This window comes from Mycetohabitans endofungorum, assembly GCF_002927045.1.
Taxonomy (GTDB): Bacteria; Pseudomonadota; Gammaproteobacteria; order Burkholderiales; family Burkholderiaceae; genus Mycetohabitans; species Mycetohabitans endofungorum.
Map to the genome: position 1 here is coordinate 1 of NZ_PRDW01000004.1, position 57,671 is coordinate 57,671.

Sequence of the window (57,671 nt, forward strand, 5' to 3'; positions counted from 1 at the left end):
ATCCGTTAGATACGCTGTGGGGCGGGGTTAAAGGCGCGTATGGGCTCATCACGGATCCTCAGGGCACTGCGCAGCAGATGCAGGAGGCGACGCGTAATGTAATTATTCAGGCGGGTGGAGGAAATTATGCCCCGGCGGGGCAACAGGTGGGGCAGCAGCTTGGAAGCACAGTAGTTGGTACAACGACGGGGGTTACTTTTAATTTCGCTGTCTCAAAGGCGGCGGGGGCAATAAACAATATCCGTAGTGCGAACGCAGTGGCAGCAGAGACTAAAAAATTTACTGATGCCGCACGGGCAGAAGGAAATTTCTACCGAGACGGCAGCATCGTAGATATTGGGGAGCACTTTGGACGCTTTGCAGATGGAGCATCTTTACTGACACCAGTAGAGAGCTTTGGGAAATATTCAATGATGGGTCGTCCAGATGGCTGGTTTGTATCGACGCCAAACTACATAGCGTCATTGCTCAGGAAAACAGGAGGAGATAACGCACTTATCAAACAACGATTGGGAATTGAGCCCGAGTATTGGAATGGTCCCTTGTTCAGAGTTGATATTCCGAACCCTCTTGAAAACAATCCAAGGTTGCCTACAGGGCTCGAGGCAGGTGCAAATAGTCATTTTACACGTGGTGGCTATACCGCTGGTGGTGCGCCAGAAATCACCATTGATCCAATTCCGATTAAACAAGTTAAGCCAATGCCTGTCGTACGGCCGCCGCAATGAAAATTATTTCTCAAGTAAACTGGGCTTACACGCTCTTCGAAGATGAGGATGGTTCCTATGTGCTGAGCATTGTTGTCCCAGCAAGGGATGCTGCTTGGGCCGTTTATGAAAAGGAGATTCGTTTATCTAGCTACGAAAAATATCTACTGAAACTCTTTCCACAGAGAGTTTCGAGACTTGTTGAGCGCTTTATGCAAGAAAAGAAGCGAATACAATCTGCCAAATCTGAATTATAACGAGTGTTCTTCACCGCTTCAGTTGGCAGTTGCATCCGCAGAAAAAGACCTTAGCCCAACAGCTTGCGGAAAAGAGTGGTGGCAAATACACCCAGCAGCAGATCGAAGACCAGATGCGGCAGATATCGATGACAGAGGGCGGCCAAACATATGCCGGGAGTCCCGACATCTTGATAGGTGATCAGCGTCCGACGGATGCAGAGGTCAATTGGGTCTATGCGGGTGAGACCGCGGACGGTAATCCAATCCTGGCGCAGGCGATGGTAGCGAATGATACTGAACTGCAGCGGTATATCGTGGATACGGTGAGGAACAGCGATGTGCGGAACACGATCAGCTACACGGCGGCGCCCATGCAACCAGAGCTAGGACCGCGAAGATACGCTCAAGCCTGCGGCGAAGCCCTGTGTGACGGCCGAGTGTGCAGCGGGACTGGCGCCAGCGAGGATGCTTTATTATCCGCCGGATTTGCCAAAGGAGCAGATTGCGGATACTGCTGCCGCTTTATCGACGGCAGCTGGCCGGTTTAGTGCGATAACGGGTGCGATTGCGGCCGTACCGTCGCCGTATGCTCCTGCTACTACGACACTTACACTCAGTGCGGCAATGGTTGGTTTGGGAGCTAGTGCCGTGGAGCAAATGTTCAGGCCGAATCCGGTTGCGTTTGCCGTAAATAGCGCTGTTGATCTATTACTGTTCCTATCCGCGGATAAGTACCCTCTTTGCGAGGCCGTCATAAACGAAGTTGGGAATTTTGTTAAATAATCAGATTGGTTGGAAAGGGAAAGATATCCCGATAATTGGAAACGGAAAATATAAAATTTATTCAAGATGAGAATTTGATTGGATGGCTTCGTACAGTATTGTGCCTGATCGGGGCGGTTGTCGTATATATAAGTGCCTGTTGTGTTCATTCAATGCTGTTATTATGGGGCGGTTTATTTTTAGCTGCTGTGGGGGCTATTCAAGTCGAGCGCATATGCTAAGAATCAAACCGTTTGAAAATTCATTTAAAAATACAAGGGAAAGTTATAAAAAGGTGATGCGGAAAAGGGAGGGGGGATAATTAAAAATCCTAAAGCGTGTTAGGCAATTTTCATAATAGGTACAGCATGAACGAGCATGAGCATAGTGAAGACGACGAAATGCAGGCCGGCCAAGGTTTCGGACAGGCGCTCGTTGTCGCGTGTCAGTCGCCTGAACCGGTTAAGCCAGGCGAAACTGCGCTCGACCACCCAGCGGCGGGGCAGCAGCACGAAGCCCTTCTTTGCCTCAGGCAGCTTGATGACCTGCAGCTCCATGCCTTCATCGCGAGCGGCCTGCGCAGGCGTGCCGCCCGTATAGCCCTGGTCAGCCAATGCAAGTTTCACCGTCTAAGCGGTGACATGCTGAACCTGACGCGCAAGCTCGGCCACCTGTGCGCGCTCCTGCGCGTTGGTCGGCGTAATGTGCACCGCCAGCAGCAGGCCCAGCGTGTCCACAGCCATATATCTTGCTGCTTCGCTTGAGCCCGGCTGGCTGCCACAAATGCAGCTGACCTTACCCCGTCGAGCGCACCATCCGTAGGTTAGCGGTCTCGCCGGTTTCCGGTTGATGCGGTGGCCAGAGCGGGTCCGGCGCCAGTTGACCCAAGGCACTATGCGGACGTACCGAGTGGCCGTCGGCGCGCCACGCTTCGATTCGTTTAGCGTGCATCGTCGAGGCTGACGAACGCATCAAGACGGGCAGATGGAGCGAGCCAAACCGTGGCCGCTCTCGGCCAGTTCGTGCAGCTGTTGCCGAACTTCATGGTCGGCATCAGGTGGCGCTGGCCGCCAGTACGTTCAGCGATTTAGGCCAATAAGCTTACACGCGCGGCGCGCCGAAGCAATGCAGAAATCGCTCTTTGCCGCCGCGGCTGGGCGTGGCGCCGCTGCGGCGCTGACCATGCGCCTCGTGGGCCCCGGCGATGAGCGGGCCGCCCGCCTTGACTGCATAGCCGCCTACGCTCAGGGCGGCTACTTTAACGTGGGCGTATACGATCGAGACATTTCGTTGCCTTGGCTAAATGCCATCGGACCGACGGAGCGCGGCGCAATAGGATGGATGGCGACGCCACTCCCGGCCACGAGCTTGTGGCGCGATGCGCAGTGCAGTGGACTGACTGGGCAGCCGGCAGTTGTCGGCGTGCTGCGACGCAGGAGTGACCATATCGCATTCGCTGACAAAAACAGAAAAAGTGCTTGCTGACCCCGGACCAGTCTGCGTATAATCTCGGTCTCTGCTGATGGCGAAAGCAGCGTTGTTCCGAGACGGACACGTTGTGAAGTTTTGGCAGAAATGAGTGAAGTCTTCGTTGAAACGAAAAAAACGGATCAAAAAAGACTTCACAAACGGAAAAAACGTCGTTATAATGTCGTTCTTTCTGAGCTGTTAAACAAAGCAGCGAGACAGAATCTGAAAAGATTATGTCCCCTTCGTCTAGAGGCCTAGGACATCACCCTTTCACGGTGAGTACAGGGGTTCGAATCCCCTAGGGGACGCCAGATATAAAGCGCACGAAAAAGTGCGCGCAGTATGTAAGCGTAGCCAACGCTTGCACGCTAAGATGTCGAATTGGAGTGGTAGTTCAGTTGGTTAGAATACCGGCCTGTCACGCCGGGGGTCGCGGGTTCGAGTCCCGTCCACTCCGCCAACGTTAAAAAAGCCCGCTTATGCGGGCTTTTTTATTTCCTATTGCCAGGCGTCGCTGGCATGATGCGGCGAATTATGCGCATTCGTGCTTACCGCATTCAGCGGTGGCCCGCGTCTGGATCGAGCGACGCCTATGCGTGTGTCCTTTTGCTGACGCTTGACCAATAGACCAGCAGTCCAACCGCCGCTAGCGCGAGGCTCAGCGTATTGGCGTACCAGAAGCCGCGCGCGCCAGTCAGTGCCGCGGGCATCCAATGTAGTGGGTCGAAGCCGGCGAGATATCCGCCGCCCAGGCCGACGCCCCATAGCGCGGTGGCGTAGATTATCGTCGGGACCACGGCGACCCGGTACGCCCGCAGCGCGAACGCAGTGGTGATCTGCAGCGCGTCGCACAGGTGGTAGCCAGCGACGATCGTCAACAGCGGCATGGCGGCAGCGACTACGTTCGGGTCGGGCGTATAGGCGGCGATCAGCCACGGTCTCATCGCGATGATGACTGTGGCGTACAGTAGCGCGATGCCTGCGGCCAACCCGATCCCATGCGCGGATAGGGTGCGTGCAGCGGTGAATTCGCGTGCACCGAGCCGTTGTGCGACCAGCGTGGACGTCGCGATGCCGATCGACAACGGTGTCATGTACAGCACTGCGCTGACATTGCCGGTGATCTGGTGCCCGGCAAGCGCCGTGGTGCCGAAACGCGCGATGAACAGCGCCATGAATGTGTAGGACGTGACTTCAATCAGGTAGGACAGGCCCAGTGGGATGCCAAGCTTGAGCAACGCCAGCTGTTGCCGCCAGTGAGGCCACGAGCATTGCGCGAACACTGCAAACTGGCGATAGAAATCGACGCGCAGCAGTAGCACGATGCCGGCGAGGGCCGATAGCCAATTGATGATCGAGCTGGCGAGGGCGGCGCCTGGACCACCCAGCGCCGGCAGGCCGAACGCGCCGTGGATCAGCAGCGCATTGAGCGGTACCTTCAATATTAGTCCGCCAAGCTGGATCAGCATGACCGGCCGCGGCTTCGCGACTGCATTCGATAGCGAGCTAAAGAGACGAAATAGCAGGCTGGCCGGCAGCCCGAGCGACAGGATGCGCAGGTAGGCGAGGGCGCGCTCATTGAGTTCCGGCGGCGCGTCGGCGATGCGCAGCAACGGTGTCGGGAAGTACAACAGCAGACAGCCGGGCAGCGCCAGTATGATAGCGAGCCAGGCCGATTGCCGCACTTCTTCGCCGATTTGCGCGTGGCGGTGCGCGCCGAATAATTGTGCCGCGATGGGCTGCAGCGCGACCAGGATGCCAGTCAGACCGATATAGACCGAGATGTAGATCGACGAGCCGAGTCCGAGCGCGGCCAGGTCCGTGGCGCAATATCGTCCGACCATTGCAGTATCGATGACGCCGAACGCGATGATCGCCAACTGGCCGACCAGCACGGGCCAGGCGAGGGAGATAATTTGGCGGGCGTCGGTCAGCATGTCGGGCGTTGGGTTGGGCGGTGGGTTGAGCGGACAGCGCGGCTATCGGCCGGCGGCGCCCGGCAGCCCATGGTCTTGAGGACTGGCTATTGGACCGTGCGATGCCTCATACCGCGCCGCGGTGGCGCCTTCGGTTGCTCAACCCTGACGTACAACCGGAACAACTCGTCGCGATCCGCGGCACGGCGTCCTTCCCACGCGAGGTGCCATGCATATGGCGGCAGGGTGCCCGGCGCGCTGAAATCGTGCATGTCCTGTCGCAGCAGTACGTCGCAATCCTCATCGCCAAATGCAAAGCGCATATTGCCGAAGTACGCGAAGGTCGCCAATTGGGCATTGCCGAGACGCACCGGCCGGATACACGCATAGTCAGGCGGCAAATGCGTGGCGATTTGTGTGGCGACGTCGCGGTAGGTTCGGCTGTAGTTCACCACGGGCAACCATAGCGTCATCAGTAGCACCCACATTAGTGTCGTGCCGCCGCTGGTCAGCACGACGCTGCGCCAGATCACCTTCGGTTGCCGCGAGATACGCCAGCGTACCAATGCGATCCAGCCGAGCGTGACGACAAGCGCGCACAGGAACGACAGTGGTGCAAATTCGGGCTGGAATCCGGGCACCAGTCGTGCGAGGTTGCGGGCCAGCGGATGCGGGAAGCCGGTCAAGCTCGCGAGCCAGACCAGCCAGACGAACGAGCCGAGGATCGTGAAGCTGAGCACCGCGAACCAGTCGATCGCGTTGATTGCGCCGCGCTTTAGAGTGGGCAGGCCGAATGCGGCGAGCATCGCGAGCGGCGGGATCAGCAGCATGAAAAACCGGTTGGTTTGATGGCTCTGCAGCACGACCAGCACCAGCAGTGGCCAGAACACGGACATCGGAATCGCCACATGCGGTGCGCGGCGCAGTCCGCCCCAACTGTACCAGGACCAGATCGCAAGTGGCCATGCGGGCCATGTGAACAATGGCAAGTTCTTGATTGCGTAGAACAGTACTTTGGACGGCGGCCCGGAATACTCATCGAAGTTGCCGTGGAACCACGCGCGTAAAAAATCCGGTGCATGCGCTGGGAACGCCCATAGCGCGGCCAGCGGCCATACCAGCCCCAGCGCGAGGGCCAACGGCATCGCGATCACGGCAAACGGTTTGGCCTGGACGCCGTGGACCAGCCCGACCGTTGCAACGACCGACACGAGCAGTGCGGTTGCCAACACTGGATTGCCCACGAATGCGATGCTACCCAGCGCAACGCCGGTCCATGCCGCGCCTTGCAAGGGCTTGTCCAGGCTGCGGACCAGCCCGTACAGCAGCAAGGCGACCGCGGTCATTTCAGCGATTTGCGGCGTCGTCTCGTGACCGCGTTCGGCCAGTCCGAAGCAACCCAGCACGATCAGCAGCGCGCCATCGGCCAACGTGCGCCCGTAGTCCCGCGGCAACGGTTCGCCGCCAAACGCATATTTGAACGGCTGCACTTCTGGGCGCCGGCCAAGCAGGTACGCACCATACCAGACGAACGCGCAAGTCATGCAGAAAAACACACCGGTGTAGAGACGCGATGCGTTGCTCGGATCGACCAGCGGATCCAGCCATCGGATGAAGGAGGCACCGACCCAATAGGCAAGCGGTCCATCCGTCGTCACGGGCTTGCCGACCAGGTTCGGCAGCAGCCAATCGCGCCAGGTGCCGCTTGCCATCGTCCACATGACGCCGAAGCTGGCGGCATCCTCGTTCTTCCAAGGATCACGGCCAAACAGGCCGAATGCTGCATAGACGACGCAAATCGTCAGCAAGGCCCAGCGCGGCAGTGCGCTGGTGGCCGAGGCCGTGAGTCGGACAACGGGTCTCATGCGTGGCGATTGGACCTATTTTTGTGATCGGCGATCCAGCATTGTAGTCGCGTCGCGCGGCGCCGTCAGACAGAAAAGGGCAGCCTTGGCTGCCCCTAATGGAAACTGTCCCGGCCTGCGCGGCGCGCCGCAAGCGGCGTTACCAGGTACCGGGGTGGCCGCCCGCGGGGGCGGCCGCTCCGCGGCCGTGCTTACTTCGCGACCTTCGCGCCGGCACGGTTGCCAAACTTTTGGCGGAACTTCTCGACGCGGCCGGTCGTATCCATGAACTTGTTCTGCTCGCCCGTGTAGAAAGGGTGCGATTCGGAAGACACTTCAACCTTAGCGAGCGGATAGGTCTTGCCGTCAAGCTCGATCGTCTCACGCGTCTGGATCGTTGAGCTGATGATGAACGTCTTGCCGCTGGACATGTCCTGGAACACGACCTCGCGGATATCGGGGTGAATGCCTTTCTTCATGATACGTTCCTTGGTTTCAAGCGGTAGCCAGCCCGCCGCGTCACCCTGTCGACAGTCCGCTGCCGGTGCGCGAGCCACTTTCCGAAGGTGGAAAAGGCAGAATTATGCCCGAAAATCAGTCGGTTGGCGAATTTTTCAGGATCTCGATGCCGGCCGGGTCCTGTCGATAATAGCGCGCGAGCAGCCGGTACAGCTGCGGATACTGCTCAGCGAAGGCGTGTGGCCGTACGAACAGCGCCTCGCTGCAGACCGCGAAGAATTCCGACGGGTGTTCGGCTGCATACGGGTCGATCAGCGAATCGCGCTCCAGGCGTGCCCAGAGGTGCGGTGGAACCGCGTCCACGCGCGCGCAGAACTGATCGTACGCGTTGTCGAAGATGTCGCCCCATTCAGTGCAGTCCAGCGCCGCATGCCAGCGGCGAATCAGCGGCGGATGGCCGTCGGCATCGCCGTCCAGCATGTCGATCTTGTGCGCGAACTCGTGGATCACGACGTTGTACGCATCGCTACCGTCGGTCATCTGCACGTCTTCCCAAGACAGGATCACCGGGCCGCCTTCCCACGCTTCGCCGCTGGCATCCTGCGTAATCTCATGGACCACGCCGGCTTCGTCCTCGACGGTTTTGCGGATCACAAACTCGCCTGGGTAGACGATGATGCCGACCCATCCGCGATACAGCTCCAAGCCCAGATTCAGCACCGGCAGGCAGGCCTGCGTGGCAATGTTCACGCAGATCTCGTCGGTCAACTCGAGCGCGTGTGTGGTTGTGAACGTCTTTTGTGCCAGGAACAGGCTGACCAGCTCGCGCAGCCGCGCCTGATCGCCGTCGGTCAAGTAGCATAGGAATGGCAGCCGTGCGCAAGTGTGTGCCCATAGCGAGTCAGAAATCGCGAACTCGCGCAGCGCGCGCTCGCGGCGCCGTCGCTCGAGCCAGTCGGAGACTTTGCTGAACATCGGGTCCTGTCCGCGATTCAGTCCAATGCACGCTGCCATGCAGCGAACAACCCGCCGACGAGCGCTATCGCGGCAAGAAAGTAAAAGCCATCCAGCGAAGCGAGGAAATTCGCCTGCTGCGCGACACTGCGGGCGAGCAGCGCGATGGCGACGCCGTGCGAATCACCGGACGGATTGCCGGTAGCCAGCACGCCGCGGCTTAGCGTGTCCAGTGCCGCGGAAAAAATCGGATTGTACGGGTTGGCGGCTTCGACGAGGCGGGTTTCGTGCAACGCGAGCCGATGCTGCTCGAGCATGATGATCGACGCGGTGGCGAACGAGATGGCCAGTTGCCGCACCAGGTTCTTCAACCGGTAGCCGTGGGTGAACTCCTCGATCTCGAAGACGCGGAAGGTCAGGTTCGCGACCGGCAGTACGATGAACAACAGCAACAGGCCGCGCAGCAGCAGCGGAGCGGCGAGTGCGTCGTGGCCGACCTGTGGCGACATCTGCGCCGTCCACAGCGCGGCCAGTGCCGCGAGCGCGAATCCGGGCACGATGATCCATTTTTTGCGCGGCACGTGCTTCGAATAATGCAGGTAGACGAAGAGCAGCATGCCGGATAGCAACGATGTGATGCCGTTAAAATATCCCGTGCTCTCGATCGTAAAACCCAGTCCGCGCTCCATCAGCCGGGGCAGCAGGTAGCTGAACCCTGTCGATAGGTAATAGTAGAACACATAGAGCACCAGCCCGACCTGAAACGTAGGCTCGCGCAGCGCGTGCATGCGTACCAGCGGCGCCGGGTGATGCCATTGGTGGTGGACAAACCAGGCGAGTCCGGCAATGCCGCATACGGTCAATACGATCAAGCCAGGCGAGCCGGTGAACAGCTGGAAGCGCAGCTGCGTCATGACAATCTGCAACGCGGCCTGCGCGAATGCGAACACCAGATAGGCCCAGTAGTGCGGCTCGGTGCGGTGCGCCGGATCGACGTCCCCGGTATTGGGCAGCGACAACAGCGCGAACACGCCGAGCACGAAGCCCGCGGGCGCAGTGCAGGCGAACAGTGCCCGCCAGTCGAAATGTGACACCAGCCATGCGCCGGCGATCGGGGCGAGCGCACTGCCCAAGACGATCAGCGTAAGAAACACCCGCAGCGCGTCGGCTCGGCGCTGCGCGGTGAAGCTGATCTGGATCAGGATCCGGCATGCGCCGAGCATCGGACCCACGAAGTAGCCCTGTACGCCTCGCGCGAACAGCAGTTCTGCGGAGCTGTCGCAGAACGCCGCCAGCAGCGCGCCGGCACTGTAGAAGCTCATGCATCCGGCGATGTAGCGGCGATAGCCGATTCGCTCGACCCACCAATGCTGTTGCAGGATGCCCAGCACAGCGCCCAGCGCATAGGCGCTCGAGACCCACACCAGTTCGTCGGGGGATGCGTTGATGCCGCCGGCGATGTAGGTAGCGAAGAACGAGAAAATGGCATTGTCGAAATAGTCTAGCCCGATGACCGCCGCGAGCACCCATGACATCACCGCGTTGCCGCGGTGGGATGCGTGTGCGGTTGCGGCGCTGGATGCCGGAGCGGCGTTCATCGGTTGCCGCCGTGGCCCGGCCCGCGCGGCGCGGGATGGGGTACTGGACGCTGACGGGCCAGCGCCGCGTCGGCATCGCGGATGGCTCGGCTCTCGTGGCCAGTGTTGACCGGGCTGGCGTTTGCGCTTGCCGGTACCGTCTTCGTGCCGTCCCGCCCACGGGCGCCGCCACGCGTCTTGCGCCGCTGTAGCGCAACGTCCACTGGGGCGCTAGCAAGTCGCTGGTCAACATAGTCCAGGTCGTGCTGTAACTGCATCCGTAGCGCTTGTGCGGCTTTCAGTTCGTTGCCCATCTGGGCGACACGTTGATCCAGGATGTCCAACTGTGTGGTCAGTGAGGCGCGCCATGCGGCGAGCGCGGCAGGCGAGAGACGCGGGTGGTTCTCGCCTGCCGGCGCCTCGAACGGCTGCTTCAGCAGCGCAGTGATCGCCGTGAGTGAAAAACCCAATGAGCGCATCCGCAAAATGCGTGCGAAGCGATCGAGATCGGTTTGCTCGTACAGCCGGTAACGTCCCTTGCTGCGGGTGGGCGTTGCCAGTCCCAGTTCCTCATAGTACTTCAGCGTGCGCGGTGTCACGCCGAGCCGGGTGGCGGCTTCGCTGACGGTCACCAGTGCGTAAGGGGGATCGGCAGGGCGCATCGCGCGGTTCGGTTCGACGAGGGGGGAAACCGATTATACATAAACCTGTACGTTCACGTTCAGGTTGGTCGAGGCTGGCCTGCCTGCGGGCGCTTTTACGTAGCTTCTGGCGCTCACACGCATCGTTGCAGCGGCTCATTGCCGATTTCGTGGGCTTGCTCCACTAGATCGCGCCATACCGTGCCAACAGCGCAGCCGCATGAAAAAACAAACCCCATGTTCCGAAAAACATGGGGTTCGTCAGCAGCCTGAGCGTCGGCAACGCCGACGGTTTGGCGGATCGACGACGCGCGTGCTGCGCTTAACCGCCGCGGCGCATCATGTCGAAAAACTCCGAATTGCTCTTGGTCTGCTTCAGCTTGTCGAGCAGGAATTCCATGGCTTCGATTTCATCCATGTCATGGATGAACTTACGCAGCACCCAGATCTTTTGCAGGATTTCTGGCTTGATCAGCAATTCCTCGCGACGGGTGCCCGATTTGTTCAGGTTGATCGACGGATAGACCCGCTTTTCCGCGAGGCGCCGTTCCAGATGCACCTCCATGTTGCCGGTGCCCTTAAACTCCTCATAGATCACGTCGTCCATGCGGCTGCCGGTTTCGATCAGCGCAGTGCCGATGATCGTCAGCGAACCGCCTTCCTCCACGTTGCGTGCCGCACCGAAGAAGCGCTTCGGGCGTTGCAGCGCATTGGCGTCGACGCCCCCGGTCAAGACCTTGCCCGATGCCGGCACGACGGTGTTGTAGGCGCGTGCGAGCCGCGTGATCGAGTCCAGCAGGATCACCACGTCGTGCTTCATCTCGACCAGCCGCTTGGCCTTCTCGATCACCATTTCGGCGACCTGCACGTGACGCGATGCGGGTTCGTCAAACGTGGACGCAATCACCTCGCCGGCCACCGAGCGCTGCATTTCAGTGACTTCTTCCGGGCGCTCGTCGATCAGCAGCACGAACAATGTGACATCCGGATGGTTTGACTTGATCGCATGCGCGATGTGCTGCAGCATCACGGTCTTGCCCGACTTCGGCGACGCGACCAGCAGTCCGCGCTGGCCTTTGCCGATCGGTGCAATCATGTCGATGATGCGGCCGGTGATGTTTTCCTCGCCGCGCATGTCGCGCTCGAGCGACAGCGGCTTGTTTGGATGCAGCGGCGTGAGGTTCTCGAACATGATCTTGTGTTTCGAGGCCTCGGGCGGCTGTCCGTTGACTTTATCGACCTTGACCAGCGCGAAATACCGCTCGCCGTCTTTTGGCGTACGTACCTCGCCTTCGATCGTGTCGCCGGTGTGCAGGTTGAAACGGCGGATTTGCGACGGACTGATGTAGATGTCGTCGGTGCTCGCCAGATACGATGTCTCGGGCGAGCGTAAAAAGCCAAAACCATCCGGCAGCACTTCGAGGGTGCCGTCGCCGAAGATGGTTTCACCCGTCTTGGCGCGCTTTTTCAGAATTGCGAACATCAACTCCTGTTTGCGCAGGCGGTTCGCGTTTTCGATCTCCAGGCCATTGGCCATTTCGATCAAAGCGGATACGTGTTGCGACTTGAGCTCGGATAAATGCATACAGGAATCCCGCCAGGGAAAGAGGAGAAGCGACAGAAAGGGGAGGGGAGTCGTCGGGCGACGGGCCCGGTTAGGATGTTATACGATTTGAAACGTATTCAACTTTTCTGATCTTAGCATAGCATAGCGATGCTAATTCGAGCATGGTCGCGATGCGGCGCCCGTTGCATCCTCGCAACAAGCGCCGTCCCGATGCGGGCGCCGCCGAGGGCTCAGATATGGCTGTCGATCAGCGCCGTGATTTGGGCCTTCGACAATGCGCCGACCTTCGTCTGGGCCGCTACGCCGTTCTTGAATAGGATCAACGTCGGAATGCCCCGCACGCTAAACTTGGCCGGCGTCGACGGATTCTGATCGACATTGATCTTGGCGACCTGCAGGCGGTCGCCGTAGTCGCGTGCTACTTCGTCCAGTAGCGGCGCGATCATCTTGCACGGGCCGCACCATTCCGCCCAGAAGTCGAGAAGGACGGGCTTGTCCGCCTTGAGGACGTCCTGCTCGAAAGAAGCATCGGTGATGTGCTTGATTTGTTCGCTCATTATCGCGTTACCTCTAAAGGCCCCGGGGGCGGTCTCATGATGGCCCCCCGTGTGCCCGATCTCCAAAAACCCGTCCGGCGGCATGCTGCTGCCGCGCGGCGGCCCTCGCGAAGCGCAACGGCGGGACTACCCCGCCCGTTCGCAGGTCATTCAGCCGTCATCTTAACGTAATTCGTTCTCCGTCGTGCGCGGTGGCGTCGCGACGCAATCCAGTGCTAGAATACGCCGTGACGGGCCTCCTCGCATGGTGGCGCGGTCAACCTGGTCAGGTCGGGAACGAAGCAGCCACAGCCGTTTTCCGCCAGTGCCGAGGGTTGGGCTCGTCACCTTCCTCTTTCCGATCGCCCGATCGGGCTGTTCCGCTCCCATCGTTCCCGGTGTCAACGTAATGTTCATCCGCGGCGTGCGACCGACTTCGCGCGTGGTGCGCGTGAGCGTTGCTGATACAATTTCACGATGACCTATCAAGTTCTCGCACGCAAGTGGCGGCCCAAGGATTTCGCGTCGCTCGTCGGCCAGGAGCACGTGGTGCGCGCGCTCACCCATGCGCTGCAAGCGCAGCGGCTGCATCACGCTTATTTGTTCACCGGCACGCGCGGCGTCGGCAAGACTACGCTATCGCGGATCTTGGCCAAGGCGCTCAATTGCGAGACCGGCATTACCGCCACGCCGTGCGGTGTATGCAAGGCGTGTCGCGAAATCGACGAAGGGCGCTTCGTCGACTACGTTGAAATGGACGCAGCCAGCAACCGAGGCGTTGACGAGATGGCGGCGCTGCTCGAGCGCGCCGTCTACGCGCCGGTCGATGCGCGCTTCAAGGTTTACATGATCGACGAAGTACACATGCTGACCCATCACGCGTTCAACTCGATGCTTAAGACGCTCGAGGAGCCGCCGGCGCATGTGAAGTTCATTCTCGCGACGACGGATCCGCAGAAGATTCCCGTCACTGTGTTATCGCGCTGTTTGCAGTTCAATCTCAAACAGATGCCCGCAGGCCATATCGTGTCGCACTTGGAACGTATCCTGGCCGACGAAGGTATCGGTTTCGAGACGCAGGCGTTGCGCCTGTTGTCGCGCGCCGCGGATGGCAGCATGCGCGATGCGCTGTCGTTGACCGATCAGGCGATCGCGTACGCGGCAGGCGTGGTGACCGAGCAGGCCGTACGGGGCATGCTCGGCGCACTAGACCAAAGCTACCTGGTGCGCTTGCTGGATGCGGTCGCTGTGCGCGACGGCGCCGCGGTACGCTCGGTGGCTGACGAGATGGCCGCGCGCAGCTTGTCGTTCTCGACTGCGCTGCAGGATTTGTCCAGCCTGCTGCATCGGATTGCGTGGGCGCAGGTGGTGCCCGACTCGGTGCTGGACGAATGGCCGGAAGCAGCGGACGTCCGGCGTTTTGCGCAGCAGTTGACGCCCGAAGCTGTGCAGCTCTATTACCAGATCGCGACGATTGGTCGCGCTGAACTGGGGCTGGCCCCGGACGAGTATGCTGGTTTCACGATGGCGTTGTTGCGCATGCTTGCGTTCGGTACTGTCGATGCAATGCGTGGGTCTGCGCCGGCGGATATGCCGCCGGCAGCCGGCATGCCGGAGGTAGGCGCACCGGGCACCGGCGGCGGCCCGACAGCCGGTGACGCGCGCGCCGTCGGCGCCACGCCACGCGAACCTGCACAGCGCTTGCACGCCCGTGCAGCGACGCAGGCTCTCGCCATGTCCACCCATGCCGCCGGGGCGGTGCAGACGGCTGCACGTTCGCCTGGCGTACCTGCGGCTGCGCGCGGTGGGGCTGACGCGGATGAGGCAATGCAGGAGCAAGGGGCCCGCACGGAGGTGGCGTGCACGAACGCGACGCAGACGAGCACCGCCAGCACTGATGCGACCGGCATGGGCGCGACCCAGACGCAGCTGGACGGGACCAGCGTGCCCCACACGGATGATGGTCTGACGGACGCGGTCGAGGCCGGTCCGAGCCAACCCCCATTGAAGGAGGACGTTGCCGCTCCATCGTCGCCACAACCGGTTTCCTCGCCCCCGGACCCATCGCGCGCTGGCAGTCCGGCCAGCGCGGCGCTTGGCATGCTGCGGGGTAAGGGAATCCGCGTTTCAAGCGAGCGCGGTCGTGCGCCGGCGGCTGCGTCGGGCGCCATCCGATCTGAGGCGACGACGGCGCCGGGTGTGGACGGCGACGGCGCCGCCGCGCCGCTTCGCGCGAAAGCGGCGTCCGCGGCAGCACAGCTCGCCGAACGGCTGGCGGCCAGCGCTGCCGCTGGCGCCCGGCGCCCGGGGCCGCGCAGCAATGGCCAGCAGCGGGTCGCTGTCGCGTCAGGTGGCGCGACGCGCGCGTCTGGCGCGGCCCCCGGCGCGGGCGACGCACAGGGCGCTGCTCGCGCATCGGCGCCGGCGGTGGCGCCCTGGGATGACGCGCCGCCCGACGACGAGTTCGTGCCGCTGTCTGCGTATGACGGCGCCTTCGATGTCGGCGAGCCCAATTTCGCCGCGCTGGCGGATGACTCGGCGCCCGACGTGCCGGCTGCTGTGCAGCCGCCGGCACCAGTCGATGACACGCCGTTGCCGCCGGCTGTGTCTCTTGCGCCGCTCGGCTACGACGGCGACTGGCCGACATTGGCCGCCTCGCTGTCGCTCCGCGGCATTGCGTACCAGCTTGCGTTTCACAGTGAGCTTATGGCGTGTGACGGTGACGAGCTGACATTGTGCGTGCCGGTGCCGCAATATGCGGACGCGGCACACGCCGGCAAGCTGAAGGCCGCGCTTGAAGCGGCCCTAGGTAGGCCGGTTCGCGTGACCGTATCGGTTGGCCCTGCACGCCGCACGGCCGCGGCCGTGGAGGCCGCGCGGCGCGCGCAGCAACAGCAGCAAGCCGAGCGCGAGATCAACGTGGACCCGTTCGTACAGACGCTGATCCGCGAGTTCGGCGCGACGATCGTGCCGGGTTCAATTCGCCCGCTTGGCGCCGACCACCGCGTATCTAGCGCATGACCGGCCAACGCAGCATTCCCCCGCTATTCGAAGGAGTTCCATGATGATGAAGGGCCAACTCGCCGGCTTGATGAAGCAGGCGCAGCAAATGCAGGAAAACATGAAGCAGATGCAGGAGCAGCTCGCGCAGATCGAGATCGAGGGCCAGTCCGGCGCCGGTCTCGTGAAGGTGACGATGACCTGCAAAAACGAAGTGCGTCGCGTCACGATCGATCCGAGCCTGTTGGCCGATGACAAGGACATGCTCGAGGACCTGGTCGCCGCCGCGTTCAATGATGCGGTGCGCAAGGCGGAGGCGACGGCGCAGGAGAAAATGTCCGGTATGACCGCGGGGCTGCCGCTGCCACCAGGTTTCAAGCTGCCATTCTGATTTTGCGTGGGCCGTTGATGAAGGAACGTGTCGTGTTTCGACTCCCGGCGTGTGTTGGCGCGCGACGCCTATGAACGTGAAGCCGCCGTCCGCGCTGGCCGCGCTGATCGAAGCGCTGCGCATGTTGCCCGGTGTCGGACCGAAGTCCGCGCAGCGTATCGCTTATCACCTGATGCAGCATGACCGAGACGGGGCGCAGCGGCTCGGGCGGTCGCTGCTGCACGCGACGCAGGTGCTCAAGCATTGCGAGCGGTGTAACACGTTCACCGAGCGCGACGTATGCGAGCTGTGTAGCGACGAGCAGCGCGATCCGACGCTGCTATGCGTGGTCGAGACACCCGCCGACCAAATCATGCTCGAGCAGACGCTCGCTTATTGCGGGCTGTATTTTGTGCTAATGGGACGCTTGAGCCCGCTTGACGGCATTGGGCCGCGCGAGATCCATTTCGACCGGCTGATGCGCCGGGCGACCGACGGCGTGGTCAGTGAGGTCGTGTTGGCTACCAACTTCACGAATGAAGGCGAGGCGACTGCCCATTACCTGGGCCAGATGCTCAAGGCGCGCGGCCTGACGGTCACGCGGTTGGCCCGCGGCGTGCCCGTCGGCGGTGAACTCGAATATGTCGACGCCGGCACGATCGCCCGCGCGGTACTGGACCGGCGCTCGGTCTGAACGCGTGCCGTCGATCAAGTCGAACGAGTTGCAGGAGACACAATGGCCGCGATGCCGGCGGCGCTCAGCACCGGCATCGTTTCGCCCGGCTGAAGCACGGCGCGGTTCGCCAGCGCATGGTGCGATGTGCCGTAGGTCAGCGTGAATGCAGCGGCGACGCCGAAGTCGATTTTCGGTGGCAGCGGCAGGCACGCGGCCGCGAGCGCGGCCCCCTATTCGGCGAAGACGCCTATGCCGATGTATGCGACGACGCGATCCCCGGGCTTGAAGCGCGTCCAGTGTAGACTATTGCGAACGCTCGTGCCTTTTATTCGGTACGGCTCGGCGGCCGGGATGACTGCTGCTGTACGTCGCATGATCGGGTGGTGCGCCCGATTGCTATCCGTTGGCAAAACATCCTCGGTTACAATCGCCTGATGAAGATCCTGCTCAGCAACGACGACGGTTATCTGGCGCCCGGGCTCGCGGCGCTCCACCACGCACTTGCGCCATTGGGCGAGGTGGTCGTGGTCGCGCCGGAGCACAACCGCAGTGGCGCATCAAACTCGCTGACGCTGTGGCGGCCACTGTCCGTCTTCACCGCCGCAAACGGCTTTCGCTACGTGAATGGCACACCGACTGATTGCGTGCACGTGGCGTTGACTGGGCTGCTCGACGGCAAGCCAGACCTGGTGGTGTCCGGGATCAACAATGGGCAGAACATGGGCGAGGACACGCTCTATTCGGGTACCGTCGCGGCAGCTACCGAGGGGTTCCTGTTCGGCGTGCCGTCGATCGCGTTCTCGCTGGTCGATAAGGATTGGGCGCACCTGGATGCGGCCGCGCGCGTGGCCGCGGATATCGTGCAGCATTGGTTACGCGTGCCATTGCCTGCGCATACGCTGCTGAATGTGAATATCCCGAACCGGCCGTATGCCGAAATGGGAACCTGGCGCGTCACGCGGCTCGGTAAGCGGCATCCATCGCAGCCGGTGATTCGCGCGAGCAATCCGCACGGTGAGCCGGTCTACTGGATCGGGGCGGCCGGGGCCGCGCTCGATGCAAGCGAAGGCACGGACTTTCACGCGGTGGCGGCCGGCGATGTCTCGCTTACGCCGCTGCAACTGGATCTGACCGATACGCGATTGCTTCCGGCGCTATGCGAATGGACGCGCGGTTGGCGGCGGCCGGAGCAGCCTGCATGAGCGCCGGGCGCGCCAAGCGGTTTCCGCTCGGGCTGTCCGACGTGATGCGCGAGCCGCGCGGTGCGCCAGCCCGACCTGGCGTGGCCGGATCGGGGCCCACCAGCGCCGCGGCCAAGCCCGTGCCGGGCGGCGCGCGCCCGCGCGAAGGCCTCGAGCGGATGCGGCCGTTTTCCGACAGGGTGGCGCCGGCCGCGCCCGCGCACGAGTCCTTGTCGACACAATTGGCGCTGACCTCGGAACGTGTTCGGCAACGGATGGTCGAACGCGTGCGCGCGAGCGGCGTCGCTGACGCACGCGTGCTTGCCGCGCTCGCGGCGATACCCCGTCACCAGTTCGTCGATCCCGGGCTTGCCGCGCAGGCTTATGAGGATGCCGCACTGCCCATCGGGCACCAGCAAACGATTTCCAAGCCGTCGGTAGTCGCGCGCATGCTGGAGTTGGCGACAGCCGGGCGTGCGCTGGAGAAAGTGTTGGAGATCGGCACAGGCTGCGGATATCAGGCGGCCGTGCTGAGCCACCTTGCGCGCGACGTGTATTCGATCGAACGGGTAAAGCCATTGTACGAGCGGGCGAAAACGAACCTGCGTCCGTTGCGCGTGCCGAACATCCGGCTGCATTACGGTGATGGGCGGCTCGGCTTGCCAAGCGCCGCGCCGTTCGACGCCATCGTGATCGCCGCTGCGGGCCTCGATGTGCCGGCTGCGCTACTCGAGCAATTGGCCATCGGCGGCCGCCTGGTGGCGCCGGTGGGCTCACGCAGCGGCAACGAACAGGTGCTCACGCTGGTCGAGCGCGTGTCCAGCGCGCAGTGGCGTGAGTCACAGCTTGATCGTGTTTTCTTTGTCCCCTTAAAATCGGGAGTGATTTGACGTTGAACAGCATGTTGCGGAGTGAGAGCGTGAGTGCGAGTCTGGTGACGATCCAGCGAACGGTTTGTGTGGCTGCCGCGCTAGCAATGCTGACGGCGTGTTCGACCCGGCTGGAGCCCGCTCCCGTCATCGACCGCAGCGGCACGCCGCTTTCTACCACCGGTGTGGGATCGGCGCAGGCCGTGCCATTGGGCCCACCGCCGCCCGGATACTACCGTGTGAAGCCAGGTGACACGCTGTATCGGGTCGCGCTCGAAAATGGGCAGAACTACCGCGACATCGCGGCGTGGAACAACCTGACGAATCCGAACCAAATTGAAGTCGACCAGTTGCTGCGGGTCGTGCCGCCGGGAGCCAGCGTCGCCGCTTCGCCGCCTGGTGTCGCGGCTGCGCCGCTTGGTGGCGCGGCAGTGCAGTCGCGCCCGCTCGGCGGCCCGGCTGCGCCCGGTGCCGCGTCGACTCCTTCGACGGCCGCACCGCCTTACGGCTCGGCGCCGGCGATCTCATCGATTCCGCCGCAGCCGGGCGCGGTGGCCGGCAATGTCAACTTCGCGTGGCCGGTGCGCGGGCCGGTGCTCAATGCGTTCGACGAAGCGAAGAACAAAGGGGTGAACCTCGGCGGCGCGCTCGGTGCGCCGGTGAAGTCGTCGGCGGATGGGCGCGTCGTTTATGCGGGAAATGGGCTGCGCGGATATGGCAATCTCATTATCATCAAGCATGATGCGACGTACCTGACCGCGTACGCGCACAACCGTACTTTGCTAGTCAAGGAAGGCGACCCGGTGACCAAGGGCCAGACGATTGCCGAGATGGGTAGTACCGATGCGGACAAGGTGATGCTGCATTTCGAGGTCCGCAAGCAGGGCAAGCCTGTCGATCCCATGAAGTATCTTCCGCCACAATAGAGCGAACTACCATGGCCAAAGCGAAGCGCCGTCCTTCGACCGACATGTCGGATCCCGTTGGCGATACCTCCGGTGAGTTGGACGACGGCGAGCGCTTCGCGCGACACGCCGACGAGCCGTCTGCCGAACACGGACTGGACGATGAGCCGGTGTCGGAGCAAGGTGCTGCGGAAGAGGCGGCGGTCGCGGAGCCCGATCCGGACGATTTTCGCACGCTGCTGCAGGCTGAACTGACCGCTGATACGATCCAGCACTACCTAAACTGCATCAGCGTGAAACCGTTGCTGACGGTTGAGGAGGAGCAGCGCTATTCGCGGTTGGCCAAGGCGGGGGAGTTTGACGCCCGGCAGATGATGATCGAGCGCAATCTGCGGCTGGTCGTCAGCATTGCGAAGGCCTACCTGAATCGCGGCGTGCCATTGCTGGACCTCATCGAGGAAGGCAATCTGGGGCTGATGCACGCAATTGAGAAATTCGACCCGACGCGTGGTTTTCGCTTCTCGACCTATGCAACGTGGTGGATCCGCCAGAGTATCGAGCGCGCGATCATGAATCAGGCGCGCACCGTGCGCCTGCCGGTTCACGTGATCCGCGAGTTGAACCAGGTGCTGCGCGCCAAGCGCCATCTGGAGCGGACTGCCAGTGCACCGGCGAGCGGCGCCAGCGAGCGCTGTGACGCGAGCGTCGAGGATATTGCCTACCTGATTGGCAAGACACCCGAGGAGGTAGCGGACATCCTTGCGCTAAATGAGCACACTGCCTCGTTGGACGCGCCGCTGGAGTTGGACCCGGCTAGCAGCCTGCTGGATCTGCTGTCGGACGAGCAAAGCCAGTCGCCGGACGCCGAGGTGCAGCACCGCGAACTGGAGACGCTCACACGGGTATGGCTCTCGCGTCTGCCTGATAAGCATCGTCACGTGATCGAGCGGCGTTTCGGGTTGAACAGTATCGAGCCGGCCACGCTCGAGGAGCTGGCCGATGAGATGGGGCTCACGCGTGAACGTGTGCGGCAGATTCAGCAAGAGGCACTGGCGCGCCTGAAGCGCTATTTCGCCTCCAACGGCGTGCCCAAGGACGCCGTGCTGTGATCCCGGTACTCGTCTTCGATATCGAGACCATTCCCGACGTGGCCGGCATTCGCAAGCTGGAGTCATGGTCCGCGACGATGTCCGATGCCGACGTCGCTGAGCGCGCATTTGCCGCGCGCCGCGAGAAGACAGGTTCTGATTTCCTGCCACTGCATTTGCAGCGGGTGGCCGCGATCTCGTGCGTGTTCCGTGACCGGGATGGGTTCCGCGTACGCTCGCTGGGCACGCTGCAGGATCCGGAAGCCGCGCTGATCCAGTCGTTTTATCGGGTGATCGAGAAGTACACGCCGCAATTGGTGTCGTGGAACGGGTGCGGCTTTGATTTGCCGGTCCTGCACTATCGTGCGCTGGTCAATGGTGTCGTTGCACCGAAATATTGGGATCTTGGTGACTGTGATCGGGACTTCAAATGGAATAACTACATCAGCCGGTATCATGCCCGTCATACTGATCTAATGGACGTGTTGGCGATGTACAACACCCGCGCGAACGCGCCGCTGGACGCATTGGCCAAGCTGTGCGGGTTTCCGGGCAAGATGGGTATGGATGGCTCACAGGTATGGGACGCGTTCCAGCAGGGCCGCATCGCCGAGATCCGCCACTACTGCGAGACGGACGTTGTAAACACGTATTTGCTGTATTGCCGCTTCCAGCTGATGCGCGGCGTGTTGAGTGCGGCGGACTATGAGGACGAAGTCACATTGGTGCGCGACGCATTGGCCCGCGAAAGCGCGCCCCATTGGCGGGACTATCTGGCGGGTTTTGCTGACTGACGGGACAGTCGCGCGGCGGCAGGCGCGCCGTGGTCACGCTTCAATTAAGCTCGAATACGAGCGTCAACACCGCATCCCCATTGGATATGCTAATCCATGATCCGCATCGGGGGCTTTGGCGGTGAAGAATAAAGCTGCCGGGCCCAGCATCGCTAGTCTACAATTTCAATTTTCGTCACAAACCAGGAAGTTTCAAGGTGGTTCACACCGTACAGCCGAAGGCCACCACGTTGGCCGACGCCGCATCGGCCGATGTTGTGTCGATTAGCGCGGGCCATACCCGCGCGACGTTGTCGAGCGCGGCGACTGCGCCGCACGTTGCGCCCGTGGTCGACATCGAGTCGCTCGATATGGAAGCGCGCGGTGTGGGGCGGCAGATCGACGAGCAGGGTGTACCCGGCAAGGTCATCTTCGTCGAGGGTGCGTTGCCGGGCGAAACTGTGTCGTACTCGAGCTTTCGCAAGAAGCCGAGCTACGAGCAGGCGCAAATCGTCAAGATATTGCGCGCCAGCAGTATGCGCACCACGCCGCAATGCCAGTTCTTTGGCACCTGCGGCGGATGCTCGATGCAGCATTTGGACGCGCGTGCGCAGATCGCGGTCAAGCAGCGGGTGCTGGAAGACAATCTATCGCACTTGGCCAAGCTGCGCGCGGAACAGATCTACCGGCCGATAGGCGGTCCGTCATGGGGATACCGCTATCGTGCCCGACTCACCGTGCGCAACGTCGTGAAAAAGGGCGGCGTGCTGGTCGGGTTCCATGAAAAGAAAAGCAGCTACGTAGCTGACATGACGCGGTGCGAGGTGCTGCCGCCGTACGTATCGGCGCTGCTCGTGCCGTTGCGCCGGCTGGTCGAGTCGCTATCGATCCGGGACCGGCTGCCGCAGATCGAGTTGGCGATCGGTGACGCGCTCACCGCGCTGGTACTGCGGGTGCTTGAGCCGCTGACCGAACAGGACGAGGCACTGCTGCGCGCGTTTGCTGACCAGCACGGCGTGCAATTCTGGCTGCAGCCTAAGGGACCCGACAGCGTCATGCCGTTCTACCCGGTCGATGTCGAACTGGCCTACACGCTGCCGGAGTTCGACATCCGGATGCCGTTCAAGCCGACCGACTTCACGCAGGTCAATCACCAGATCAACCGGGCGCTGGTTGGCAGGGCGGTGCGGCTGCTTGCGCCAGCGCGCACCGATCGCGTGCTAGATTTGTTCTGTGGGCTGGGCAATTTCACGTTGCCGCTGGCACGGCGCGCGCGCGAGGTGGTCGGTATCGAAGGCAGTGAGGCGCTGACGCAGCGCGCGCAGGCCAATGCCCGTGTCAATGGTCTCGAGGCACGCACATCGTTTGCCACGCGCAATCTGTTCGAGGTGAGCGCTGCCGATTTGCACGCGCTCGGCCGGTTTGACAAGTTCCTCATCGATCCGCCGCGCGAAGGTGCGCTGGCTGTGGCAAAAGCGCTGAGCGAGCTGGCACAGGCCGGCGACGCGGCGTGCTTGCCAGGGCGGATCGTCTATGTGTCATGCAATCCGGCCACGCTGGCGCGCGATGCTGGGTTGCTGGTGCACGAGGCTGGCTATCGGCTGGTTGGCGCGGGCGTTGTGAACATGTTTCCGCACACATCGCACGTCGAGTCGGTCGCCTGTTTCGAGCGTGCATGACCCGTTTAGACGCGCCCCGTGCGCCGTCGCAGCGCCGGGGCGTGACGGCTTAGTTGCGGTTGCCGCCAAAAATACCGAGCAGCGCCAGCAGATTCGTGAACACGTTGTACACATCTAGATAGATCATCAGCGTCGCGCTGATATAGTTCGTTTCGCCACCGTTGACTACGCGTTGGACGTCGAACAGCATGTAGGCCGAGAAGATGACGATCGCCAAAACCGACACCGTCAGCATCAATGCCGGCAGGTGCAGGAACACATTCGCGACCGAGGCCAGCAGCAGCACGAGCACGCCGACGAACAACCACTTGCCCAAGCCAGAAAAGTCGCGCTTGCTGACCGTAGCGACCGTTGCCATCGCCGCGAAGATCAGACTGGTGCCACCGAAGGCAAGCATGATCAGCGATGGGCCGTTCGTGAAGCCGAGAATGAAGCTCAGCAAACGCGACAGCATCAGGCCCATGAAGAACGTGAAGCCGAGCAGCACGAACACGCCCACTGCGCTGTGCTTGGTCCGCTCGATCGCGAACATGAAGCCGAACGCGATCGCGAGGAAAGCCAGCACGCTCATCATCGGCGAGGTGGCGGCAAATAGCGAAAAGCCGGTTGCGACTCCGATCCACGCGCCGAACACGGTCGGAACCATCGACAGTGCCAGTAGCCAGTACGTGTTGCGCAGTACCTTATTTCGCGTTTCGGTTGACACGACGGTGCCAGTACGCCCAAACCCGTAGGTACGAGAGTCAGCCATGGTTTCTCCTTGCGTTATCTTGACTTGCAAACGGCGCCGGCATTGCCCGCCGCTTCATCGCGGCGGTCCGACGACCGAGCTACACGTGATGTTAGAGCCTTACAGTGCTGTAAGGGTTCCCTGCCAATGATACACCGGCTCGTGCTAGAATGGCGGATTCGGTGGACTTCGTAACTTCCTCATTTTCCCGGAGTTTTTTTTCATGGCGATCGAGCGCACCCTGTCGATTATCAAACCCGATGCTGTCGCAAAGAATGTGATCGGTCAAATCTACAGCCGGTTCGAGCAGGCCGGGCTGAAGATCATCGCGGCCCGCATGGTCCATTTGTCGCGCGCGGATGCGGAAAAGTTTTACGCGGTGCACAAGGAGCGGCCTTTCTTCAAGGATTTGGTCGAGTTCATGGCGTCGGGCCCGGTCATGATTCAGGTGCTCGAGGGCGACGGTGCGATCGCGAAAAATCGTGAGCTGATGGGCGCGACCGATCCGAAGAAGGCGGAAAAGGGCACAATTCGGGCGGATTTCGCGGACAGCATCGACGCCAATGCGGTGCACGGCTCCGATGCGCCGGAAACGGCAGCTGTCGAGGTCGCCTTCTTCTTTCCGGAAGTGAACGTCTACTCGCGCTGAGCGGCGGTAAGCCGGCTGCACCGGCCAAGCCCGCGCCTGCGGGCACGGGTTGGATGGGCGGCGCGGTGTGCCGCCGCTGCGGGCGCCATCTGAGACGGCAGGCATGACAATGACTGACACGGTCAATCTTCTGGATTTCGATGCTGCGGGCCTCGTCGCGTACTGCGCGAGCCTCGGCGAGAAGTCATTTCGCGCGCGCCAATTGCAGCGGTGGATCCATCACGGTGGCGTCAGCGATTTTGACGCGATGACCGATCTGGCGAAATCGCTGCGCGACAAGCTGAAGACCTGCGCATCGATCCGTCATCCCGCGGTGCTGCAGGACCACACGTCCGCGGACGGCACGCGCAAGTGGCTGCTCGACGTGGGCGAAGGCAACGCGGTGGAGACCGTGTATATCCCGGAGCAGGGACGTGGCACGCTATGCGTGTCGTCGCAGGCTGGCTGCGCGGTGAACTGTCGCTTCTGCTCGACGGGCAAGCAGGGCTTTTCACGTAACCTCGGCGTCGGCGAGATCATTGGCCAGTTGTGGATGGCCGAGTTCGCGCTGCGTGCTGCGCGCGGCGGCCTTGCTCCCGGTGAAAGGGTGATCACGAACGTCGTGATGATGGGCATGGGCGAGCCGCTGCTGAATTTCGATGCGGTGGTGCCGGCCATGCGGCTGATGCTCGACGACCACGCGTACGGATTGTCGCGTCGCCGCGTGACGCTGTCCACGTCGGGCGTCGTGCCGATGATCGACCGGCTGGCGGCCGAATTGCCGGTGGCGCTGGCCGTGTCACTGCATGCACCTAACGACGCGTTGCGTGACGAATTGGTGCCACTGAACCGAAAGTACCCGCTTGCGCAATTGATGGCGGCATGTAACCGGTATTTGCGTGTTGCACCACGCGATTTCATCACGTTCGAGTATTGCATGCTGGATGGTATCAATGACAGTGATGAGCACGCGCGGCAACTGCTCGCGCTGACGCGCGACGTGCCGTGCAAATTCAATCTGATACCGTTCAATCCGTTTCCTGAGTCCGGGCTGTTGCGCTCCCATCCGGAGCGGATCAAGCAGTTCGCGCAGATCTTGATCGATGCGGGTGTCGTGACGACCGTGCGCAGGACGCGCGGCGACGATATCGATGCGGCCTGCGGGCAGTTAGCCGGCGAGGTCCGCGACCGTACCCGCGTGGCGGAACGCAGGCGGCGCGACGCGCGTACTGGTCTCGCGTCGATCGGGGTGCGCGCGGTATGACGTATGGCGGCGGAGGCAGGACGGGGCAAAAATGGGGACTTGCCCCGGTAGGGCCGGGATGGCGACGATCGGGTTCCGATGTGTGCGTCGCGGAATTTTGTGCCGCGCGCCGCGGTCGTACGCATGATTTGAGTCATTCCGGTGCCGGTGAACGACGGTTTGCCGGCCTTGCTCCATTTGGGCTCATCGTTTAGGCAAGATCAGCTCGCGGCGCCGTCGCGAGCAACGAAAAGAATTCCAGTGAGGAATTAGGGATGAGTGACCAGCAGCATCCGACACCGCACGACTCGAGCGCCACGGCCAGACGGCCGGATCCGGGCGCCGCGGCGGAGTCCGCGCGGCAGGTCGGTGCGCAGCTCGAAAAGCTGCGCGAGGCCAAAAGATGGTCGATCGAGGATGTGTCCGCGCGGCTGAAAGTCGCGCCGTACAAGTTGCGTGAGTTGGAATCAGGCGATTACAGCCACCTGCCGGATACGACGTTTGCGATTGGCGTGGTGCGCAGCTATGCGAAGATGCTCGGGGCCGATCCGACGCCGCTGACCGATGCGCTGCGACGCACCAGCGGGCCGATCGAGCCTGACTTATCGCTGCCATCGAACAGTGGCGCGGGGCTACCGCGGGGGCGTGTCGTGATGAATCTGGGGGGTGCCCCTAGGCGCCGGCCATGGGTGTGGATCGTCGCGTTCGTGATTGCGCTGGTGGCGGTCATCGCAGTATGGCGCACTGGCGGCGAGGCGGGCGGAGGCTGGATCGCCCGCTTGAAGATCGGCGGTGCGGACGCAGTTGAGCACGACGGCGCTGCATCGCCGGGCACCGCGCCGACGGGTGTTCAGCCGACGTCGGCGACGAGCACGCTGACTGAATTGCCGCGGCCTGCGGCGCTTGATGCGTCGCCGGGCGCGGATACGTTGTCCGCAGCATCGACGGCCGCGGCGCTCGCGTCAGCGCCGGTGTCGCCTGCGATTGCGGCCAATGCCCGGCCGGGCGACGCGTCGCCAACGGCGGAGGCCGCACCGGTGCTGGCCGACGGCGAGGCGGCGGTAACCATCAAGGTGTCGCAGGACAGTTGGTTCAGCGTGCGGCAGCGCGATGGCAAGCCGTTATTTTCCGGTTTGCTGCGCGCGGGAGACGAGAAGCGTGTACAAGGCATGGCGCCGTTTCGCGTGACCGTGGGCAACAAGGCGGGCATCCAGGCGATGTCGCTCGACGGCAAGCCGGTTCCGTCTGCGAAATACGATGGCGCGCAGGGCAACGTCGCGCGTTTCAGTCTGCCGTAATGAAGGATAGGGCGAGCGCGGCAAGGTCAGTGACGGTCAGCCCCGTGCAGCCGTGCGTCTGTCGCAACGCGGGCGCACGGTGCTCAATAGGATTAGTGTGTCATGCAATCGGGTAATTCGATGCAGTCCAATATTCTGTTTGAATCCGGTGGGGCGCCGGTAGCAAGCCGGGTCGCGTCGGGCGAACCGGTGTTCGGCGGCCCTGCGCCAAGGCGTCGCACGCATGTGGTTACGGTGCGTTGGCAGGACCATACGGTGACGATTGGCGGTGGCGCGCCGGTGCGCGTACAGTCGATGACGAACACCGATACTACCGATCCGATCGGTACCGCGATCCAGATCAAGGAGCTTGCGCAGGCCGGCTCCGAGTTGGTGCGCATCACGGTCAACACGCCCGAGGCCGCGGCCGCGGTGCCGGCGATCCGTGAGCAACTTGACCGCATGGGCGTGAATGTGCCGCTGGTCGGCGACTTCCACTACAACGGCCATCTGTTGCTGCGCGACTATCCGGATTGCGCGCAGGCGCTGTCGAAGTACCGAATCAACCCGGGCAACGTCGGTCAGGGCGCCAAGCGCGGTACGCAATTCGCGCAGATGATCGAGGCGGCGATCCGCCATGACAAGCCGGTGCGCATCGGCGTGAATTGGGGAAGCCTGGACCAGGACCTGCTTGCGCGGATGATGGACGAGAATGCGCGGCGTGCGACGCCATGGGACGCGCAAAGCGTGATGTACGAGGCGCTGATCCAGTCCGCGATCGGCTCGGCCGAACGGGCTGTCGAGCTTGGCTTGGGGCGCGAGCGCATCGTGCTTTCGTGCAAGGTCAGCGGCGTGCAGGACCTGATCGCGGTCTATCAGGCGCTGTCGTTGCGCTGTGGCTTTGCGTTGCATTTGGGGCTGACCGAGGCGGGCATGGGTTCGAAGGGCATTGTCGCGTCGGCCGCTGCGCTGTCGGTGCTGCTGCAGCAGGGCATCGGCGACACGATTCGGGTCTCGCTGACGCCGGAGCCGGGCGCTTCGCGCACTGGTGAGGTCGTCGTCGCCCAGGAGATTTTGCAGACGATGGGGCTGCGCTCGTTCACGCCGATGGTGATTGCGTGTCCGGGTTGCGGCCGCACGACGAGCACCGTATTCCAGGAGTTGGCGTCGCGAATTCAGGACTATCTGCGCGCACAGATGCCAGTGTGGCGCAAGCAGTATCCGGGCGTGGAGACGATGAATGTCGCGGTGATGGGCTGTATCGTCAATGGTCCGGGCGAATCCAAGCACGCGAATATCGGCATCAGCCTGCCGGGAACCGGCGAGAATCCAGCCGCACCCGTATTCATCGACGGCGTGAAGACGACCACGCTGCGCGGCGCGCGCATCGCGGAGGAATTTCAGGATATCGTCAACGACTATGTCCAGCGCACCTATGGCGCGACGGCGGCCAGTGAAGTGGTGTGCGAAGCACGGTCTCCAGCCCGGGTCATCATTGAATCGACATGACAGAACAGAAACGTAAACTAGAGAAGCTGACCGGCGTCAAGGGAATGAACGACATCCTGCCGCGCGACGCCGGTCTGTGGGAGTTTTTTGAGAGCACGGTCAAATCGATGCTGCGCGCCTACGGATACCAGAATATCCGTACGCCGATCGTCGAGCATACGTCATTGTTCACCCGTGGTATCGGTGAAGTGACCGATATTGTCGAAAAGGAAATGTACAGCTTCGTCGATTCGCTGAACGGCGAGCAATTGACGATGCGCCCCGAGAACACCGCTGCCGTGGTGCGCGCGGCGATCGAGCACAACCTGCTGTACGACGGCCCGAAGCGGCTCTGGTATATCGGACCGATGTTTCGCCATGAGCGGCCACAGCGCGGTCGCTACCGGCAGTTTCACCAGGTCGGCGTCGAGGCGCTCGGTTTCGCGGGGCCGGATGCCGATGCGGAGATCATCCTGATGTGTCAACGGCTTTGGGACGATCTGGGCCTCACGGGCATCCGGCTTGAGCTTAATTCGCTCGGGCAGGCGCAGGAACGCGCCGCTCACCGCAACGAGTTGATCGCGTACTTGGAGCGGCACGTCGAGTTGCTCGACGATGATGCGAAGCGTCGGCTGTACACGAACCCGTTGCGTGTGCTCGACACGAAGAACCCCGCGATGCAGGACATTGCGGCGAATGCGCCGAAGCTAATCGACTTTCTTGGGGACGCGTCGCTCGCGCATTTTGAAGGCGTGCAACGGTTGCTGAGCGCGAACAATATCCCATTTACGATCAACCCCCGGCTTGTGCGGGGGCTGGACTACTACAACCTGACGGTATTCGAGTGGGTGACCGACAAGCTTGGTGCGCAAGGTACTGTCGCCGGCGGCGGCCGATATGACCCGCTGATCGAACAACTCGGTGGCAAGCCGGCGCCGGCGTGTGGCTGGGCCCTGGGCGTCGAGCGCATTCTGGAACTGCTGCGCGAGGATCAATTGGTGCCGCCCGACGAAGGCTGCGACGTGTACGTTGTGCATCAGGGTGACGCGGCGCGCGCGCGTGCGTTCGTGATCGCCGAGCGGCTGCGCGACACGGGGCTGGATGTGATCCTGCACTGCAGCGCCGACGGCGCGCCGGCGAGTTTCAAGTCGCAGATGAAGCGCGCCGATGCGAGCGGTGCCGCGTATGCGGTGATCCTCGGCGACGACGAGGTCCAGCGCGACGAGGTGTCGATCAAGGCGTTGCGTGGCGATCCGACGAGCGCGGATGGCGCGCAGCAACGGGTGCCGGCCGAACGCTTGACCGAATTCCTGATCGATGCGATGGTTGCACCCGCCGACGAAGGCGACGAATGAATGACCAGGCGAGTATCCATTAGATGAGTTACCACCACGAACAAGAAACCCTCGACAATCTGAAGACCTGGTGGGCGAAGTGGGGCAATGCGCTGACCTGGGTTGTGCTCGCCGCGCTGCTGGCAGGGGCCGCCTACAACGGTTGGAACTGGTGGCAGCGGCGCCAGGCGGCGCAGGCCGCGGTGTTCTATGACACGGTCCAGCAAGCGGTGGCCTCAGGGGACAACGCACAGATTGCGCGGGTCGCGGCGGACATGGAAGCGCGCTTCGGCGGCACCGCCTATGCACCGCTCAGCGCGCTGGCAGCTGCCAAGGCGTTGTATGCGGCAGGGGATGTGGCCGGCGCGAAAGGGCAGTTGCAGTGGGTCGTCGATCAGGCACGCGGCGACGAGTTCAAGGCGGTCGCGAGGTTGCGGCTCGCCGCGCTGTTGATCGACGAAAAGGCTTATGACGCAGGCTTGAAGCTGCTGTCCGACCCGCCGCCGCACGCGTTCAGCGGTCTGTACGCGAATCGCCGCGGCGATCTGCTGGCCGCGCAGGGCAAGCGTGACGATGCGCGCGCCGCGTACCAGACCGCGCTGGCGGCGCTCGAGCACGGTGATTCGTCCGTGCGTCAGCTGATCCAGTTCAAGCTCGATGCGCTCGGTGGCTGAAGCCCCGTGCAGTTCGATTTCCGATTGACCCGTCAATGCGTCACTGATCCATGAATTTTGTCATCCGCTACGTCCGGCCGCTTGCGTGCCTGCTTTTGCTGACCGTGCTGGCCGCGTGTTCGTCCACGAAGGATGTGCGTCGCGTGCCGACCGAGCTAACCCCGATCAAGACCGTGCTCGAGGTGCGCGAGGCGTGGAAGGCCAGCGTGGGCAAGTCCGGACGCTACCTGTTCGCTCCCGCCGCGGTCGGCGATTATGTGTACGCGGCCGGCGCGAACGGCTCGGTGGTCAAGATCGATGCGACCAATGGCAAGGAGGTCTGGCGCACGAAGGTGGGCGCGGACCTGTCGGCCGGTGTCGGCAGCGACGGCACGCTGACCGCGGTCGGCACGCTCAAAGGTGACGTGTTCGTGCTCGGCGGCGATGGCAAGGTGCTGTGGAAGGCGAATGCGCCCGGTGAGATCGTCACGCCGCCGGCAGTGAGCCAGGGCTTCGTGCTGGTGCGTACGATCGACGGGCGCATCACGGCATTCAACGCGCAGACCGGCGAGCAGAAATGGGTCTACGTGAACCGCGCGGTGCCGCTGAACCTGCGGACCGCGGCCGGCATGACATTCGCCGGCAACAGTGCGGTGCTGGCGGGGTTCCCGGGCGGCTCGCTTGCCGCAATCAATTTGCAAAGCGGCGATGCGTACTGGCAAACACCGGTTTCGTATCCGCGCGGTGTCACCGAAGTCGAGCGGATCAACGACGTAGCCGGCGCGCCGACGCTGGTCGGCTCGCAGACCTGTGCGGTGACGTTCCAGGGCCAGATCGGTTGCTTCGACGTGTTGAGCGGACGCGCGCTGTGGGAGCAGCCGTTCTCCAGTTATGGTGGATTGGCGCAAGACGATCGTGCCGTGGCGTCGACGGACGACTGGTCGGTCGTGTCGCTGTACGATTCGACGACCGGCGAGCCCCTGTGGCAGAACACGCAGCTGAAGAGCCGCGACGTCAGTGCGCCGGCGATCGTCGGCCGCGCGGTGGTGGTCGGCGACTACAAGGGGTTTGTGCACTTCCTGTCGCGTGACACTGGTGAATTCGTCGCACGGATGAGGACGGGGGGCGTGATCACCGCGCAACCGGTCATTGCCGGCAATACGTTGGTCGTGCAGACTCGCGACGGCGACCTGTACGGTTTCCGGCCGCAATAGGCCGGCCGGCATTCGCGTACGCGCGCCGCCGGCCGCTGCCGGACGGCGCGCGTGCGTTTTTGGAAAAGCAACATGAAGCCTGTAATCGCCCTTGTTGGGCGCCCCAATGTGGGGAAATCCACGCTGTTCAACCGGTTGACGCGCTCGCGCGATGCGCTTGTCGCGGATCTGCCCGGGCTCACGCGCGACCGCCATTATGGCGAGGGCCGCGTCGGCGAGCAGCCGTACCTGGTTGTCGATACGGGTGGTTTCGAGCCGGTCGCCAAGGACGGCATCCTGCATGAGATGGCCCAACAGACGCGCCAGGCGGTCGAGGAGGCTGACGTAGTCGTGTTCGTAGTCGATGGCCGCAACGGCCTTGCGCCGCAGGACAAGACGATCGCCGACTATCTGCGCAAGACGGGCCGCCCGATCTTCCTGGTCGTCAATAAAGCCGAGGGCATGAAGTACAGCGCGGTGGCCGCGGACTTCTATGAACTCGGCCTGGGCGACCCACGCGCGATCTCCGCCGCACACGGCGACGGCGTCAGCGAGATGATCGGACAGGCGCTCACCGTCGCCTATGCGGATCGTGCGCCGCACGACGAAGCGAACGCGGGCCACGGCGTGAAAATCGCCATCGTCGGCCGGCCCAATGTCGGTAAGTCGACATTGGTTAATGCGTTGCTCGGCGAGGAGCGCGTGATTGCGTTCGACCTGCCCGGCACGACGCGCGATTCGATCTACATTGACTTCGAGCGTCAGGGCCGCCAGTACACGCTGATCGACACGGCCGGGCTGCGCAAACGCGGCAAGGTGTTCGAGGCGGTCGAAAAGTTTTCGGTGGTCAAGACGCTGCAATCGATCGCCGATGCCAACGTGGTGATCCTGCTGCTCGACGCGCGGCAGGACATCTCGGAGCAGGACGCGCATATTGCCGGCTTTGTCGTCGAGCAGGGCCGCGCGCTTGTGATCGGCGTGAACAAATGGGACGGCCTGGATGAACACGTGCGCGAGCGTACCAAGGCCGACTTGGCTCGCAAGCTCAAATTCCTCGACTTTGCGAAGTCACATTACATTTCGGCGGCGGAAAAGACGGGGATTGGTGCGTTGATGCGCTCGGTGGATGCCGCCTACGCGGCCGCGATGGCCAAGCTGCCGACGCCCAAGCTCACGCGGGCGCTGATCGACGCCGTGCAGTTCCAGCAGCCGCGGCGCCGCGGTCCGATCCGACCAAAGCTGCGTTATGCGCACCAAGGGGGGCAGAATCCGCCGATCATTGTGATCCACGGCAATGCGTTGGATGCGATCACCGATACGTATAAACGTTACCTCGAAGGCCGGTTTCGCGAAACTTTTGGCCTCGGCGGCACTCCATTGCGCATAGAGTTTCGTTCGAGCCGGAACCCTTATGCGGACAAAGACTGAATGTGCTGCGACGATCTGGCCGGCAACTTTACGGCCTTGAAAATTAGGCTATAGTGTAGCGATTGGCGGCGTTTCCTTTTTCTCGTCGCCGATATTATTAACCTGCAAAAAACAACTCGGAGTTTGCTATGAGCAACAAAGGGCAACTGTTACAAGACCCGTTCCTGAACGCACTGCGCAAGGAGCATGTGCCGGTGTCGATTTATCTCGTCAACGGTATCAAGCTGCAAGGCAATATCGAGTCGTTCGACCAATATGTGGTGTTGCTCCGCAATACTGTTACGCAAATGGTGTACAAGCACGCGATCTCGACCGTTGTGCCTGCACGCCCGGTGAACTTCCATCCCGATTCGGAAGGGTCCTAATCCGATTGTCCGGCGGGCGCGGCCAGCCGGCCTGGCGCCTGTCCTCCACCCTAACTGTTTCATCGATTTGATCAACGCAGCGCTTGTCAGCATAGATTTCGGAAAGATCGATTTTCAGGCCAGTCTTGAAGAACTGAGCCTGCTCGCCACCAGTGCCGGCGCTCATCCAGTGCTGACGCTGACGGGCCGGCGCTCGAGCCCAGATGCCGCGCATTTCATCGGCAGCGGCAAGGTCGAGGAGCTTCGACTCGGCGCGCAGGCCAACGACGTCGATATCGTCATTTTCAACCACGCATTGTCGCCTGCGCAGCAGCGCAACCTGGAGCGTGCGCTCGAGCGGCGTGTCGTCGATCGCACCAGCCTGATTCTCGATATCTTCGCGCAACGCGCGCGCAGCCATGAAGGCAAGCTGCAGGTGGAACTGGCGCAGTTACAATACCTGTCCACGCGCTTGGTTCGAGCGTGGACTCACTTGGAGCGGCAGAAAGGCGGGATCGGCTTGCGTGGCCCAGGTGAGACGCAGCTGGAGACCGACCGGCGATTGATCGGCGAACGCATCAAGATGTTGCGCGGCAAGTTGCGCAAGCTGCAGCGCCAGCATGGCACGCAGCGTCGCCAACGCGAGCGCAATCGCACGCTGTCGGTGTCGTTGGTCGGCTATACGAACGCCGGCAAGTCAACGCTGTTCAACGCGCTGACCAAGGCGCAAGCCTATGCGGCTGACCAGTTATTTGCGACACTGGATACGACGTCGCGCCGCGTCTATCTGCGCGAAGCGGGCAATGTCGTGGTTTCCGACACGGTCGGCTTCATCCGAGACTTGCCGCACCAATTGGTTGCGGCGTTTCGCGCAACGCTAGAGGAAACCGTGCATGCGGACCTGCTGCTGCATGTCGTCGATGCGTCCAGCGCGGTGCGCGCGGATCAGATCGAGCAGGTCAACGACGTGTTGCGCGAGATCGGCGCGGCCTCGATCCCGCAGATTCTCGTGTTCAACAAGATCGACCAGGTGCCTGAGTTGGCAAGCCGGGCTGATCGGGTTGAAAGGAACGAGTATGGTAATATCACGCGCGTCTTTTTGAGTGCGCGAACCGGTCAGGGACTCGACGCGTTGCGTGACGCGGTGGCCGAGGTGGCGCTCGGCGCGCAGGCGTTCAAGCGGGACCCGGACGGCATGGGCGCCGACGATCACGACCCGCGTCGCGACGCCGATGGTTCACACTCGGACGAGGCCGAGTCGACGGCTGGCGCCAATGCATCCGACGACGAGCGCGTTCGCCAAGCGAGCCGCAGCGTCCACCAACAGCGTATCTGACAACTGCATTCCGCAATAACCGGCTGTGACATGGTGAACGACAAGCATATCCGAAGTACGTGGCAGCGCGCGCGTGCCGTCTTTTCAATCAATGATCCGCGCTGGGGTAGGGGCCAGGGGGGCGATGATGCGTCCCGGCGTCCGCAGGATCAGCGCAATAATGGCAAGGACGGTCAGGAAGGTCCGCCCGACCTGGACGAGTTGTGGCGCGACTTCAATCGCCGGATTAACCGGCTGTTCGGTCGCAAGGGCGGCGACGGCGGCAGCCCGGGCCCGGCGAACTTGAGTAACGGCCGCGGCGGGCATCTGGGTTTGGGGATCGTCGTCGGCGTGCTGGTCGCGATCTACCTGGCCAGTGGCGTCTATATCGTGCAGGAAGGGCAGGCCGGTGTCGTGCTGCAGTTCGGCAAGTACAAGTACACGACCGGTTCGGGGATCCAGTGGCGGTTGCCGTATCCGTTCCAGAGCAATGAGATCGTCAACATGTCGCAGGTGCGCTCGGTCGAGATCGGCCGCGACAACATGATCCGTTCGACGAACCTGAAGGATATGTCGATGCTGACCAAGGACGAGAACATCATCGACGTGCGTTTCGCGGTCCAGTATCGCGTGAAGGATCCGGCCGCGTTCCTGTTCAACAACGTCGACGCGGAAGGCACGGTGACGCAGGCGGCCGAGACCGCAGTGCGCGAGATCGTCGGCAAGAACACGATGGACTACGTGCTGTATGAGGGACGCGAGCAGGTCGCGCTGCAATTGTCGCAGCAGATCCAGCGGATCCTGGACCAGTACAAGACGGGCATTATCGTGAGCAGCGTGACGATGCAGAGCGTGCAGCCGCCGCAGCAGGTGCAATCCGCGTTCGACGACGCAGTGAAGGCCGGGCAGGATCGCGAGCGCGCGAAGAACGAGGCGCTGGCCTATGCGAACAACGTGGTGCCGCTCGCGCAGGGCACCGCCGCGCGGATGGTGGCGGACGCGCACGGCTATCGCGCGCGCGTGGTGGCCCAAGCCGAGGGTGACGCCGCACGCTTTAAGCAAGTGCAAGCCGAGTACGCGAAGGCGCCAGCCGTCACGCGTGAACGAATGTATCTGGACACGATGCAACAAATCTACTCGAACGCAACGAAGGTGATCGTGGACAGCAAAGCCAGCAGCAATTTGCTGTACTTGCCGCTGGACAAGGTAATGGCACAGCATCGCGCCCGCCCGCAAGTTGGCGCGAGCCCGGGTGCTACGGACAACGGCGTGCAGGGCGGGGCGTCGCCGGCCGGCAGCTCGGCTGGCGGGCCAGCCGTGCCAGCGCAAGCGATGCCGGGCGCGTCCGTCGGCGATGACGCGAGCCGTTCCCGGGATCTGTTTCGCAGTCGCGGCCGCGACGACGGTCAATAAGAGGGGCGGACCATGAATCGAATCATTACCCTCGTCGTTGCCGTGCTTGTCGTATTGTTCGTCGGCTCCTCGATGATCTTTGTCGTCGACCAACGCAAGTACGCGATTGTGTTCGCGTTTGGCGAAGTCAAGCAGATCATCTCGGCGCCCGGACTGCATTTGAAGGCGCCGCCGCCGTTCCAGAACGTGATCTACATGGATAAGCGCATCCAGACGATCGACAATCCGGAAGCGGACCGCTACATCACCGCGGAAAAGAAGAACCTGCTGGTCGACCTGTTCGTCAAATGGCGGATTGTCGATCCGCGCAAGTTCTACATCAGTTTCCGCGGCGACGCATCACTCGCGCAAGACCGATTGACCCAGGTCATCCGCGCGGCGCTGAACGAGGAGTTCACAAAGCGCACGGTCTCGGAGGTGGTCTCCAACGAGCGCGAGGTCGTGATGCAGGCGGTGCGCAAGAAGGTCGAGCGCGACGCATCGAACTTGGGCATCGACATCGTCGATGTGCGGCTGCGCCGCGTCGATTTGCTCGAGAACATCAGCGAATCGGTCTACCAGCGGATGAAGGCGGAGCGCCAGCAAGTCGCCAACGAGCAGCGCTCGACGGGTGCCGCCGAGGCCGAACGCATTCGTGCCGATGCAGACAAGCAACGTGAAGTGGTGATCGCCGATGCGTACAAGCAGGCGCAGGAGATCAAAGGGGACGGCGATGCCAAGGCTGCGGCGATCTATGCGAATGCATTCGGCCGTGACCCGCAATTCTATGCGTTCTACCAGAGCCTGGAGGCCTATCGGCGCAGCATTGGCAACGGGGATATTGTGGTCGCGGATCCGAACAGCGAATTCTTTCGCTTTATGAAAAATCCCGCCGGCGCGGCGGTGGGCGGTGCTGCGGCCACGCCTGTCGCGCCGGGTCGCAGGCACTAGGCGCACGAGCGCCGCGCGGGCATGCGGCGCGTGTGCCCGCGCGAAAAAAAGAAGCAGGCCCATGGCCGCCACACTCTTGCTCGCCATTGCGCTGATGCTGATCATCGAAGGGATTTTCCCATTCGTGTCGCCGACGCTGTGGCTAAATACGTTTCGTAAAATAACGCAACTGCCACCGGCACAGGTGCGGCTCGGCGGGCTGATCGCAATCGGTCTTGGGTTGCTCCTGCTGATGCTGGCGGGCTAATTGCGCCGCGCTGCGTCGCGCCACTGGACTTAAGCTGATGCCGACCTGGTTATTGCCTGAGAATATCGCTGACGTGTTGCCCTCCGAGGCACGCAAGCTCGAGGAGTTGCGTCGCGTGCTGCTCGACCGTTTCCGTTCGTATGGCTACGAGATGGTCATGCCGCCGCTGCTTGAATACCTCGAGTCATTGCTGACGGGTAGCGGCAGCGACCTAGCGTTGCGCACGTTCAAGCTGGTCGACCAGTTGTCAGGCCACACGCTGGGGCTGCGCGCGGACATCACGCCGCAGGTGTCGCGTATCGACGCGCACTTGCTGAACCGGCAGGGCGTCACGCGGCTGTGCTATGCGGGACACGTGCTGCACACGCGCCCCCGCGGCCTGCATGCGACGCGCGAGCAGATCCAGATCGGGGCCGAAATCTACGGACATGCGGGCTTGGAGGCGGATGTCGAGATCCAACAACTGATGCTCGATAGCCTGCGGCTCGCCGGGCTCGGGCCGGTGCGACTGGACCTGTGCCATGCGGGTGTGCTGGCTGCGCTGCTGGGCGCCGACGAGCGCGCGCTCGGGCTGGGCCCTGCGCTGTATGCGGCGTTGGCCGGTAAGGATGTGCCCCGGTTGGACGAGCTTACGCGCGACCTGGCGAAGCCGGTGCGCGACGCGCTGCTCGCGTTGCCGATGCTGTACGGCGATGCGTCGGTGATCGACGAGGCGCGCGCGCGGCTTCCCGCATGGCCGGCGCTCACGCGCGCACTCGATGAGCTTGCGTTTCTCATCGCGCAGATCGGCGATGCGCACGTGGCGATCGACCTGGCCGACCTGCGCGGCTACGCGTATCACAGCGGTGTGATGTTTTGCGCGTATGTCGATGGCGTGCCGAACGCCGTGGCACGCGGCGGGCGTTATGATCATGTCGGCCTCGCGTACGGGCGCGCGCGGGCAGCAACCGGCTTTTCGCTGGACTTGCGCGAGGTGGCACGGATTTCGCCGCGGCAGGCACGCTCCAGTGCCATTCTGGCTCCGTGGAATCACGACGCGGCGTTGCGGGCCACCGTGGCGGCTCTGCGCGACAGCGGCGAGACGGTGATTCAGGCGTTGCCCGGCCACGAGCATACGCTGGACGAATTCGCTTGCGACCGCGTGCTTGTGCAGCGTGGCGACGCGTGGACCGTCGAGCCGCGCTGAAGACGTCGCACGTGCCGGCTGCCTAAAAAAACGGCAGTCGTGCGCACGAACCTAGGTAGAATACGTTTTTAACCAGCTCAAGTAACACCATGTCCGCCAGCGTAGCTCAATCAGGTCAAGCGGCAGCCCAGTCCGGACGCAACGTCGTCGTGGTCGGCACCCAGTGGGGTGACGAAGGAAAGGGCAAGATCGTCGACTGGCTCACCGATCATTCCCAAGGCGTCGTGCGCTTTCAAGGCGGACACAACGCGGGCCATACGTTGATCATCGGCGGCAAGAAAACCATCCTGCGGTTGATCCCATCGGGCATCATGCGCGATGGCGTCGCATGCTACATCGGCAACGGCGTCGTGCTGTCGCCGCAAGCGCTGTTCAAGGAGATTGGCGAGCTTGAGGATGCCGGCGTCGACGTGCGAAATCGGTTGTTTATCTCCGAAGCGGCCACGCTGATCCTGCCGTATCATATTGCGATCGATCAGGCGCGCGAGGCGCGGCGCGGCGCGGGTAAGATCGGCACCACCGGGCGCGGCATCGGGCCGGCGTACGAGGACAAGTTCGGCCGGCGCGCGCTACGCGTGCATGACCTGTTCGACGCGGCGACGTTCGCGGACCGGCTGCGCGAGAACCTCGATTTCCATAATTTCGTGCTCACGCAATACCTGGGCGCGCAGGCGGTCGACTTCCAGCAAACGCTGGATACGATGCTCGGCTACGCGGACCGGCTCGCGCCGATGATCACCGATGTGTCACGGCGGTTGTATGATGAGAACAACGCCGGACGCAACCTGCTGTTCGAAGGCGCGCAAGGCACGTTGCTGGACATTGACCACGGTACGTATCCGTTCGTCACGTCGAGCAATTGCGTCGCGGGTGCCGCGGCAGCCGGCGCCGGCATTGGTCCGCACAAGCTCAACTACGTCCTCGGGATCACGAAGGCCTATTGCACGCGCGTGGGCGCCGGGCCGTTCCCGAGCGAGCTGTACGACACGGACAATCCGCAACGCCAGGACCCGGTCGGTTTGACGCTGGCCAACGTCGGCAAGGAATTCGGTTCGGTGACGGGCCGCCCGCGCCGCACCGGCTGGCTCGATGCAGCCGCGCTCAAGCGCTCGATTCAGATCAACGGCGTGACGGGTTTATGCATCACGAAGCTGGACGTGCTCGACGGGCTCGACGAGGTACGGTTGTGCACCGGCTACAGGATCGATGGCCAGGACGTGGACATCCTGCCGCGCGGCGCGACGCAAGTGAGCCGCTGCGAACCTATGTACGAGACGTTCCCCGGCTGGAAGGAGAGCACGATCGGCATTAACGCCTGGGATGCGCTGCCCGCCAATGCGCGCGCGTATCTGACGCGACTGCAGCAAGTGGCTGGCGTGCCAATCGATATGGTGTCGACCGGTCCGGATCGCGACGAGACGATCCTGCTGCGCCATCCGTTCAAGGCTTGATGGTACTGCGCGATCCCGATTTTCCTATGACGAAAGAAACGAGTTCAGACCGGCGCAACGACGAACAGCACCTGTGGGTCGACTGGGACGATTATCATCGGCTGATCGAGCGGCTTGCGTTGAGGGTGCACGAGTCGGGTTGGAAGTTCGACAAGATTCTGTGCCTGGCGCGCGGTGGGTTGCGCGTCGGCGACCAGTTGTCGCGGATTTATGACTTGCCGCTGGCCATTCTTGCCACGAGTTCGTATCGCGAGGCTGCGGGCACGCAGCAGGGCGATCTCGATATCGCGCGGTACATCACGATGACGCGCGGCGAGCTGTCCGGCAATGTGTTGCTGGTGGACGATCTCGTCGATTCGGGGGTCACGCTGGCGCGCGTGCAGGAACATCTGAAGGAGCGGTATCCGGCTATTACGGCGGTGCGCTCGGCGGTGCTGTGGTACAAGGCATGCTCGAAGGTGAAGCCGGATTACTTCGTCCAGCACCTGCCGACCAATCCGTGGATCCATCAACCATTCGAGGAATGGGACACGGTGCGCCCGCACAACCTGGCCGCGTGGATCAAGCGTGGCACCGGCGGTACTGCGCCGGCAGCGTGATTCGCGCCAGGTGACGTTATTGGCAATGGACGAACATAAGGCGGCTGCTTCTGGCAGCCGCTTTTTTATCGTCGAGGGGCGCGGCGCGCAGTCTGTCCCGTAGCCAATCGCAATCGCAATCGGAACGGCGCCGCAAGCTTCCGTGGTGGGACAACAACATCGCATGCCCCGGCTTACTCCTTGAGCCTGCATGGATAGAATATCGTCTCATTTTCGCGACACGACGCCCGACATGACGAATGCTCTCCACAGTCATCCAATCCGTATCCAACCGTTGCCCGCCTTGGCGGTGGCCGCAATCGGCGTCGTGTTCGGCGATATCGGCACCAGTCCGCTGTATGCGCTGAAGGAGGCTTTCAGTCCGCAGCACGGTATCGCGTTGACGCCAGAGAGCATCCTCGGCGTGATCTCGCTGCTATTCTGGGCGATTGTCATCGTGGTGTCGTTGAAATACGTGCTTTTCGTGATGCGAGCCGACAACGATGGGGAGGGCGGCGTGCTCGCGCTGATGGCGCTCGCGCTGCGCGGGTTTCCGCGCGACGGCAAGTGGATGGGCATGCTGATGGCCCTCGGCATCTTTGGCGCCTGCATGTTCTACGGCGACGCGGTGATCACGCCGGCGATCTCGGTGATGTCCGCGGTCGAGGGGTTGGAAATCGCCGCGCCATCGCTCGCGCAATATGTGCTGCCGATCACGCTGCTGATCCTGATCGCACTGTTCATTCTGCAGAAGCATGGCACCGAGGTCGTGGGGCGGCTGTTCGGGCCCGTGATGATCGTCTGGTTCGTCACGCTTGCGCTGCTGGGCCTGTACCATATCGCCACCGCGCCTCGTGTGATCGCGGCGCTCAATCCATGGTATGCGATACGCTTCATGCACGACCATGCGGTGCAGGCGTATCACGTGCTCGGCTCAGTGTTCCTCGTGCTCACCGGTGCCGAGGCGCTGTACGCGGACATGGGGCACTTCGGCGCGAAACCAATTCGCGTCGCGTGGTATGGGATGGTGATGCCCGCGCTGGTGCTGAATTACTTCGGACAGGGCGCGTTGTTGCTCAGCGATCCGACCGCGATCCAGAATCCGTTCTATTTGCTCGCGCCGGACTGGGCGTTGCTGCCGCTGGTGGTGCTCGCCACGGCGGCCACCGTGATCGCGTCGCAGGCGGTGATCTCCGGCGCATTCTCGCTGACCAGCCAAGCGATCCAGCTTGGCTATGTGCCGCGGATGAAGATCCAGCACACGTCCGCGAGTGCGATTGGGCAGATCTACATCCCGATCGTGAACTGGCTGCTGCTGTTTGTCATCCTCATTATCGTGCTGGGTTTCAAGAGTTCGGACAATCTTGCGGCGGCCTACGGGATCGCGGTCACCACGACCATGGTGATCACGACGATACTCGCGTGTGTCGTGATGGTGCGCGTTTGGAACTGGAACAAGCTGTGGGTGGCGACGATCATCCTGGGCTTTATCACGGTTGACCTGTCGTTCTTCGGGGCGAACCTGCTGAAGCTGCGCGAGGGCGGCTGGCTGCCATTGTTGATCGGCGCATTCCTGTTCTTCCTGTTGACTACTTGGTACAAGGGCCGGCAGATTGTCAAGGAGCGCACCGCGGCCGACGGTATTCCACTGATGCCATTCGTGCAGGGGCTGCTTGCCCATCCGCCGCATCGCGTGTCGGGTTCGGCCATTTACCTGACGGGCAACGATGCGCTTGTGCCGGTCAGCTTGCTGCATAACCTAAAGCACAACAAGGTGTTACACGAGCGCACGATTTTCATGACGTTCATCACGCTGGACATACCGTATGTCGATGACCATCGGCGCATCGACATCAAGGAGCTTGGCGGCGGGCTATACCTGGTACGCGTGACGTACGGTTTCAACGAGACACCGGACTTAAATGGCGTGCTCAAGCTGCTCGAGCAACAGGAAAACATGTCGTTCGATTTGATGGACACGTCGTTCTTCCTCGCCCGGGAAACCGTCGTGCCGACGCAATTGCCGGGCATGTGGGTGTGGCGCGAGCGGATTTTCGCATGGATGCACCAGAACGCCGCGAAGCCTACTGACTTCTTCAGCATCCCGGCCAATCGGGTCGTCGAGCTCGGCACAAAGATCGAGATTTGATTGGCTTGCCCCCACTGCGTGCTATCACCTGTTGCTGTACTTCAGCAGCCGCGCAGTGCAGCGCACGTTGCCGCAGCCGCCGCCTCCGTCAGCGCAGTTTGAGCTTGGCGAACGCGGCTGCCATCGCGCCTTGCGGTTCCGTCTCCCGACTGCGCCCGCCGCGGCCCTGACCGCCGCGTCCACCGGTATCCCGGTCACGCGCTGCCGCGCTGCCCGCGCCGGCCCCGCCTGCCGTGGCGTCGTCTGACAGGCGCATTGTCAGCGAGATACGCTGCCGTTTCAGGTCTACCTCGAGCACCTTAACGGTGACGACCTGGCCCGCCTTGACGACCTCGTGCGGGTCCTTCACGAACTTCGTTGACATCGCGGACACGTGCACGAGCCCGTCCTGGTGCACACCAATATCGATGAACGCGCCGAATGCCGCGACGTTGGTTACCACTCCTTCGAGAATCATCCCGGGCGACAGGTCGGCGAGCGTCTCGACGCCTTCGCGGAACGTCGCAGTCTTGAACTCGGGCCGTGGGTCGCGCCCCGGCTTTTCGAGCTCACCCAGGATGTCGCGCACGGTGGGCAAGCCAAAGCGTTCGTCGACGAACTCGGCTGCGGACAGCTTCGACAGCACGTCACGGTTGCCCATCACATCGGACACCGACTTGTTGATCTTCGCGAGGATGCGCTCGACCACCGGATAGGCCTCTGGGTGCACTGCCGAGCGGTCCAGCGGGTTTTCACCATGGTTGATGCGCAGAAAGCCGGCTGCCTGCTCGAAGGTCTTGTCGCCCAGGCGCGGCACCTTTTTCAAATGCTCCCGGGACGGGAATGGTCCATTGGTGTCGCGATAATCGACGATGTTGCGTGCGAGTGTTGCGTTCAGGCCAGATACCCGGGCAAGCAGCGCAATCGATGCGGTGTTCGCGTCCACGCCCACCGCGTTGACGCAATCCTCGACGACCGCATCCAGCGTGCGTGCCAATTCTCGCTGATTGACGTCATGTTGGTATTGGCCCACACCAATCGCCTTCGGCTCGATCTTCACCAGCTCGGCGAGCGGATCCTGTAGGCGGCGCGCGATCGAGACCGCACCGCGCAGCGATACGTCCAGTTCGGGGAATTCCTTCGCCGCCAGTTCCGACGCCGAGTACACCGACGCGCCCGCCTCGGAGACGACGATTTTTTGCAGCTTCAGTTCAGGATGTCGTGCGATCAGCTCGCTGGCCAGCTTGTCGGTTTCGCGTGATGCGGTGCCGTTGCCGATGCTGATCAGCTCGGCCTGCGTCGCTTGGGCGAGCCGCGCGAGCCGAGCCAGCGACCCGTCCCAATCGCGGCGCGGTTCATGCGGGTAAATCGTATCGGTGGCCAGCAGCTTGCCGGTGCGGTCGACTACCGCCACCTTGACGCCGGTGCGCAGCCCCGGGTCCAACCCGATCACCGCCCTGGGGCCAGCCGGCGCGGCCAGCAATAGGTCCTTTAAGTTTCGCGCGAACACATTGATCGCTTCGTGCTCGGCGCGCTCGCGCAACTGGTTCAGCAGGTCGTTTTCCAAATGCGGTTGCACCTTCACGCGCCAGCACCAGCGGCACACGTCGCCGAGCCACTTGTCGGCCGGCCGCCCTTGGTTGGCAATGCCGAAGTGGCGCGCGATCATCGCTTCGCCAGGATGCGGCACTTGTGCATCGAGTTCCTCGCCTAGGCCAAGCTTGACGAACAGCACGCCGGCATTGCGGCCCCGGAACAGCGCGAGCGCGCGGTGCGACGGCACCGTCTTGATCGTCTCCGCGTAATCGTAGTAATCGCGGAATTTCTCGCCTTCCTCTTTTTCCTTGCCCTCGACGACAGTGGAGATCACTACGCCCTGGTTCCACAGGTAGTCGCGCAGCCGGCCCAGCAACTCGGCGGTTTCACCGAACTGCTCGGACAGGATGTCGCGCGCGCCGTCCAGCGCTGCCTTGAGGTTGGCAATGCCTTTGTCGGCATCGACGAAGCGGGCGGCTTGCACTTGCGGCTCGCGCGTCGGATCCGCGAGCAACGCATCTGCCAGAGGCTGCAACCCCGCCTCGCGCGCGATTTGCGCACGGGTGCGACGCTTGGGCTTGTACGGCAGGTAGAGATCCTCGAGCGTTTGTTTTGCGTCGGCAGCTAGGATCGCGGTGCGCAATTCATCAGTCAGCTTGCCCTGCTCGTCAATGCTTTGCAGGATCGCTGCGCGACGATCCTCCAGCTCGCGCAGGTACAGCAGCCGCTCCTCGAGCAAGCGCAGTTGCGTGTCGTCCAAGTTGCCGGTGACTTCCTTACGGTAGCGCGCGATGAATGGAACCGTTGATCCTTCGTCAAGCAGTTGTACGGCGGCGGCGACCTGCCGTGGCTGGACATTCAACTCGGTGGCGATGCGCTGTACGATCTTCAGTGCTACGTTGTCCGTCATGGGTGAGGCTTGTGCGGGTTCGAGCCGGGCATTTTGCCATAAGCGCGATGCGGGCCGGTCGTGACACAAGATCGCGATGATAGAATTCCGACATGCACGACCGCCTACCGACGTTCTCCCCTGCACCGCGCCAGCGCGCTCGCGAATCGATGCCGCTCAGCGGGTCCCTATCTTCGCGATCGCACCGTCACGCGGCGGCGGTAACCTATACTGCGCGACGTGCGCGGGCGTGGCCGCTGGCTGGATGGCTGCTTGCGTGGGTGGCCAGCATTGTGCCGGCTGCGCCGTTGTACGCGCAGGCCGCGGATTGGGACGGCGCCGATGGGCGAGCGCAAGATGCATCGTTCGGTGCCCGACAGGCGCAGCTCGATCGCCGCAGCGAGCTAAACCGGTACGAGTATGGTGTCGCGAGGCACAACTGCTACAGCGCCATCCTGGTCAACCATTGTCTGGAGAAGGCGCGCGACCGAATGATTGCGAACAAGATGCTGATTCGCGACGAGCAAAATGCGCTCGACAACGAGCGCCGGGCCGTGCATGCGCGACAACGTGACGAGCAGGCTGCGCGCAAGCGCGAGGCGCACGCGCGCGAGGCGCCTCAACGCACGGCGCGTGAGCGCGAGAACGAGCAGTCGTACGAAGAGAAGCAGCGCCAGCATGCGATCGATGAGGCGCGACGTAACGCGCAAGCACCACAGGGCGAGGCGAACCAGCGCGCGTACGATCAGAAGCAGGTGGACTACCAACGCAAGCTCGAGCAGGCGCGGCAGCAGGCTGCCCAGGATGCGCAGCAGCGGGCAGACAATGCGCGCAAGTTCCAGCAGAAGCAGCAGCGCGCGGCACAGCATGCGCAGGACGTACGCGAGCGCCAAGCCCGCGCCGCGCGCAAGCAGGGCGCTTCCACGCCGGGCGCCGCGTCGGCAGCCTCCGGCACGGGCGGACAGTAGGACCGCAGGCCCGGCTTGCGGACAAATGCCCAAGTCCTGCGTCAACCGCAGTAGAATCATGGTAACGCGACTTCATTTCGGGTGCCGACGTCACAGGTGTGACGGCTCCAGATCGATCCGGAGGAAAAGGGCATGCAGCATGCATACGACGCTGACACGGTGGCAATCCAGAGCCAGATTGCTCGACTTCAGGATGAGCATCATGACCTAGACTGCCTGGTCAATCGGGTGGCTGGCGTGCCCGGTATGAGCGACCTCGAGCTGCAGCGGCTAAAAAAGCGCAAGCTGAAGGTCAAGGACACGATTACGCTGTTGCAGTTACAGCTGGGGCCAGATACTAATCATTGATGCAGCGCGGCGGTTCCCGCCGCGTTCGCGCGACACGCCGGTAGGCGGCGTGCGCTGGCACGGCGCCACACCGACTTTGCAGGAATTGCCGCATTGACCTCCACGCCTGAATTGCGTCCGCGCGAACCGGATAGTTCGCCCTCGATTGATGGCGCGCTGGCCGCGCCGACGCTGACCCCGGACGGACTCACCGTTGCTCCGCGCCGGCTCGCCGAACTCGACGCGATCTTCGCTGCGGACGGTGTGTTGGCCCGTCATATCGACGGCTATCGGTCGCGTGAAGCGCAACTGCGCATGGCGCAAGCGGTCGCGGCGGCGATCGATGCGACGGGCCGCCTGCCGGATGCCGACGCGCTTGCGCTGGCTCATACCGAACGTCCATCGCGGCGGCTTAGCGCGCAGCGCGGCGAGCTGCGCGCTAAGCCGGGCGCCGTGCCCGCCGGCGCCGCGTCGTGCGACGCGGATGCTACAGCGGGCGACAATACGCTGATCGTCGAGGCCGGTACCGGCACCGGTAAGACCTTCGCGTATCTAGTGCCCGCGATGCTGTGGGGGGGCAAGGTGATCGTGTCCACCGGCACTAAACATTTGCAGGACCAGCTGTTCCAGCGCGACATTCCGACGGTGCGCGACGCACTCGCGGTTCCCATATCGATCGCAATGCTCAAGGGACGCGCGAACTATCTGTGTCACTATTACCTGGCGCGTACCGCCGACAATGGCCGGTTGCCGTCGCGGCAGGACGCCGCGCATTTACAGGAAATCGTGCGCTTCGCGAAGGTCACGCGCAGTGGTGACAAGGCCGAGTTGGCTAGCGTGCCGGAAAACGCGCCAGTGTGGTCACTGGTGACGTCCACACGCGACAATTGCCTGTCGCAGGAGTGCCCGCATTACAAGGACTGCTTTGTGATGCAGGCGCGTCGTGATGCGCAGCAGGCTGATCTCGTGGTGGTCAATCACCATCTGTTCTTTGCCGACATTATGCTGCGCGACACCGGCATGGCTGAGTTGCTGCCCAGCGCGAACACGATCATCTTCGACGAGGCGCACCAACTGCCCGAGACCGCGACACTGTTTTTTGGCGAGACGTTGTCTACCGCGCAATTGCTCGAACTGGCCCGCGACAGCGTCGCCGAAGGCCTGCTCAACGCGCGCGATGCAGTCGAATGGACGCGGCTTGGCGCGACGCTGGAGCGCGCCGCGCGCGACGTCAGGCTCGCGTTTAAGCAGGATTCGCTACGCATCTCGCAGTCGCAACTCGGCAACGAGCATCCGTTGTTCGACGCGCTCGTCGGCGTCGAAGCGGCGCTCGACGAATTGATCGCGGCGCTCGCGCAGCAGGCCGAACGCGCGGAGCCGCTGGCCAATTGCCTGCGGCGTGCCCGAGAACTGCGGCAGATGCTCGATGGCTGGTGCGGGCCGGACAACGCGCCGGCGCAAGTCGCGCCATCCGCGGGCTCGCGGCAGCGCGGCGACGTCGCATCGGTATCAAGATTTGCGCTGGCATCGGCGTCTACATCTGCATCGACACCGACATCGGCGTCTGCGTCGGCGTCTGTATCAGGATCCGCTTCGGGATCGGTGCCGCCCGACGGCGCGGGCCAATTCGGCGACGAGAGGGTGCGCTGGGTGGAAGTATTTTCCCACACGGTACAATTGCATCAGACACCGCTGTCTGTCGCTCCGATATTCGCGAAGCAACGCGCGGGCACGCCTCGCGCGTGGGTCTTCACTTCCGCGACGTTGTCCGTGCGGGGCGATTTTAACCACTACGCCACGCAAATGGGCCTGAACGCGCGTCGCTCGATGACGCTGTCTAGCCCGTTCGACTATCCCAATCAAGCATTACTGTATGTGCCGCGCAATTTGCCGCAACCGTCATCGCCGTATTTCACGGACGCGGTGTTCGATGCCGCGCTGCCGGCGATCGAGGCGTCCGGCGGCGGCGTGTTCGTACTATGCACGACACTGCGGGCGGTCGACCGGATGGCCGCTCGATTGCGCGACGCGATCGTCGCGCGGGGATGGCCGTATCCCTTGCTGGTGCAAGGCGAGGCCAGCCGCACCGAGTTGCTGGACCGTTTCCGTCAATACGGCAACGCGCTCCTGGTGGGCAGCCAGAGTTTCTGGGAGGGCGTGGACGTGCGCGGCGACGCGTTGTCGCTGGTGGTTATCGATAAGCTGCCGTTTGCGCCGCCCGACGACCCGGTGCTGGCCGCGCGGCTGGACGCATTGACGCGCAAGGGGCTGAGCCCGTTCGCGATGCACCAGTTGCCGCAGGCAGTGATCACGCTGAAACAGGGAGCCGGCAGGCTGATTCGTGCCGAAACCGATCGCGGTGTGCTGATGATCTGCGATCCGCGCCTGGTCGACAAGCCGTACGGCAAACGCATCTGGCAAAGCCTGCCCCCGTTCCGCCGCACCCGCGAGATCGATGCGGTGCGGACCTTTTTTACTGGCTCGGTGCCAGCGAATCCGCCTGTCGATTCACATCCGGTGTCCCAGTTGGCGTGACGGTCGCGGGCATCGCGCGGACATGAAAAGCCCGGCGTAAGCCAGGCGATTTGACGACAGGCGTGGCGCGGCGTGGCGCCACGCGGTATCAAAACCGGCGCGTGCGGCCGGCCCGGTTCACCAGAATTGATACCATGGCTTTTCACCCTTGCGCAGTGTGCGGGCGTGACCGGTCACGTATGGGCTGTCCGGAAACGTCGATGTGAGCACGCGCTGGGTGTCGTCGGCGAGCTGCGGCTGGTTCAGCGCGCGATAAGACAATATCATCACATGCAGCGCATCCTCGGTGGCCGGCGCATTCTTGTATTCCTTCAGCACCATTTGCGCGCGGTTGATCGCGGCGACGTACGCGCCGCGCCGATAGTAATAGTCGGCGGTGTGCACTTCGTGCGACGCCAATGCGTTGACGATGTAACGCATGCGTTGTGCGGCGTCCGGCGCGTACTTGCTGCTCGGATACTTCTCGACGACGACGCGAAACGCATCGTACGAGTCACGCAACGCCTTCGGGTCACGCTCGCTCATGTCCTGACCGGCGAAGCGGCCGAACAGACCCAGGTCGTCGTTGAAGCTGATTAGGCCCTTCAGGTAGTACGCGTATGCGATATCCGGATGGTCGGGGTGCAACTGAATGAAGCGGTCTACCGATTGTTCGGCCGCCGCTGTTTCATTGTCCTTCCATTGGCAGTACGCGACGTTGATCTGTGCCTGTTGTGCGAAATGACCGAACGGATCGCGCCCCTGCAGCAATTCGAAGTACTTCGAGCACTTGCCCCAGTCACCGGCGGTAAAGGCGTCCTGGGCCTCCGAGTATAATTTCTGATTGGTCCACGCTGCCGTTTCGTCCGTTTTCTCGGGCAGACCGTGGCAGCCGGCGACGATCGCCGCTGCGATGGTTACGGCAGCGATCCTCAATGTGTTCAGCACTCGCATTTCCAGTGAAGTCCAGATGACTCGTTCAAATGACCGGTCCAGCGCCGGCGTCGATCCGCACGATTATAGCCCAAGCGAAAGCCCGGCCCGCCTCGACGAGCAGGTTGCGCGGGTACCGCCGGCATTGGCGGGCGAGCGGCTGGACAAGGTCCTTGCGCGACTGTTCCCCGCCTTCTCGCGCAGTCGCCTGCAGACGTGGATCGACGCGGGGCGTGTGACGTTGGACGGCGCACCGGCGCGGCTGCGCCAGCCAGTGCCGCCGGGCGCGACCGTGCGGCTCATGCCGGACCTGCTGCCGCAAGCGCTGGCGTTCGCGCCGGAGCCGGTGCTATTGCCGATCGTCTACGAGGACGACACCTTGGTTGTGATCGACAAGCCGGCCGGGCTGGTCGTGCACCCGGCCGCGGGCAATTGGAGTGGCACGCTGCTCAACGGCCTGCTGCATCGCTATCCGGATGCTGCCGGACTGCCGCGTGCGGGCATTGTGCACCGTCTAGACAAGGACACCTCAGGCCTAATGGTGGTCGCGCGTACGTTGGCCGCACAGACGGATCTGGTCAGGCAGTTGCAGGCGCGCACGGTCAAGCGTCGCTATATCGCGCTTGCCTGGGGTGTGACGCCGCCGAGCGGATGCATCGACGCGCCGATCGGACGTGATCCGCGTGAGCGCACGCGCATGGCGGTGCTCGCCGGGGCAGCCGGCAAGGCCGCGCGCACGCACTTCGAGACCGTGGCCACCGGCGTGTGGTCCGGACAACCGGTATCGAGGCTGCGTTGTGATCTGGAGACCGGGCGCACGCACCAGATCCGCGTACATCTTGCCCATACCGGCCACCCGCTGCTTGGCGACCCGCTGTATGGCCGCGTGCGCAACGCGCGGCAACGGCCCGCGCTGCCCGCCGGCTTCGCACGCCAGGCGCTGCATGCGTGGCGGCTCGCGCTGGTGCACCCGGCCACCCACGCGCCGGTGGCGTGGCGCTCGGCGATGCCGGAGGACCTGGCGCAATTGGCCGCCGTGCTCGGGCTGGCGGACACACCCGATGACGAGGCCGCAACAATCGACTTTGCACAGCAACACGCCTACGATGACGACAGCGGCAGTGTTGCCGACGATGAGGAGGACGAGTTCGAATGAATCCAATCGGCGCCCCGACGTCCCAACGCTTTGCCGAGTTGACGCTGTCCGACTGCATCGTGCCGGACTGGCGCGTGAGTCAGCGCGTGTGTGCGCTGATTACCACGCGCGCCGGCGGCGTGAGCCGCGGCGCATATGGCGTACTGCGTAATCAGCAATGCGCGCCCGGCGGCCTGAACCTGGGGCTGCATACCGGCGATGACATGGATGCGGTGTACGAGAACCGTCGCCGCGTGCTCGCGCTGGCGGGTGCGCACGCCGCGTGGCTCGAGCAGGTGCATGGCACGCGCGTGGTTAGCGCCGACGAAGTGGTCAAAACCAATCTGCTGACAGCGGATGCGCAGGGGCCGAAGGCCGATGCCAGCGTGACCGACCGCGCCGGGGCGGTTTGCGCGATACTAGTGGCCGACTGCATGCCGGTGTTGATTTGCGACGAAGCCGGCCGCGCCGTTGGCGCCGCGCATGCCGGATGGCGCGGGCTCGTCGGCGGCGTGATCGAGCATACGGTCGGTGCGGTGCGCGCGTTGCTCGCGCGCCATGAGCATGCGCCCAGGGTGTTGCACGCGTATCTCGGCCCATCGATCGGTCCATGTGCGTTCGAAGTCGGGGAAGAGGTGCGCGCCGCGTTCCTCGACGCGTCGCTGCCGGACGAGCGTGATGCGACCGATGCGGCGTTCGTCGCGCTGCCCTCACGTGTTGTCGATGACGTTTCACGTGTCGATGACATCGCCGATGTGCACGGCGATGGTCGATGCAAGTACCTCGGGAACCTCGGCGCACTAGCCCGGCTGAGGCTAGCCCGGGTCGGCGTGCACCATGTGAGCGGGCCCCACGCGTGCACGTTCAGCGATCCTGCGCGTTTCTATTCCTATCGACGGGACCGCACGACGGGTCGCATGGCAGCATTGATCTGGCTGGCCTGACCGTGTGTGCGGTGTGGCAGCGGCCCGCACTGCCACACCGCACGGCTGCGGTCGCGTGCCGCGACATCGGGAAAATGCTGATTAAAAGAAATGGCGCAGTGCGGCAAAATCGGTCGTCGTGATTGACACGCGTCGTGCGGGGGAGCAAGAATGCCCGGAGGCGGGCGATCGGCGACGGCCTTGCAGCGCGTTTGCGCGACCGATACACAGCCTGCCTTTGTTACTCTATAAGAGCACCGGTCACTCCATACGGGTATGGCAGACTCATCCAGAACCTCGCAGCAATCCAGCACTGGTGCTCCGTCAGGCGGGGATTCGGCCGGCGATATCCGACCTCTGTTCGACGGCTGGCTGAACGCATGGCGCCAGTTCACGGACCCGGCCACTTGGCCGCAACGGATGACGGCCATGCAGCAGGCCGTGGTCGCACAGCCGGCGGCGCGCGACGCAGACGAGCGCGCGGGTGGCGCAGAGGACGGCAAGGGCCGCGCCGATCTGCCACACGGCGGCGCAACTGCCGCGCCCATCGGCGCGATGCCCAGCGTGAGATTCGATCCGCAGCGATTGCAAGCGCTGCAGCATGACTATCTGCACGAGTGCCAGACATTGATTAAGCGCGCGCTGAAATTCACGCCGGGCTCGGCGGACATCGACGCGCTGTTTGAGCCGGGCGACCGCCGCTTCAGCGCCGACGAATGGAAGGCGACGCCGACCTACGCGTTGGCGGCGGCGTGGTACCTGCTCAACTCGCGCTATCTGAACAAGCTTGCGGATGCACTGGATGCGGATGCGAAGACGCGCGAGCGGATCCGTTTCGTCGTCGAGCAGTGGGTCGCCGCGGCATCGCCAAGCAATTTTCTTGCGCTCAATCCGGAAGCGCAAAAGATGCTGCTCGACACCCAGGGGGAAAGCCTGCGGCAGGGCATCGCGAACTTGTTGGCGGACCTGCAACGCGGCAAGATCTCGCAGACCGACGAATCGCGTTTCGTGGTCGGCAAGAACCTGGCGAGCACTGAAGGCTGGGTCGTGTTCGAGAACGAGTTGATCCAGCTGATCCAATACACGCCACGCACGCCGACGGTCTACGAGCGGCCGCTGCTGGTCGTGCCGCCGTGCATCAACAAATTCTACATTCTGGATTTGCAGCCGGACAATTCGCTGGTGCGCTACGCGCTTGACGAGGGCCACCCCGTATTCCTGATATCGTGGCGCAATGCGGATGCGTCGATTGCGCACAAGACGTGGGACGACTATATCGCTGACGGCGTGCTCGCGGCGATCGGTGTCACACGCGATATTACCGGCCGTGAGCAGATCAACACCCTTGGCTTCTGCGTCGGCGGCACGCTGCTCGCGACGGCGCTGGCCGTGCGTGCCGCACGCGGCGAGCCCCCGGCTGCGTCGATGACGCTGCTCACTGCGATGCTAGATTTCGGCGACACCGGTGTGCTCGATGTGTTCGTCGATGAGGCGCACGTCGCGATGCGCGAGCAGACGATCGGCGCAAAAGGGGGCGGCGCGCCAGGCCTGATGCGCGGCGTCGAGTTTGCGAATACGTTCTCGTTCCTGCGGCCGAACGACCTGGTATGGAACTACGTGGTCGAAAATTACCTGAAGGGACGCACGCCGGCGCCATTCGACCTGCTGTACTGGAACAGCGATTCGACGAACCTGCCGGGGCCCATGTATGCGCGCTATCTGCGCGAGACGTACCTGGAGAACCGCTTGCGCGTGCCGGGCGGCGTGACGGTGTGCGGGGAGCCGGTGGATCTCACCCAAATTGACGTGCCCGCGTTTATCTATGGATCAAGGGACGACCACATCGTGCCATGGCGCACCGCGTACGCATCGACGTCGCTGCTCAGCGGCCCGCTCAAGTTCGTGCTCGGCACATCCGGGCACATTGCGGGGGTAATCAATCCGCCGGCCAAGAATAAACGCAGCTATTGGGCAATAGAAGGGGGAACCCGCGCGTTGCCAAACGATCCCGACCAATGGTTCCAGCAGTCCACGCAGCGGCCCGGAAGCTGGTGGCCGGAATGGTCGGGATGGTTGGCGCAGTATGGCGGCAAACGGATCAAGGCGCGAGCGAAGGCCGGCAATGCGACATACCCGCCGATCGAACCCGCGCCGGGCCGTTATGTCCTCGTACGCGACATATGAACATACCGCGCATGCAATCGGATAAGGGTTTGACAAAGGAAAGCAAATGACTGACGTTGTGATCGTGTCCGCCGCCCGTACCGCGGTCGGCAAATTCGGTGGCTCGCTGGCGCGCATTCCCGCGCCTGAACTTGGCGCAACGGTGATCCGGGCCGCCCTGGAGCGGGCCGGCGTGAAGCCGGAGCAGGTCAGCGACGTGGTCCTGGGACAGGTGTTGACCGCCGGCTCCGGCCAAAATCCGGCGCGCCAGGCGCTGATCAAGGCCGGGCTGCCCACTGCCGTGCCGGCGATGACAATCAACAAGGTCTGCGGCTCCGGCTTGCAGGCGGTGATGCTGGCCGCCAACGCGGTGATCGCCGGTGACGCGCAAATCGTGGTCGCCGGCGGCCAGGAGAACATGAGCGCCGCGCCGCACGTACTGCCCGGATCGCGCGACGGCTTCCGGATGGGGGGGGCGAAGTTGATCGACAGCATGATCGTCGACGGCTTGTGGGACGTCTACAACCAGTACCATATGGGCATCACCGCCGAGAACATCGCGCAGGAGTACGGCATTACGCGTGAGGCACAGGACCAGTTCGCCGCGCTGTCGCAGAACAAGGCCGAGGCCGCGCAGAAGGCCGGTCGCTTCGACGACGAGATCGTGCCGATCGATATCCCGCAGAAGAAGGGCGAGCCGGTGCGCTTTGCGACCGACGAGTTTGTGCGCCACGGCGTGAGCGCAGAATTGCTGGCTGGGCTCAAGCCGGCATTTTCAAAGGAGGGCACGGTCACCGCGGCGAACGCATCGGGCATCAACGACGGCGCGGCGGCGCTTGTCGTGATGTCGGCGAAGAAAGCCGAAGCGCTCGGCTTGAAGCCGCTGGCTCGGATCAAGGCGTACGCGAGCGCGGGAGTCGAGCCGAAGGTGATGGGTATGGGACCGGTGCCCGCCTCGCGTCGCTGCCTGGAGCGCGCGGGCTGGTCGGTGGCCGACTTAGACTTGATGGAGATCAATGAGGCGTTTGCTGCGCAGGCGCTGGCGGTCCATCAGGAAATGGGCTGGGACGTGTCGAAGGTCAACGTGAATGGCGGCGCGATCGCCATCGGTCATCCGATCGGTGCTTCCGGTGCGCGTATCTTGGTCACTCTGTTGCATGAAATGCGCCGGCGCGACGTGAAGCGCGGTCTGGCGTCGTTGTGCATCGGTGGCGGCATGGGTGTCGCGCTCGCAGTCGAACGTGACTGAGCGGCATCGGCGCGAGCAACAGAATCGATATCGGAGGACGTGACAGATGACACAGCGCATTGCATACGTAACGGGAGGGATGGGCGGCATCGGCACCGCGATCTGTCAGCGGCTGCACCGCGACGGATTTCGCGTGGTGGCCGGATGCGGTCCAAACTCGCCCCGTCGCATGAAATGGCTCGACGATCAGAAGGCATTGGGCTTCGAGTTTATCGCGTCGGAGGGGAACGTCGGCGATTGGAGTTCAACCAAAGCGGCGTTCGATAAGGTCAAGGCCGAAGTGGGTGATATCGACGTGCTGGTCAACAACGCGGGCATCACGCGTGACGTAGTGTTCCGTAAGATGACCGTCGAGGACTGGACCGCGGTGATCGACACGAATCTGACGAGCCTGTTCAACGTCACGAAGCAGGTCATCGACGGCATGGTCGAGCGCGGCTGGGGACGGGTGATCAATATCTCGTCGGTGAACGGCCAAAAAGGGCAATTCGGGCAGACGAACTACTCGACGGCCAAGGCCGGCATCCATGGTTTTACGATGGCGCTCGCGCAAGAGGTGGCGACCAAGGGCGTGACCGTCAATACTGTGTCGCCGGGCTACATCGGCACCGACATGGTCAAGACGATTCGTCAAGACGTGCTCGAGAAAATCATCGCGACTATTCCAGTTAAGCGCTTCGGCGCGCCGGAGGAAATTGCATCGATTGTCTCGTGGCTCGCCTCGGATGAATCGGGCTTCGCGACAGGTGCAGACTTTTCCCTGAACGGTGGTCTGCACATGGGGTGATGCGCGTGTGGCGCGCCACCCCACGCGCGCCGCGGATGCATCGCAGAACAAGGGGCATGCCGTCCGTCGAGGATGGCACGTCCGTATTCGTCCTTGAAGGCGTGACATGACGACTACAAAGAAACCTGCCGAACGTCTGATCAAGAAATATCCGAACCGTCGGCTCTACGATACCGAGACGAGCACATACATCACGTTGAGTGACGTGAAGCAGCTCGTGCTCGATCAGGAAGCGTTCAAGGTGGTGGATGCCAAGTCCAACGAGGACCTGACCCGCAGCATCCTGCTGCAGATCATCTTGGAAGAGGAAAGCGGCGGGATGCCGATGTTCTCGTCGTCGATGCTGTCGCAGATCATTCGTTTCTATGGTCATGCGATGCAAGGCTTGATGGGAACGTACCTGGAGAAAAATATCCAAGCCTTCATCGACATCCAAAACAAGTTTGCCGAGCAGTCGAAGGGACTATACGATAACAATGCGCTGAACCCGGAAATCTGGTCGCAGTTCATGAACATGCAAGCGCCGATGATGCAAGGCATGATGACCAGCTACATCGAACAGTCGAAGAACATGTTCGTGCAGATGCAAGAACAAATGCAAAATCAGGCCAAGACCCTGTTTAGCAGCTTTCCGTTCGCGCCGGGTGGCGGCACGTCATCGTCCGGCGATGATAAGAAATAGTCGGTGCCAGTGCGCCGGGGGCGCTCCCGCGTCGGTACTCGATCGCCCACCCGGCACGTACCCGAGCGCACGCCGGCCAGGTGCCGGATTGGATATCGGGCGCGTACCGTACCGACGTTGTGCTACATCACGCCCCCACGGGCGACGTCTATCAGACGGACGAAGTCTACTCATTTCCGGCCGAGGTGGTGTCAAGAACGAAGTGGCCGGTTGCCCGTTGAGACTATGTTGCCGTCTTGTCCAGCGTTGACGATGCGACATCGCGCGCGGTCTCCGAGAGCCGCTTTTTACCCATCCGTTGAAGCAAAGCGAGTGTCCAGCCTCCGCCGGGGCCGCCTGTGGACCTGGCGTATCCCGCTTTGTGCAGCGCGGCCATGGTGCGGCGAACAAAGACCGGATGCGTGTGCAGCATCTGCGCGATCGTCTCAGAGGTCGTCGCGTCGCCGTACTGATGCGTGCCAGCTTCCACGCTGTTGCACCCGTAACTGGGAGGTGCAATCTGCTTTCGAGGGCTTGCGCGTCGAGGTTCCCGCCCTGTACCTGGTCGGCGAGCGCGACACGGGTCTGGCCATTCCCGGCATGCGGGAAATCATCTGCGGATGTCGCGGATCGTCACGAACCTGCGAGCGTCCCGGGTGATTCCGGGCGTGGGGCACTGGCTGCAACGGCGTCGGTGCCGCAGGCAACCAAACGCAGACTACGTGCTCAGTTTCGCGCGCTCGATCCACTGGAGCTGTTGAGCCGAATGCGCGAAGCGCAACAGCGCGTCGCACAATGTATTGAATC

48 protein-coding genes, 2 tRNA genes, 1 other RNA gene and 4 pseudogenes are annotated in these 57,671 nt (G+C 62.9%); 41 read left to right on the forward strand and 14 right to left on the reverse strand.

The window, feature by feature from the left end:
* From B0O95_RS16380 to B0O95_RS04795, 3 genes and pseudogenes are all read left to right on the forward strand, one after another.
* A pseudogene (locus B0O95_RS16380) lies at positions 1-728 on the forward strand (hypothetical protein); the annotation flags it as partial.
* Complete coding sequence (locus B0O95_RS04790; RefSeq protein ID WP_104076889.1) at positions 725-964, forward strand: hypothetical protein; 240 nt, start codon at positions 725-727, stop codon at positions 962-964. The pseudogene B0O95_RS16380 and the gene B0O95_RS04790, both read left to right, overlap by 4 nt.
* A gap of 29 nt (positions 965-993) precedes the next feature.
* Positions 994-1,494, forward strand: coding sequence for a hypothetical protein (locus B0O95_RS04795; protein ID WP_104076890.1), 501 nt, complete (start codon positions 994-996; stop codon positions 1,492-1,494).
* Positions 1,495-2,049: 555 nt separating this feature from the next.
* On the opposite strand, the pseudogene B0O95_RS16895 reads toward B0O95_RS04795, so the two are convergent.
* A pseudogene (locus B0O95_RS16895) lies at positions 2,050-2,499 on the reverse strand (transposase); the annotation flags it as partial.
* 914 nt (positions 2,500-3,413) lie between these two features.
* Between B0O95_RS16895 and B0O95_RS04810 the strand changes: the two are divergent.
* Positions 3,414-3,489 (forward strand) — tRNA-Glu (locus tag B0O95_RS04810).
* A 72-nt stretch (positions 3,490-3,561) separates the two neighbouring features.
* Positions 3,562-3,638: transfer RNA gene (locus tag B0O95_RS04815), tRNA-Asp, on the forward strand.
* 130 nt (positions 3,639-3,768) lie between these two features.
* On the opposite strand, the gene B0O95_RS04820 is transcribed toward B0O95_RS04815, so the two are convergent.
* From B0O95_RS04820 to trxA, 8 genes and pseudogenes are all read right to left on the reverse strand, one after another.
* Positions 3,769-5,115: an MATE family efflux transporter gene (locus B0O95_RS04820; protein ID WP_104076892.1), complete on the reverse strand. Its 1,347-nt coding sequence runs from the start codon at positions 5,113-5,115 to the stop codon at positions 3,769-3,771.
* Between the two features lie 86 nt (positions 5,116-5,201).
* Complete coding sequence (locus B0O95_RS04825) at positions 5,202-6,959, reverse strand: ArnT family glycosyltransferase (protein WP_104076893.1); 1,758 nt, start codon at positions 6,957-6,959, stop codon at positions 5,202-5,204.
* A 191-nt stretch (positions 6,960-7,150) separates the two neighbouring features.
* Positions 7,151-7,417, reverse strand: coding sequence for a type B 50S ribosomal protein L31 (locus tag B0O95_RS04830; protein WP_104077081.1), 267 nt, complete (start codon positions 7,415-7,417; stop codon positions 7,151-7,153).
* 115 nt (positions 7,418-7,532) lie between these two features.
* Entirely contained in the window at positions 7,533-8,372 is an 840-nt protein-coding gene (locus B0O95_RS04835) for a M90 family metallopeptidase (RefSeq protein WP_104077082.1), read from the reverse strand.
* Between the two features lie 17 nt (positions 8,373-8,389).
* Positions 8,390-9,949, reverse strand: coding sequence for an MFS transporter (locus tag B0O95_RS04840; RefSeq protein ID WP_104076894.1), 1,560 nt, complete (start codon positions 9,947-9,949; stop codon positions 8,390-8,392).
* A gap of 143 nt (positions 9,950-10,092) precedes the next feature.
* Positions 10,093-10,590 (reverse strand): annotated as a pseudogene (locus tag B0O95_RS04845) (MerR family transcriptional regulator); the annotation flags it as partial.
* Positions 10,591-10,891: 301 nt separating this feature from the next.
* Positions 10,892-12,154, reverse strand: coding sequence for a transcription termination factor Rho (gene rho / locus B0O95_RS04855; RefSeq protein ID WP_104076897.1), 1,263 nt, complete (start codon positions 12,152-12,154; stop codon positions 10,892-10,894).
* A gap of 212 nt (positions 12,155-12,366) precedes the next feature.
* Complete coding sequence (trxA, locus tag B0O95_RS04860) at positions 12,367-12,693, reverse strand: thioredoxin TrxA (protein WP_104076898.1); 327 nt, start codon at positions 12,691-12,693, stop codon at positions 12,367-12,369.
* 229 nt (positions 12,694-12,922) lie between these two features.
* On the opposite strand from trxA, the gene ffs reads away from it, so the two are divergent.
* The 4 genes from ffs (at position 12,923) to recR (ending at position 16,736) form a co-directional block, all read left to right on the forward strand.
* Positions 12,923-13,021, forward strand: an RNA gene (gene ffs / locus B0O95_RS04865) — signal recognition particle sRNA small type.
* A gap of 128 nt (positions 13,022-13,149) precedes the next feature.
* Complete coding sequence (gene dnaX, locus B0O95_RS04870) at positions 13,150-15,693, forward strand: DNA polymerase III subunit gamma/tau (protein WP_104076899.1); 2,544 nt, start codon at positions 13,150-13,152, stop codon at positions 15,691-15,693.
* A gap of 43 nt (positions 15,694-15,736) precedes the next feature.
* Complete coding sequence (locus tag B0O95_RS04875) at positions 15,737-16,063, forward strand: YbaB/EbfC family nucleoid-associated protein (protein ID WP_104077083.1); 327 nt, start codon at positions 15,737-15,739, stop codon at positions 16,061-16,063.
* Positions 16,064-16,133: 70 nt separating this feature from the next.
* Complete coding sequence (gene recR, locus B0O95_RS04880) at positions 16,134-16,736, forward strand: recombination mediator RecR (protein ID WP_104076900.1); 603 nt, start codon at positions 16,134-16,136, stop codon at positions 16,734-16,736.
* A 53-nt stretch (positions 16,737-16,789) separates the two neighbouring features.
* Here recR and B0O95_RS16390 read toward each other — a convergent pair.
* Positions 16,790-17,011, reverse strand: a pseudogene (locus tag B0O95_RS16390) (NADPH:quinone oxidoreductase family protein); the annotation flags it as partial.
* A gap of 141 nt (positions 17,012-17,152) precedes the next feature.
* On the opposite strand from B0O95_RS16390, the gene surE reads away from it, so the two are divergent.
* The 6 genes from surE to rlmD all read left to right on the forward strand — a co-directional run bounded on the left by surE (position 17,153) and on the right by rlmD (position 23,213).
* Positions 17,153-17,920 (forward strand): 5'/3'-nucleotidase SurE, encoded by a 768-nt coding sequence (gene surE / locus B0O95_RS04885; protein ID WP_104077084.1) that lies wholly within the window; start codon positions 17,153-17,155, stop codon positions 17,918-17,920.
* A complete protein-coding gene (locus B0O95_RS04890; RefSeq protein ID WP_104077085.1) occupies positions 17,917-18,789 on the forward strand; it encodes a protein-L-isoaspartate(D-aspartate) O-methyltransferase in 873 nt (290 codons plus the stop codon). The genes surE and B0O95_RS04890 overlap by 4 nt, the downstream gene beginning before the upstream one ends.
* An 11-nt stretch (positions 18,790-18,800) precedes the next feature.
* Positions 18,801-19,694 (forward strand): peptidoglycan DD-metalloendopeptidase family protein, encoded by an 894-nt coding sequence (locus B0O95_RS04895; RefSeq protein WP_104077086.1) that lies wholly within the window; start codon positions 18,801-18,803, stop codon positions 19,692-19,694.
* 11 nt (positions 19,695-19,705) lie between these two features.
* A complete protein-coding gene (gene rpoS, locus B0O95_RS04900) occupies positions 19,706-20,782 on the forward strand; it encodes an RNA polymerase sigma factor RpoS (RefSeq protein ID WP_104076901.1) in 1,077 nt (358 codons plus the stop codon).
* A complete protein-coding gene (locus B0O95_RS04905) occupies positions 20,779-21,555 on the forward strand; it encodes a 3'-5' exonuclease (RefSeq protein WP_104076902.1) in 777 nt (258 codons plus the stop codon). The genes rpoS and B0O95_RS04905 overlap by 4 nt, the downstream gene beginning before the upstream one ends.
* A 257-nt stretch (positions 21,556-21,812) precedes the next feature.
* On the forward strand, positions 21,813-23,213 hold the full coding sequence (rlmD, locus tag B0O95_RS04910) for a 23S rRNA (uracil(1939)-C(5))-methyltransferase RlmD (RefSeq protein ID WP_104077087.1): 1,401 nt from the start codon (positions 21,813-21,815) through the stop codon (positions 23,211-23,213).
* A 49-nt stretch (positions 23,214-23,262) separates the two neighbouring features.
* On the opposite strand, the gene B0O95_RS04915 is transcribed toward rlmD, so the two are convergent.
* A complete protein-coding gene (locus tag B0O95_RS04915; protein WP_104076903.1) occupies positions 23,263-23,964 on the reverse strand; it encodes a Bax inhibitor-1/YccA family protein in 702 nt (233 codons plus the stop codon).
* A 202-nt stretch (positions 23,965-24,166) separates the two neighbouring features.
* Here B0O95_RS04915 and ndk point away from each other — a divergent pair, with 202 nt between their 5' ends.
* The 17 genes from ndk (at position 24,167) to B0O95_RS05000 (ending at position 42,800) form a co-directional block, all read left to right on the forward strand.
* Complete coding sequence (ndk, locus tag B0O95_RS04920; RefSeq protein WP_104076904.1) at positions 24,167-24,592, forward strand: nucleoside-diphosphate kinase; 426 nt, start codon at positions 24,167-24,169, stop codon at positions 24,590-24,592.
* Positions 24,593-24,695: 103 nt separating this feature from the next.
* Entirely contained in the window at positions 24,696-25,835 is a 1,140-nt protein-coding gene (gene rlmN / locus B0O95_RS04925) for a dual-specificity RNA methyltransferase RlmN (RefSeq protein ID WP_104076905.1), read from the forward strand.
* Between the two features lie 254 nt (positions 25,836-26,089).
* Positions 26,090-27,112, forward strand: coding sequence for a helix-turn-helix domain-containing protein (locus B0O95_RS04930; RefSeq protein ID WP_104076906.1), 1,023 nt, complete (start codon positions 26,090-26,092; stop codon positions 27,110-27,112).
* Positions 27,113-27,232: 120 nt separating this feature from the next.
* Positions 27,233-28,600 carry a flavodoxin-dependent (E)-4-hydroxy-3-methylbut-2-enyl-diphosphate synthase gene (gene ispG, locus B0O95_RS04935; protein ID WP_104077088.1) on the forward strand — a complete coding sequence of 456 codons (1,368 nt, stop codon included), beginning with the start codon at positions 27,233-27,235 and terminating at the stop codon, positions 28,598-28,600.
* Positions 28,597-29,934 carry a histidine--tRNA ligase gene (hisS, locus tag B0O95_RS04940; protein WP_104076907.1) on the forward strand — a complete coding sequence of 446 codons (1,338 nt, stop codon included), beginning with the start codon at positions 28,597-28,599 and terminating at the stop codon, positions 29,932-29,934. The genes ispG and hisS overlap by 4 nt, the downstream gene beginning before the upstream one ends.
* 23 nt (positions 29,935-29,957) lie before the next feature.
* Positions 29,958-30,587, forward strand: coding sequence for a tetratricopeptide repeat protein (locus B0O95_RS04945; protein WP_104076908.1), 630 nt, complete (start codon positions 29,958-29,960; stop codon positions 30,585-30,587).
* A 50-nt stretch (positions 30,588-30,637) separates the two neighbouring features.
* The gene (gene bamB / locus B0O95_RS04950) at positions 30,638-31,780 is read left to right on the forward strand and encodes an outer membrane protein assembly factor BamB (protein WP_104076909.1); all 1,143 of its coding nucleotides are present in this window, start codon (positions 30,638-30,640) and stop codon (positions 31,778-31,780) included.
* 72 nt (positions 31,781-31,852) lie between these two features.
* Entirely contained in the window at positions 31,853-33,187 is a 1,335-nt protein-coding gene (gene der / locus B0O95_RS04955; RefSeq protein ID WP_104076910.1) for a ribosome biogenesis GTPase Der, read from the forward strand.
* A gap of 128 nt (positions 33,188-33,315) precedes the next feature.
* Complete coding sequence (gene hfq, locus B0O95_RS04960) at positions 33,316-33,552, forward strand: RNA chaperone Hfq (RefSeq protein WP_041754221.1); 237 nt, start codon at positions 33,316-33,318, stop codon at positions 33,550-33,552.
* A gap of 67 nt (positions 33,553-33,619) precedes the next feature.
* Positions 33,620-34,867, forward strand: coding sequence for a GTPase HflX (gene hflX / locus B0O95_RS04965; protein WP_104076911.1), 1,248 nt, complete (start codon positions 33,620-33,622; stop codon positions 34,865-34,867).
* Between the two features lie 30 nt (positions 34,868-34,897).
* Positions 34,898-36,259, forward strand: a complete 1,362-nt coding sequence (hflK, locus tag B0O95_RS04970; RefSeq protein ID WP_104076912.1) for an FtsH protease activity modulator HflK — start codon at positions 34,898-34,900, stop codon at positions 36,257-36,259.
* A gap of 12 nt (positions 36,260-36,271) precedes the next feature.
* A complete protein-coding gene (hflC, locus tag B0O95_RS04975; RefSeq protein ID WP_104076913.1) occupies positions 36,272-37,189 on the forward strand; it encodes a protease modulator HflC in 918 nt (305 codons plus the stop codon).
* Between the two features lie 61 nt (positions 37,190-37,250).
* Positions 37,251-37,436: a DUF2065 domain-containing protein gene (locus tag B0O95_RS04980; protein WP_104076914.1), complete on the forward strand. Its 186-nt coding sequence runs from the start codon at positions 37,251-37,253 to the stop codon at positions 37,434-37,436.
* Between the two features lie 37 nt (positions 37,437-37,473).
* Positions 37,474-38,622, forward strand: a complete 1,149-nt coding sequence (locus B0O95_RS04985) for an ATP phosphoribosyltransferase regulatory subunit (RefSeq protein ID WP_104076915.1) — start codon at positions 37,474-37,476, stop codon at positions 38,620-38,622.
* An 89-nt stretch (positions 38,623-38,711) separates the two neighbouring features.
* Positions 38,712-40,073, forward strand: coding sequence for an adenylosuccinate synthase (locus B0O95_RS04990; protein WP_104076916.1), 1,362 nt, complete (start codon positions 38,712-38,714; stop codon positions 40,071-40,073).
* A gap of 26 nt (positions 40,074-40,099) precedes the next feature.
* Positions 40,100-40,672 carry a phosphoribosyltransferase gene (locus tag B0O95_RS04995; protein ID WP_104077089.1) on the forward strand — a complete coding sequence of 191 codons (573 nt, stop codon included), beginning with the start codon at positions 40,100-40,102 and terminating at the stop codon, positions 40,670-40,672.
* Between the two features lie 232 nt (positions 40,673-40,904).
* Positions 40,905-42,800 (forward strand): potassium transporter Kup, encoded by a 1,896-nt coding sequence (locus B0O95_RS05000; protein ID WP_104076917.1) that lies wholly within the window; start codon positions 40,905-40,907, stop codon positions 42,798-42,800.
* Positions 42,801-42,888: 88 nt separating this feature from the next.
* On the opposite strand, the gene B0O95_RS05005 is transcribed toward B0O95_RS05000, so the two are convergent.
* On the reverse strand, positions 42,889-45,225 hold the full coding sequence (locus tag B0O95_RS05005; protein WP_104076918.1) for a Tex family protein: 2,337 nt from the start codon (positions 45,223-45,225) through the stop codon (positions 42,889-42,891).
* A gap of 92 nt (positions 45,226-45,317) precedes the next feature.
* Between B0O95_RS05005 and B0O95_RS05010 the strand changes: the two genes are divergently transcribed.
* From B0O95_RS05010 to B0O95_RS05020, 3 genes are all read left to right on the forward strand, one after another.
* Positions 45,318-46,172 carry a colicin transporter gene (locus B0O95_RS05010; RefSeq protein ID WP_233203127.1) on the forward strand — a complete coding sequence of 285 codons (855 nt, stop codon included), beginning with the start codon at positions 45,318-45,320 and terminating at the stop codon, positions 46,170-46,172.
* A gap of 132 nt (positions 46,173-46,304) precedes the next feature.
* Positions 46,305-46,520, forward strand: a complete 216-nt coding sequence (locus B0O95_RS05015) for a DUF465 domain-containing protein (RefSeq protein WP_104076919.1) — start codon at positions 46,305-46,307, stop codon at positions 46,518-46,520.
* A 93-nt stretch (positions 46,521-46,613) separates the two neighbouring features.
* Positions 46,614-49,034, forward strand: a complete 2,421-nt coding sequence (locus B0O95_RS05020; RefSeq protein WP_104076920.1) for an ATP-dependent DNA helicase — start codon at positions 46,614-46,616, stop codon at positions 49,032-49,034.
* 117 nt (positions 49,035-49,151) lie between these two features.
* Here the strand turns inward: B0O95_RS05020 and B0O95_RS05025 are convergent, their stop codons facing one another.
* The gene (locus tag B0O95_RS05025) at positions 49,152-49,967 is read right to left on the reverse strand and encodes an outer membrane protein assembly factor BamD (protein ID WP_104076921.1); all 816 of its coding nucleotides are present in this window, start codon (positions 49,965-49,967) and stop codon (positions 49,152-49,154) included.
* Positions 49,968-49,983: 16 nt separating this feature from the next.
* Between B0O95_RS05025 and B0O95_RS05030 the strand changes: the two genes are divergently transcribed.
* The 6 genes from B0O95_RS05030 (at position 49,984) to phaR (ending at position 56,885) form a co-directional block, all read left to right on the forward strand.
* Entirely contained in the window at positions 49,984-51,102 is a 1,119-nt protein-coding gene (locus B0O95_RS05030; protein ID WP_104076922.1) for an RluA family pseudouridine synthase, read from the forward strand.
* The gene (gene pgeF, locus B0O95_RS05035; RefSeq protein WP_104076923.1) at positions 51,099-52,025 is read left to right on the forward strand and encodes a peptidoglycan editing factor PgeF; all 927 of its coding nucleotides are present in this window, start codon (positions 51,099-51,101) and stop codon (positions 52,023-52,025) included. Before B0O95_RS05030 ends, pgeF begins: the two co-directional genes overlap by 4 nt.
* Before the next feature lie 255 nt (positions 52,026-52,280).
* Positions 52,281-54,188 (forward strand): class I poly(R)-hydroxyalkanoic acid synthase, encoded by a 1,908-nt coding sequence (gene phaC, locus B0O95_RS05040; RefSeq protein ID WP_104076924.1) that lies wholly within the window; start codon positions 52,281-52,283, stop codon positions 54,186-54,188.
* A gap of 46 nt (positions 54,189-54,234) precedes the next feature.
* Positions 54,235-55,416, forward strand: a complete 1,182-nt coding sequence (locus B0O95_RS05045) for an acetyl-CoA C-acetyltransferase (RefSeq protein ID WP_104076925.1) — start codon at positions 54,235-54,237, stop codon at positions 55,414-55,416.
* 46 nt (positions 55,417-55,462) lie between these two features.
* Positions 55,463-56,203 (forward strand): 3-ketoacyl-ACP reductase, encoded by a 741-nt coding sequence (locus B0O95_RS05050; protein WP_104076926.1) that lies wholly within the window; start codon positions 55,463-55,465, stop codon positions 56,201-56,203.
* Positions 56,204-56,309: 106 nt separating this feature from the next.
* Positions 56,310-56,885, forward strand: a complete 576-nt coding sequence (phaR, locus tag B0O95_RS05055) for a polyhydroxyalkanoate synthesis repressor PhaR (RefSeq protein WP_104076927.1) — start codon at positions 56,310-56,312, stop codon at positions 56,883-56,885.
* Between the two features lie 223 nt (positions 56,886-57,108).
* On the opposite strand, the gene B0O95_RS16395 is transcribed toward phaR, so the two are convergent.
* Positions 57,109-57,354, reverse strand: a complete 246-nt coding sequence (locus tag B0O95_RS16395; protein WP_332908551.1) for an Rrf2 family transcriptional regulator — start codon at positions 57,352-57,354, stop codon at positions 57,109-57,111.
* Positions 57,355-57,671 lie beyond the last annotated feature (317 nt).

What these genes read in the sequence shown, in the direction of transcription:
- bamB (WP_104076909.1), top strand. Translation starts at nt 30,638, where the DNA reads ATGAATTTTGTCATCCGCTACGTCCGGCCGCTTGCGTGCCTGCTTTTG.
- B0O95_RS04915 (WP_104076903.1), bottom strand. Translation starts at nt 23,964, where the DNA reads ATGGCTGACTCTCGTACCTACGGGTTTGGGCGTACTGGCACCGTCGTG.
- B0O95_RS04790 (WP_104076889.1), top strand. Translation starts at nt 725, where the DNA reads ATGAAAATTATTTCTCAAGTAAACTGGGCTTACACGCTCTTCGAAGAT.
- der (WP_104076910.1), top strand. Translation starts at nt 31,853, where the DNA reads ATGAAGCCTGTAATCGCCCTTGTTGGGCGCCCCAATGTGGGGAAATCC.
- rpoS (WP_104076901.1), top strand. Translation starts at nt 19,706, where the DNA reads ATGGCCAAAGCGAAGCGCCGTCCTTCGACCGACATGTCGGATCCCGTT.
- B0O95_RS04990 (WP_104076916.1), top strand. Translation starts at nt 38,712, where the DNA reads ATGTCCGCCAGCGTAGCTCAATCAGGTCAAGCGGCAGCCCAGTCCGGA.
- B0O95_RS04980 (WP_104076914.1), top strand. Translation starts at nt 37,251, where the DNA reads ATGGCCGCCACACTCTTGCTCGCCATTGCGCTGATGCTGATCATCGAA.
- B0O95_RS04890 (WP_104077085.1), top strand. Translation starts at nt 17,917, where the DNA reads ATGAGCGCCGGGCGCGCCAAGCGGTTTCCGCTCGGGCTGTCCGACGTG.
- hfq (WP_041754221.1), top strand. Translation starts at nt 33,316, where the DNA reads ATGAGCAACAAAGGGCAACTGTTACAAGACCCGTTCCTGAACGCACTG.
- phaR (WP_104076927.1), top strand. Translation starts at nt 56,310, where the DNA reads ATGACGACTACAAAGAAACCTGCCGAACGTCTGATCAAGAAATATCCG.
- phaC (WP_104076924.1), top strand. Translation starts at nt 52,281, where the DNA reads ATGGCAGACTCATCCAGAACCTCGCAGCAATCCAGCACTGGTGCTCCG.
- trxA (WP_104076898.1), bottom strand. Translation starts at nt 12,693, where the DNA reads ATGAGCGAACAAATCAAGCACATCACCGATGCTTCTTTCGAGCAGGAC.
- B0O95_RS05045 (WP_104076925.1), top strand. Translation starts at nt 54,235, where the DNA reads ATGACTGACGTTGTGATCGTGTCCGCCGCCCGTACCGCGGTCGGCAAA.
- ispG (WP_104077088.1), top strand. Translation starts at nt 27,233, where the DNA reads ATGCAGTCCAATATTCTGTTTGAATCCGGTGGGGCGCCGGTAGCAAGC.
- ndk (WP_104076904.1), top strand. Translation starts at nt 24,167, where the DNA reads ATGGCGATCGAGCGCACCCTGTCGATTATCAAACCCGATGCTGTCGCA.
- B0O95_RS04985 (WP_104076915.1), top strand. Translation starts at nt 37,474, where the DNA reads ATGCCGACCTGGTTATTGCCTGAGAATATCGCTGACGTGTTGCCCTCC.
- hflK (WP_104076912.1), top strand. Translation starts at nt 34,898, where the DNA reads ATGGTGAACGACAAGCATATCCGAAGTACGTGGCAGCGCGCGCGTGCC.
- B0O95_RS05015 (WP_104076919.1), top strand. Translation starts at nt 46,305, where the DNA reads ATGCAGCATGCATACGACGCTGACACGGTGGCAATCCAGAGCCAGATT.
- pgeF (WP_104076923.1), top strand. Translation starts at nt 51,099, where the DNA reads ATGAATCCAATCGGCGCCCCGACGTCCCAACGCTTTGCCGAGTTGACG.
- B0O95_RS05030 (WP_104076922.1), top strand. Translation starts at nt 49,984, where the DNA reads ATGACTCGTTCAAATGACCGGTCCAGCGCCGGCGTCGATCCGCACGAT.
- surE (WP_104077084.1), top strand. Translation starts at nt 17,153, where the DNA reads ATGAAGATCCTGCTCAGCAACGACGACGGTTATCTGGCGCCCGGGCTC.
- dnaX (WP_104076899.1), top strand. Translation starts at nt 13,150, where the DNA reads ATGACCTATCAAGTTCTCGCACGCAAGTGGCGGCCCAAGGATTTCGCG.
- B0O95_RS05025 (WP_104076921.1), bottom strand. Translation starts at nt 49,967, where the DNA reads ATGCGAGTGCTGAACACATTGAGGATCGCTGCCGTAACCATCGCAGCG.
- B0O95_RS05050 (WP_104076926.1), top strand. Translation starts at nt 55,463, where the DNA reads ATGACACAGCGCATTGCATACGTAACGGGAGGGATGGGCGGCATCGGC.
- B0O95_RS04875 (WP_104077083.1), top strand. Translation starts at nt 15,737, where the DNA reads ATGATGAAGGGCCAACTCGCCGGCTTGATGAAGCAGGCGCAGCAAATG.
- hflC (WP_104076913.1), top strand. Translation starts at nt 36,272, where the DNA reads ATGAATCGAATCATTACCCTCGTCGTTGCCGTGCTTGTCGTATTGTTC.
- recR (WP_104076900.1), top strand. Translation starts at nt 16,134, where the DNA reads ATGAACGTGAAGCCGCCGTCCGCGCTGGCCGCGCTGATCGAAGCGCTG.
- B0O95_RS04820 (WP_104076892.1), bottom strand. Translation starts at nt 5,115, where the DNA reads ATGCTGACCGACGCCCGCCAAATTATCTCCCTCGCCTGGCCCGTGCTG.
- B0O95_RS05005 (WP_104076918.1), bottom strand. Translation starts at nt 45,225, where the DNA reads ATGACGGACAACGTAGCACTGAAGATCGTACAGCGCATCGCCACCGAG.
- B0O95_RS04945 (WP_104076908.1), top strand. Translation starts at nt 29,958, where the DNA reads ATGAGTTACCACCACGAACAAGAAACCCTCGACAATCTGAAGACCTGG.
- B0O95_RS04930 (WP_104076906.1), top strand. Translation starts at nt 26,090, where the DNA reads ATGAGTGACCAGCAGCATCCGACACCGCACGACTCGAGCGCCACGGCC.
- B0O95_RS04830 (WP_104077081.1), bottom strand. Translation starts at nt 7,417, where the DNA reads ATGAAGAAAGGCATTCACCCCGATATCCGCGAGGTCGTGTTCCAGGAC.
- B0O95_RS04995 (WP_104077089.1), top strand. Translation starts at nt 40,100, where the DNA reads ATGACGAAAGAAACGAGTTCAGACCGGCGCAACGACGAACAGCACCTG.
- B0O95_RS04840 (WP_104076894.1), bottom strand. Translation starts at nt 9,949, where the DNA reads ATGAACGCCGCTCCGGCATCCAGCGCCGCAACCGCACACGCATCCCAC.
- B0O95_RS04825 (WP_104076893.1), bottom strand. Translation starts at nt 6,959, where the DNA reads ATGAGACCCGTTGTCCGACTCACGGCCTCGGCCACCAGCGCACTGCCG.
- rlmN (WP_104076905.1), top strand. Translation starts at nt 24,696, where the DNA reads ATGACAATGACTGACACGGTCAATCTTCTGGATTTCGATGCTGCGGGC.
- B0O95_RS05010 (WP_233203127.1), top strand. Translation starts at nt 45,318, where the DNA reads ATGCACGACCGCCTACCGACGTTCTCCCCTGCACCGCGCCAGCGCGCT.
- hisS (WP_104076907.1), top strand. Translation starts at nt 28,597, where the DNA reads ATGACAGAACAGAAACGTAAACTAGAGAAGCTGACCGGCGTCAAGGGA.
- B0O95_RS04835 (WP_104077082.1), bottom strand. Translation starts at nt 8,372, where the DNA reads ATGTTCAGCAAAGTCTCCGACTGGCTCGAGCGACGGCGCCGCGAGCGC.
- rho (WP_104076897.1), bottom strand. Translation starts at nt 12,154, where the DNA reads ATGCATTTATCCGAGCTCAAGTCGCAACACGTATCCGCTTTGATCGAA.
- B0O95_RS04895 (WP_104077086.1), top strand. Translation starts at nt 18,801, where the DNA reads ATGTTGCGGAGTGAGAGCGTGAGTGCGAGTCTGGTGACGATCCAGCGA.
- B0O95_RS05000 (WP_104076917.1), top strand. Translation starts at nt 40,905, where the DNA reads ATGACGAATGCTCTCCACAGTCATCCAATCCGTATCCAACCGTTGCCC.